59 protein-coding genes, 1 pseudogene and 1 riboswitch (2 of these 61 running past the window's edge) are annotated in these 54868 nt (G+C 63.1%); of the genes and pseudogenes, 26 read left to right on the top strand and 34 right to left on the bottom strand.

Features of this window, described 5'->3' with window-relative positions:
• Positions 1 to 351: the beginning of an acid phosphatase gene (locus ACVILI_RS16210; protein ID WP_240564727.1), read on the bottom strand. The gene continues 1206 nt to the left of window position 1, outside the view; 351 of the gene's 1557 nt are visible here — the first part of the coding sequence; its start codon is at positions 349 to 351; the stop codon falls past the left edge of the window.
• Positions 352 to 487: 136 nt separating this feature from the next.
• Between ACVILI_RS16210 and ACVILI_RS16205 the strand changes: the two genes are divergently transcribed.
• Positions 488 to 1042, top strand: coding sequence for an HdeD family acid-resistance protein (locus ACVILI_RS16205; protein ID WP_019857473.1), 555 nt, complete (start codon positions 488 to 490; stop codon positions 1040 to 1042).
• Between the two features lies 1 nt (position 1043).
• Here the strand turns inward: ACVILI_RS16205 and ACVILI_RS16200 are convergent, their stop codons facing one another.
• Both ACVILI_RS16200 and ACVILI_RS16195 read right to left on the bottom strand, forming a co-directional pair.
• The gene (locus tag ACVILI_RS16200) at positions 1044 to 2024 is read right to left on the bottom strand and encodes a bifunctional riboflavin kinase/FAD synthetase (RefSeq protein WP_457102543.1); all 981 of its coding nucleotides are present in this window, start codon (positions 2022 to 2024) and stop codon (positions 1044 to 1046) included.
• 6 nt (positions 2025 to 2030) lie between these two features.
• Complete coding sequence (locus ACVILI_RS16195; RefSeq protein ID WP_038646111.1) at positions 2031 to 2891, bottom strand: TIGR01459 family HAD-type hydrolase; 861 nt, start codon at positions 2889 to 2891, stop codon at positions 2031 to 2033.
• Between the two features lie 294 nt (positions 2892 to 3185).
• Between ACVILI_RS16195 and ACVILI_RS16190 the strand changes: the two genes are divergently transcribed.
• Positions 3186 to 5138: a TadE/TadG family type IV pilus assembly protein gene (locus ACVILI_RS16190; RefSeq protein WP_038646110.1), complete on the top strand. Its 1953-nt coding sequence runs from the start codon at positions 3186 to 3188 to the stop codon at positions 5136 to 5138.
• A 64-nt stretch (positions 5139 to 5202) separates the two neighbouring features.
• Here the strand turns inward: ACVILI_RS16190 and ACVILI_RS16185 are convergent, their stop codons facing one another.
• Entirely contained in the window at positions 5203 to 6036 is an 834-nt protein-coding gene (locus ACVILI_RS16185) for an IS5 family transposase (protein ID WP_457102429.1), read from the bottom strand.
• A gap of 228 nt (positions 6037 to 6264) precedes the next feature.
• Here ACVILI_RS16185 and ACVILI_RS16180 point away from each other — a divergent pair, with 228 nt between their 5' ends.
• Together ACVILI_RS16180 and ACVILI_RS16175 are read left to right on the top strand one after the other, a co-directional pair.
• The gene (locus tag ACVILI_RS16180) at positions 6265 to 8250 is read left to right on the top strand and encodes a TadE/TadG family type IV pilus assembly protein (protein WP_240564728.1); all 1986 of its coding nucleotides are present in this window, start codon (positions 6265 to 6267) and stop codon (positions 8248 to 8250) included.
• Between the two features lie 200 nt (positions 8251 to 8450).
• Positions 8451 to 9083, top strand: coding sequence for a LysE family translocator (locus ACVILI_RS16175; protein WP_032929773.1), 633 nt, complete (start codon positions 8451 to 8453; stop codon positions 9081 to 9083).
• A 68-nt stretch (positions 9084 to 9151) separates the two neighbouring features.
• Here the strand turns inward: ACVILI_RS16175 and ACVILI_RS16170 are convergent, their stop codons facing one another.
• Together ACVILI_RS16170 and ACVILI_RS16165 are read right to left on the bottom strand one after the other, a co-directional pair.
• Positions 9152 to 9976: a DUF2189 domain-containing protein gene (locus ACVILI_RS16170; protein ID WP_027046709.1), complete on the bottom strand. Its 825-nt coding sequence runs from the start codon at positions 9974 to 9976 to the stop codon at positions 9152 to 9154.
• Positions 9977 to 10386: 410 nt separating this feature from the next.
• Positions 10387 to 10587 (bottom strand): hypothetical protein, encoded by a 201-nt coding sequence (locus ACVILI_RS16165; protein ID WP_019857465.1) that lies wholly within the window; start codon positions 10585 to 10587, stop codon positions 10387 to 10389.
• Between the two features lie 309 nt (positions 10588 to 10896).
• Here ACVILI_RS16165 and ACVILI_RS16160 point away from each other — a divergent pair, with 309 nt between their 5' ends.
• Positions 10897 to 12120 carry a TadE/TadG family type IV pilus assembly protein gene (locus ACVILI_RS16160; protein WP_457102542.1) on the top strand — a complete coding sequence of 408 codons (1224 nt, stop codon included), beginning with the start codon at positions 10897 to 10899 and terminating at the stop codon, positions 12118 to 12120.
• A gap of 78 nt (positions 12121 to 12198) precedes the next feature.
• Positions 12199 to 12714 (top strand): CAP domain-containing protein, encoded by a 516-nt coding sequence (locus ACVILI_RS16155; protein ID WP_038646101.1) that lies wholly within the window; start codon positions 12199 to 12201, stop codon positions 12712 to 12714.
• Between the two features lie 93 nt (positions 12715 to 12807).
• On the opposite strand, the gene ACVILI_RS16150 is transcribed toward ACVILI_RS16155, so the two are convergent.
• The 3 genes from ACVILI_RS16150 to ACVILI_RS16140 all read right to left on the bottom strand — a co-directional run bounded on the left by ACVILI_RS16150 (position 12808) and on the right by ACVILI_RS16140 (position 16302).
• Complete coding sequence (locus ACVILI_RS16150; protein WP_038646099.1) at positions 12808 to 14343, bottom strand: DHA2 family efflux MFS transporter permease subunit; 1536 nt, start codon at positions 14341 to 14343, stop codon at positions 12808 to 12810.
• A 310-nt stretch (positions 14344 to 14653) separates the two neighbouring features.
• Positions 14654 to 15832 carry an HlyD family secretion protein gene (locus ACVILI_RS16145; protein WP_240564729.1) on the bottom strand — a complete coding sequence of 393 codons (1179 nt, stop codon included), beginning with the start codon at positions 15830 to 15832 and terminating at the stop codon, positions 14654 to 14656.
• Complete coding sequence (locus tag ACVILI_RS16140; RefSeq protein WP_457102541.1) at positions 15829 to 16302, bottom strand: MarR family winged helix-turn-helix transcriptional regulator; 474 nt, start codon at positions 16300 to 16302, stop codon at positions 15829 to 15831. Before ACVILI_RS16140 ends, ACVILI_RS16145 begins: the two co-directional genes overlap by 4 nt.
• 218 nt (positions 16303 to 16520) lie before the next feature.
• On the opposite strand from ACVILI_RS16140, the gene ACVILI_RS16135 reads away from it, so the two are divergent.
• From ACVILI_RS16135 to ACVILI_RS16110, 6 genes are read left to right on the top strand one after another with little or no spacing between them, the layout of a single operon-like run.
• Entirely contained in the window at positions 16521 to 17129 is a 609-nt protein-coding gene (locus ACVILI_RS16135) for a CDP-alcohol phosphatidyltransferase family protein (RefSeq protein WP_027046707.1), read from the top strand.
• A 35-nt stretch (positions 17130 to 17164) separates the two neighbouring features.
• A complete protein-coding gene (locus ACVILI_RS16130; RefSeq protein WP_038646087.1) occupies positions 17165 to 18949 on the top strand; it encodes a bifunctional alpha/beta hydrolase/class I SAM-dependent methyltransferase in 1785 nt (594 codons plus the stop codon).
• A 13-nt stretch (positions 18950 to 18962) separates the two neighbouring features.
• Positions 18963 to 20303, top strand: a complete 1341-nt coding sequence (locus ACVILI_RS16125) for a phosphatase PAP2/dual specificity phosphatase family protein (protein ID WP_084791487.1) — start codon at positions 18963 to 18965, stop codon at positions 20301 to 20303.
• Entirely contained in the window at positions 20300 to 20743 is a 444-nt protein-coding gene (locus tag ACVILI_RS16120) for a hypothetical protein (RefSeq protein ID WP_038646073.1), read from the top strand. The genes ACVILI_RS16125 and ACVILI_RS16120 overlap by 4 nt, the downstream gene beginning before the upstream one ends.
• Complete coding sequence (locus ACVILI_RS16115; RefSeq protein ID WP_019857454.1) at positions 20740 to 21402, top strand: lysophospholipid acyltransferase family protein; 663 nt, start codon at positions 20740 to 20742, stop codon at positions 21400 to 21402. The genes ACVILI_RS16120 and ACVILI_RS16115 overlap by 4 nt, the downstream gene beginning before the upstream one ends.
• A complete protein-coding gene (locus ACVILI_RS16110; RefSeq protein ID WP_019857453.1) occupies positions 21402 to 22337 on the top strand; it encodes a phosphatidate cytidylyltransferase in 936 nt (311 codons plus the stop codon). Before ACVILI_RS16115 ends, ACVILI_RS16110 begins: the two co-directional genes overlap by 1 nt.
• Positions 22338 to 22356: 19 nt before the next feature.
• Here ACVILI_RS16110 and ACVILI_RS16105 read toward each other — a convergent pair whose 3' ends face one another.
• From ACVILI_RS16105 to ACVILI_RS16085, 5 genes are all read right to left on the bottom strand, one after another.
• Positions 22357 to 23406 carry a FecCD family ABC transporter permease gene (locus tag ACVILI_RS16105; protein ID WP_038646069.1) on the bottom strand — a complete coding sequence of 350 codons (1050 nt, stop codon included), beginning with the start codon at positions 23404 to 23406 and terminating at the stop codon, positions 22357 to 22359.
• Complete coding sequence (locus tag ACVILI_RS16100) at positions 23406 to 24353, bottom strand: ABC transporter substrate-binding protein (RefSeq protein ID WP_038646066.1); 948 nt, start codon at positions 24351 to 24353, stop codon at positions 23406 to 23408. Before ACVILI_RS16100 ends, ACVILI_RS16105 begins: the two co-directional genes overlap by 1 nt.
• A 47-nt stretch (positions 24354 to 24400) precedes the next feature.
• Positions 24401 to 25189 (bottom strand): ABC transporter ATP-binding protein, encoded by a 789-nt coding sequence (locus ACVILI_RS16095; RefSeq protein WP_038646062.1) that lies wholly within the window; start codon positions 25187 to 25189, stop codon positions 24401 to 24403.
• Entirely contained in the window at positions 25186 to 25653 is a 468-nt protein-coding gene (locus ACVILI_RS16090; protein ID WP_457102540.1) for a DUF1636 family protein, read from the bottom strand. The genes ACVILI_RS16095 and ACVILI_RS16090 overlap by 4 nt, the downstream gene beginning before the upstream one ends.
• Before the next feature lie 22 nt (positions 25654 to 25675).
• Positions 25676 to 25881, bottom strand: a riboswitch (cobalamin riboswitch).
• 209 nt (positions 25882 to 26090) lie between these two features.
• Entirely contained in the window at positions 26091 to 26705 is a 615-nt protein-coding gene (locus ACVILI_RS16085) for a class I SAM-dependent methyltransferase (RefSeq protein ID WP_240564730.1), read from the bottom strand.
• 320 nt (positions 26706 to 27025) lie between these two features.
• On the opposite strand from ACVILI_RS16085, the pseudogene ACVILI_RS16080 reads away from it, so the two are divergent.
• Positions 27026 to 27984, top strand: a pseudogene (locus tag ACVILI_RS16080) (DMT family transporter).
• A 127-nt stretch (positions 27985 to 28111) separates the two neighbouring features.
• On the opposite strand, the gene ACVILI_RS16075 reads toward ACVILI_RS16080, so the two are convergent.
• From ACVILI_RS16075 to ACVILI_RS16060, 4 genes are all read right to left on the bottom strand, one after another.
• The gene (locus ACVILI_RS16075) at positions 28112 to 29101 is read right to left on the bottom strand and encodes a substrate-binding domain-containing protein (RefSeq protein ID WP_038646057.1); all 990 of its coding nucleotides are present in this window, start codon (positions 29099 to 29101) and stop codon (positions 28112 to 28114) included.
• Between the two features lie 69 nt (positions 29102 to 29170).
• Positions 29171 to 30226: an ABC transporter permease gene (locus ACVILI_RS16070; protein WP_019857445.1), complete on the bottom strand. Its 1056-nt coding sequence runs from the start codon at positions 30224 to 30226 to the stop codon at positions 29171 to 29173.
• Entirely contained in the window at positions 30226 to 31743 is a 1518-nt protein-coding gene (locus ACVILI_RS16065; protein ID WP_038646049.1) for a sugar ABC transporter ATP-binding protein, read from the bottom strand. The genes ACVILI_RS16070 and ACVILI_RS16065 overlap by 1 nt, the downstream gene beginning before the upstream one ends.
• Positions 31740 to 32768 (bottom strand): LacI family DNA-binding transcriptional regulator, encoded by a 1029-nt coding sequence (locus ACVILI_RS16060; RefSeq protein WP_038646046.1) that lies wholly within the window; start codon positions 32766 to 32768, stop codon positions 31740 to 31742. The genes ACVILI_RS16065 and ACVILI_RS16060 overlap by 4 nt, the downstream gene beginning before the upstream one ends.
• A gap of 216 nt (positions 32769 to 32984) precedes the next feature.
• Here ACVILI_RS16060 and ACVILI_RS16055 point away from each other — a divergent pair, with 216 nt between their 5' ends.
• Positions 32985 to 33818: an AraC family transcriptional regulator gene (locus tag ACVILI_RS16055; RefSeq protein WP_038646043.1), complete on the top strand. Its 834-nt coding sequence runs from the start codon at positions 32985 to 32987 to the stop codon at positions 33816 to 33818.
• A 153-nt stretch (positions 33819 to 33971) separates the two neighbouring features.
• Here the strand turns inward: ACVILI_RS16055 and ACVILI_RS16050 are convergent, their stop codons facing one another.
• The 5 genes from ACVILI_RS16050 to ACVILI_RS16030 form a co-directional block, all read right to left on the bottom strand.
• Positions 33972 to 34286: an antibiotic biosynthesis monooxygenase family protein gene (locus ACVILI_RS16050; protein ID WP_038646040.1), complete on the bottom strand. Its 315-nt coding sequence runs from the start codon at positions 34284 to 34286 to the stop codon at positions 33972 to 33974.
• A gap of 250 nt (positions 34287 to 34536) precedes the next feature.
• Entirely contained in the window at positions 34537 to 35487 is a 951-nt protein-coding gene (locus ACVILI_RS16045; protein WP_038652491.1) for a bifunctional helix-turn-helix transcriptional regulator/GNAT family N-acetyltransferase, read from the bottom strand.
• 61 nt (positions 35488 to 35548) lie between these two features.
• Positions 35549 to 36694 carry a DSD1 family PLP-dependent enzyme gene (locus ACVILI_RS16040; RefSeq protein ID WP_038646037.1) on the bottom strand — a complete coding sequence of 382 codons (1146 nt, stop codon included), beginning with the start codon at positions 36692 to 36694 and terminating at the stop codon, positions 35549 to 35551.
• A complete protein-coding gene (locus ACVILI_RS16035; protein ID WP_202379281.1) occupies positions 36691 to 37971 on the bottom strand; it encodes a D-arabinono-1,4-lactone oxidase in 1281 nt (426 codons plus the stop codon). The genes ACVILI_RS16040 and ACVILI_RS16035 overlap by 4 nt, the downstream gene beginning before the upstream one ends.
• A gap of 12 nt (positions 37972 to 37983) precedes the next feature.
• A complete protein-coding gene (locus tag ACVILI_RS16030; RefSeq protein ID WP_038646035.1) occupies positions 37984 to 39171 on the bottom strand; it encodes an MFS transporter in 1188 nt (395 codons plus the stop codon).
• A 124-nt stretch (positions 39172 to 39295) separates the two neighbouring features.
• Here ACVILI_RS16030 and ACVILI_RS16025 point away from each other — a divergent pair, with 124 nt between their 5' ends.
• From ACVILI_RS16025 to ACVILI_RS16000, 6 genes are all read left to right on the top strand, one after another.
• Complete coding sequence (locus ACVILI_RS16025; protein WP_038646032.1) at positions 39296 to 39922, top strand: TetR/AcrR family transcriptional regulator; 627 nt, start codon at positions 39296 to 39298, stop codon at positions 39920 to 39922.
• Between the two features lie 177 nt (positions 39923 to 40099).
• On the top strand, positions 40100 to 40396 hold the full coding sequence (groES, locus tag ACVILI_RS16020) for a co-chaperone GroES (protein WP_010915433.1): 297 nt from the start codon (positions 40100 to 40102) through the stop codon (positions 40394 to 40396).
• A 62-nt stretch (positions 40397 to 40458) separates the two neighbouring features.
• Entirely contained in the window at positions 40459 to 42114 is a 1656-nt protein-coding gene (groL, locus tag ACVILI_RS16015; RefSeq protein ID WP_019857432.1) for a chaperonin GroEL, read from the top strand.
• A gap of 354 nt (positions 42115 to 42468) precedes the next feature.
• The gene (locus ACVILI_RS16010; protein WP_240564731.1) at positions 42469 to 44541 is read left to right on the top strand and encodes a TadE/TadG family type IV pilus assembly protein; all 2073 of its coding nucleotides are present in this window, start codon (positions 42469 to 42471) and stop codon (positions 44539 to 44541) included.
• Positions 44538 to 45143 carry a TadE/TadG family type IV pilus assembly protein gene (locus tag ACVILI_RS16005; protein ID WP_063827325.1) on the top strand — a complete coding sequence of 202 codons (606 nt, stop codon included), beginning with the start codon at positions 44538 to 44540 and terminating at the stop codon, positions 45141 to 45143. The genes ACVILI_RS16010 and ACVILI_RS16005 overlap by 4 nt, the downstream gene beginning before the upstream one ends.
• Positions 45140 to 45580 carry a TadE/TadG family type IV pilus assembly protein gene (locus ACVILI_RS16000; protein ID WP_038646026.1) on the top strand — a complete coding sequence of 147 codons (441 nt, stop codon included), beginning with the start codon at positions 45140 to 45142 and terminating at the stop codon, positions 45578 to 45580. Before ACVILI_RS16005 ends, ACVILI_RS16000 begins: the two co-directional genes overlap by 4 nt.
• 2 nt (positions 45581 to 45582) lie before the next feature.
• Here ACVILI_RS16000 and ACVILI_RS15995 read toward each other — a convergent pair whose 3' ends face one another.
• Positions 45583 to 46191 (bottom strand): TetR/AcrR family transcriptional regulator, encoded by a 609-nt coding sequence (locus ACVILI_RS15995; RefSeq protein ID WP_038646023.1) that lies wholly within the window; start codon positions 46189 to 46191, stop codon positions 45583 to 45585.
• Between the two features lie 98 nt (positions 46192 to 46289).
• Here ACVILI_RS15995 and ACVILI_RS15990 point away from each other — a divergent pair, with 98 nt between their 5' ends.
• The 3 genes from ACVILI_RS15990 to ACVILI_RS15980 are packed head-to-tail and all read left to right on the top strand — an operon-like array spanning position 46290 to position 48176.
• Positions 46290 to 47300 (top strand): zinc-dependent alcohol dehydrogenase family protein, encoded by a 1011-nt coding sequence (locus tag ACVILI_RS15990; protein WP_038646020.1) that lies wholly within the window; start codon positions 46290 to 46292, stop codon positions 47298 to 47300.
• A gap of 33 nt (positions 47301 to 47333) precedes the next feature.
• Complete coding sequence (locus ACVILI_RS15985; protein ID WP_019857426.1) at positions 47334 to 47777, top strand: OsmC family protein; 444 nt, start codon at positions 47334 to 47336, stop codon at positions 47775 to 47777.
• 15 nt (positions 47778 to 47792) lie between these two features.
• The gene (locus ACVILI_RS15980; RefSeq protein WP_019857425.1) at positions 47793 to 48176 is read left to right on the top strand and encodes a nuclear transport factor 2 family protein; all 384 of its coding nucleotides are present in this window, start codon (positions 47793 to 47795) and stop codon (positions 48174 to 48176) included.
• A 14-nt stretch (positions 48177 to 48190) separates the two neighbouring features.
• On the opposite strand, the gene ACVILI_RS15975 is transcribed toward ACVILI_RS15980, so the two are convergent.
• The 8 genes from ACVILI_RS15975 to ACVILI_RS15940 all read right to left on the bottom strand — a co-directional run bounded on the left by ACVILI_RS15975 (position 48191) and on the right by ACVILI_RS15940 (position 52148).
• Complete coding sequence (locus tag ACVILI_RS15975) at positions 48191 to 48802, bottom strand: LysE family translocator (RefSeq protein WP_019857424.1); 612 nt, start codon at positions 48800 to 48802, stop codon at positions 48191 to 48193.
• Between the two features lie 105 nt (positions 48803 to 48907).
• On the bottom strand, positions 48908 to 49288 hold the full coding sequence (locus ACVILI_RS15970; protein ID WP_019857423.1) for a YkgJ family cysteine cluster protein: 381 nt from the start codon (positions 49286 to 49288) through the stop codon (positions 48908 to 48910).
• Positions 49289 to 49292: 4 nt separating this feature from the next.
• Positions 49293 to 49457, bottom strand: coding sequence for a hypothetical protein (locus ACVILI_RS15965; RefSeq protein WP_084791485.1), 165 nt, complete (start codon positions 49455 to 49457; stop codon positions 49293 to 49295).
• Position 49458: 1 nt separating this feature from the next.
• Complete coding sequence (locus ACVILI_RS15960; protein ID WP_010915422.1) at positions 49459 to 49866, bottom strand: hypothetical protein; 408 nt, start codon at positions 49864 to 49866, stop codon at positions 49459 to 49461.
• Positions 49866 to 50093: a hypothetical protein gene (locus ACVILI_RS15955; protein ID WP_027046702.1), complete on the bottom strand. Its 228-nt coding sequence runs from the start codon at positions 50091 to 50093 to the stop codon at positions 49866 to 49868. Before ACVILI_RS15955 ends, ACVILI_RS15960 begins: the two co-directional genes overlap by 1 nt.
• Positions 50094 to 50436: 343 nt before the next feature.
• Positions 50437 to 50646, bottom strand: coding sequence for a cold-shock protein (locus ACVILI_RS15950; protein ID WP_010915421.1), 210 nt, complete (start codon positions 50644 to 50646; stop codon positions 50437 to 50439).
• 458 nt (positions 50647 to 51104) lie between these two features.
• Positions 51105 to 51434, bottom strand: coding sequence for a YciI family protein (locus tag ACVILI_RS15945; protein ID WP_019857420.1), 330 nt, complete (start codon positions 51432 to 51434; stop codon positions 51105 to 51107).
• Positions 51435 to 51479: 45 nt separating this feature from the next.
• The gene (locus ACVILI_RS15940; RefSeq protein ID WP_038646012.1) at positions 51480 to 52148 is read right to left on the bottom strand and encodes a glutathione S-transferase family protein; all 669 of its coding nucleotides are present in this window, start codon (positions 52146 to 52148) and stop codon (positions 51480 to 51482) included.
• A gap of 166 nt (positions 52149 to 52314) precedes the next feature.
• Between ACVILI_RS15940 and ACVILI_RS15935 the strand changes: the two genes are divergently transcribed.
• Positions 52315 to 52503: a CsbD family protein gene (locus tag ACVILI_RS15935; RefSeq protein WP_019857418.1), complete on the top strand. Its 189-nt coding sequence runs from the start codon at positions 52315 to 52317 to the stop codon at positions 52501 to 52503.
• 58 nt (positions 52504 to 52561) lie between these two features.
• On the opposite strand, the gene ACVILI_RS15930 is transcribed toward ACVILI_RS15935, so the two are convergent.
• Entirely contained in the window at positions 52562 to 53695 is a 1134-nt protein-coding gene (locus tag ACVILI_RS15930) for a metallophosphoesterase (protein WP_038646010.1), read from the bottom strand.
• Positions 53696 to 53755: 60 nt separating this feature from the next.
• On the opposite strand from ACVILI_RS15930, the gene ACVILI_RS15925 reads away from it, so the two are divergent.
• Together ACVILI_RS15925 and ACVILI_RS15920 are read left to right on the top strand one after the other, a co-directional pair.
• Entirely contained in the window at positions 53756 to 54127 is a 372-nt protein-coding gene (locus ACVILI_RS15925; protein ID WP_240564732.1) for a hypothetical protein, read from the top strand.
• A gap of 71 nt (positions 54128 to 54198) precedes the next feature.
• On the top strand, positions 54199 to 54423 hold the full coding sequence (locus ACVILI_RS15920; RefSeq protein WP_240564733.1) for a hypothetical protein: 225 nt from the start codon (positions 54199 to 54201) through the stop codon (positions 54421 to 54423).
• Positions 54424 to 54462: 39 nt separating this feature from the next.
• Here ACVILI_RS15920 and ACVILI_RS15915 read toward each other — a convergent pair whose 3' ends face one another.
• On the bottom strand, positions 54463 to 54868 hold the final stretch of the coding sequence (locus tag ACVILI_RS15915; RefSeq protein ID WP_038646008.1) for an NAD(P)/FAD-dependent oxidoreductase. Its footprint extends 716 nt past the window's final position; 406 of the gene's 1122 nt are visible here — the last part of the coding sequence; the start codon falls outside the window, past its right edge; its stop codon occupies positions 54463 to 54465.

The following is a 54868-nucleotide window of genomic DNA, read 5'->3' as shown; positions in this document are numbered from 1 at the left end:
GAACGGCGCGTTTGGAAGGTGCTCGGTCATCGCCTGCGTCACCGGCGGCGTGACGCCCTTGGCGGTCAGCCCGTCCCACACCGGCGGCAGTTCGGACAGCACCGAGCCGTCACGGTCGCGCTGCTGCAGGCTTTCCTGGCTGGCTTTGTCGATGCCTTCGGCACCGGGAAAATGGCCATAGAGATTGTCGAAGGCGCGGTTCTCGGCGAAGATGACGACCACCGTTTCTATCTTGGTGATGCCATCCGGCGGATCGCCGGGCTGCGCTGCGAATGCGGAAGCCGCATTGGCAGCGAACAGGGCGAAAGTTGAGGAAAACAGGGCGAGCCCATGGGATCGCTTCATTGTCATACCTCCCTGATGCAAAGCGGGATGACACCAGCTTCGCCGCGCCTTTGCAATAGCCACCGCGCTGGACGGGTAGTGCCATTGGGATTACCTTCCTTCAACCGCAGGATGCGCGGCCAGATGTGGAGGGAGATGGATCATGACCTTGCACGGCGATACACTGAAGAACGCGATCGGCCAGACGCGGGAAAAGTGGGGGTGGTTTGTTGGTCTGGGCGTGGTGCTGCTGATCCTCGGCGGCATTGCTTTCGGCAATCTGTTCATCGCCACAGTTGCTTCCGTCTATGTCGTCGGCTGGCTGATGCTGGTGGCCGGCATCATCGAGATCATGCATGCTTTCGGGGTCAAGACCTGGGGCCGCTTCTTCTACTGGCTGCTCAGCGGGCTGCTTTATGCGGTCGCCGGATTTTTCGCTTTCGACAATCCGCTGCTGGCCTCGGCGGTGCTGACCTTCCTGCTGGCCGTTGCGCTCGTCGCTTCCGGCGCGCTGCGGGCCTGGGTCGGCTACAGCCACCGTCCGGAACAGGGCTGGGGCTGGATCGTCGCGGCAGGCCTCATCAGCGTGCTTGCCGGCCTGATCATCGCCATGGGGTGGCCGGTCAACAGCCTGTGGGTGCTCGGACTGTTCCTGGCGATCGACCTGATCTTCCAGGGCTGGACCTTTATCGCGGTCGGCCTGGCGTTGAAAAAGTAAGTCAGAAGGCAATCGCCGCGTCGAGCTGCGAAAGCGGCTTGACGCCGGCAAGCAGCGCCCGGGCCTCGGCTTCATCGCGCTTCATCTGCACCACCAATGCATCGAGGCCGTCGAATTTGATCTCGCTGCGCAGGAAGCCGAAGAACGAGACCTCGCAGGTCTCGCCGTAGAGATCGCCGGAAAAATCGAAGACAAAGGTTTCCAGAAGCGGTGCGCCATTGTCGTCAACGGTCGGGCGGCGGCCGAAGCTGGCGACGCCGTCATGCAGCGTGCCGTCGGCGCGGCGGAAGCGGAGGGCATAAATCCCTTCCTTCAGAGTCGCTTCCGGTGAAAGCCTCATGTTGGCGGTGGGAAAGCCCAGCGTGCGGCCGAGCTGCTGCCCGCCGATCACTTCGGCCTCGACCGTGAACCGATAACCCAGCAGACCGGCGGCCTCGACTACCTCGCCATCGCAGAGCAGGGCCCGGATCCGGCTCGACGAAACTACCTCGGCGCCCTCGTCGCGAAAAGCGTCGACGAGCGTGACGCCAAAGCCATGGCGCTCGCCGGCTGCCATCAGATAGGCCGGTCCGCCCTGGCGGTCCTTGCCGAAATGGAAATCGAAGCCGGTCACGGCGTGGGTGATGCCGAGCGTCCTCTCCAGTACGTCGGTGACGAAGGCTTCCGCCGAAAGCGCCGCGAAGTCGCGCGTGAACGGCTGCTCGACGAGCGCGGCAAAACCCAGCAAGGACAAGAGGCGCGCCTTCATCGGCGGCGGCGTCAGCACGAACAGCGGCATGTCGGGTCTGAAGACCTTTCGCGGGTGCGGTTCGAAGCTCAGCACCAGGGCCGGCACTTCGCGCCGCACAGCCTCGGCCAGCGCCCGTTCGAGCACCGCCTGATGACCACGGTGGACGCCATCGAAATTGCCGATCGCGACAACGCCGTCACGCAGATCGGCGGGCAGCGGCGCGGTCGCGGTGAGATGCTGGAAGCCTACCATTGCCACCTACTGCAGTCTGACCATGACGGCCACGGGACGATAGCCGTGCCGCTCCAGGAAGAGCCCGAGCTTGGCCGGATCCGGCCGGGATGCATCGCCATAGTCGCGGGCATGGATGCCGCCGGAAACATAGAGAACGTCGAAACCATTGTCGGCCGCCCCCTTCACATCGGTCATCACCCCATCGCCGATGGCCAATACCCGAGAACGCTCGACCTGCCGGCCAAGCACCTCCGCCACCTCCTTCATCGCAAGGTCGTAGATCGGCGCGTAGGGCTTTCCGGCGATCAGCGTGCGGCCGCCAAGCTGGGCATAGTCGCGCGCCAGCGCGCCGGCGCACCAGATGATGCGTTCGCCACGCTCCACCATGATATCGGGATTGGCGCAGATGAATGGCAGGTTCCTGGCACGCAACCGGCGCAGAAGATCGGTATAATCCTCAGGCTTCTCGACCTCGTCATCGAACAGGCCGGTGCATACGACGCCGGCGGCCTCGAATTCCTCGACCAGGTCGACATCGAGGCCGTCGTAGAGGGTCAGATCGCGGTCGGCGCCGATGTGGAAGATCTTGCGTGGGCCTTCCGCGATCAGGTCGCGGGTCACGTCGCCCGAGGTCACCACACGGTCGTACGCTGACGGCGGAACGCCGATCGCACTCATCTGAGCCACGACATCGGCGCTGCGGCGGGGCGAATTGGTGATGAGAACAACGGGAATGCCGGCTGCCCTTGCCCTGGCCAGCGCCACCGCAGCCGCCGGGAAATGCCATTCGCCATTGTGCACCACGCCCCAGACATCGCAAAGAATTGCCGAATAGGCTTTTGAGACGTCTTCAAGCGAGCCGACGATGTCAGGCGAATCCGCCATGCCGTTTCCTTCAATATGAGCGTTGCGAGTGCGTCGGCCGACGGTTCGCCGCAGCGGGTTCGAATTATCCGAACCGATCCGTGCTGTCATCAGCTTTCACCCGGAGATCGACGCGAAGGGCGAACTGTGCGCCCGATCGGCCTACGTTGGCACCCAAAGCCACCACTGGACAGCATATGGTTAACGCGCGTTGAAAGGGCGGCTCGACCTTGGACATATTACGGCAACGTGAAATTTAACGATTTATGACACGATCCCCACCGATTATCGATTTGGCGGGGGTATTTTGGAACAATGATCCGGAGATTCGGAAGCGATCGGCGTGGCAATTACGCGCTCATGACTGTCGTCGCCATGGTACCGCTCATGGGTGGCCTGGCAATCGGCGTCGACTATACGGAAATGACGCGGCAGCGACAAAACGCCTTGAACGCCCTGGACGCGGCCGGCGTCGCCACTGCCCAGCAGATCGTTGCCGGCGCCAGCGACACCGATGCCAAGGCCTACGCCAAGAATTTCTTCGAAGCCAATCTCGCGCATATCGATCCAGCCAACACCACGCTCGCCGTGACGCTGCCCAATAACAACGCAGGCGGCGGCACCTTGAAGCTCTGCAGCACCTTGACCTACAAGCCCTACTTCCTGCCGACTGCAAAAGTGCTGGTGGGTGGCAGCGCCGCCAACAGAGACATCAGCTTCGGCGCATGCTCCGAAGTCCGACTGAAGAATACGCTGGAAGTGTCGCTGGTGCTCGACAATTCCGGCTCGATGACGGAACTCGGCAAAGGATCAAACAAGGTACGCTTCGACCTTCTCAAGGATGCCGCGAAGCAGCTGGTCGACCAGTTGGCTGGCCAGGCGCAGATGATGAAGCAGGTCACCAACCCAGTCCAGTTCAGCCTCGTTCCCTTCGCCGCATCGGTCAATGTCGGCCCGGGCAACGCTTCGGCATCCTGGATGGACACCACCGGGATTTCGCCGATCCATCACGAGAATTTCGACTGGGCGAGCATGAGTTCGACCTATTCGTCCACCAAGTATGCCCAGAACATCGCCGGCGTCTGGTACGCCAAAGGCAGCGGTTGGGACGCAACCCAGAAGGACCTGCCCCTGACCCGCTTCTCCATCTACAACCAGATGAAGCGCACCGCCACTGCCACCTATGTCGCGCAGTTCAAATGCACCGCCACCTACTCCAATGGCTCATGCAAGACTTGGCAAAGCGGCTACAACTATACCTATGGAAGCGTCGCTTCCTGGGGCGGCTGCGTCGAATCTCGACCGTATCCTTACAATGTCAACGACACCGAGGGGGCGACCGGGACGCCAGCGACGCTGTTCGTGCCCATGTTCGCGCCCGATGAAACCGATCTCACCGACAGCAACAACCCACCTCGCCCCGCCAACAACAATTGGCTTGCCGACGGGTCGACGGGCACGAGCGCGGTACGTCAGCGCTACATGCCGAAATATTTTACCGACCCGGGCACCACGGTTACTCCAGCCTACGGCATGGATGCCGGCCCCAACACGAGTTGCAGCACGACCGCGATCACGCCTCTGACCGACGTTTCCACGACAACCGGAGCGAACACAGTCAAGGCGGCCATCGACGCCATGGCCGCCGACGGCGCCACCAATGTTCCGGAAGGCATGGCCTGGGGCTGGCGGACCCTTTCCAGCACTGCCCCGTTCACCGAAGGCAGACCCGAGACAGAAAGAGGCAACGACAAGGTTCTGATCGTCCTGACCGATGGTGCGAACACCTATTACACACCAACGTCGGTGACGGCTCAGAGCTACTCTGGAACCAACTGGAACTATGGCGGCAACGATCTGGCGGGCAGCAAGGCCATCTATTCGGCGCTCGGCTACATCGTACCCTTCAGCAACGCCTACACCTATGGTCGGATGTTCCTTGGCACCAGCAACAGCGTCAGCAAGACCGACTATTCCAACGCCAACTACACCAAGGCGATGAACGAGTACTTCACCACGCTGTGCAGCAACGCCAAGGCCGCCAACATCATGGTCATGACCATTGCGCTCGACCTCGATGCCACCAAGACGGCGGAAAAAACACAGATGGATGCGCTGAAAGCCTGTTCGTCGGATTCCCGCTTCAGCAAGGATCCGACCGATCCGAGCAAGCCGATGAAACTGTTCTGGAATTCGACCGGAGCGACACTCTCCGACGATTTCAAGGCGATCGGCAATGAACTGTCCAACCTGCGCATCGTCAGCTGATCGCCAAACTGCGAACGCCCTGCCCCGACAGGGCGTTTGCCTTAGAGTCGGACTCGAAAAGAGGTCAATGATAGCAATATCTTGAGAGACGGCGCGTGATGAGGCGTATGTGGGCGATCATGATCCACGCCTCGGCGGAAGCGACGGATTTCTCGAAGTCCTTCGCCAGCCTTCTGCATCTGCCGAGCCATGCGAAGGTCCGTTCAACGACCCATCTGCGCGGTAGAACCTCGAAGCCCTTTGCCTTGTCGGATCGCTTGATGATTTCCAGTGTCCAGTGCCCGATTTTCCGCAGTCGCCTTTTCAGCTTGTCACCCGCGTAGCCGCCATCGGCAAAGACATGCAGCAGCCAAGGCCATCTTTGGCGGATGGATTTCAAGAGGTCCGGAGCACCGTCCCTGTCCTGAATGTCAGCGGTATGGACCATGAGACCGACCATCAGGCCGAGCGTGTCGACAAGGATGTGACGTTTGCGTCCCTTGATCTTTTTTCCGGCATCATAACCCCGAATGCCGCCGCTTTCGGTGGTTTTCACGCTCTGGCTGTCTATGACGCCTGCCGTCGGGCTGGCCTCTTTGCCTTCCAACTCGCGTGCTTCCATCACGAGATGATGGTTGATCCGGCTCCACAGACCCGTTGCTCTCCATTCGTAGAAATAACGCTGAACGGTTGAACAGGGCGGGAAATCCTTCGGCAGCATACGCCACTGGCAACCCGTCGAGGCGATGTAGAGCAGCGCGTTCAACACCTCTCGCAAATCTGTGGTGCGGGGACGCCCGACACGTCGCGCCGCTGGCAGAAAGGGCTGCACCAGGCTCCATTCACGATCCGTCAGATCGCTTGCATAACGGGTCGCGCGCCGGGCATAGTGCCGACGGGTGATTTCAGTCCAGGCCATCGTGAGCTCCATCGAATCTTTGCAAATCCGACGGAATCACAACCTATTGAAATCACCCACTTCTTTTTGAGGCAGTCTCTTAGACCGGATCGGGGCCGCAGGCTTGCATTGGTTAGCGGTTGGTGAAGCGTCGACCAAGCAATAGAGCGGTTTCCCAAACCCGGCCTTCAGCGTTTTGTGGAAGGCTGGCGTCAATCGAGAATCCGCCGGCGGGGGCCGCTGCAAGTCATGCATGAACTTTGGCGTCAGTTCGGCCGCGACCGGCGCGGCAACTATGCTCTTATGACTGTCGTGGCGATGGTACCGCTGATGGGCGGCCTGGCGATCGCGGTCGACTTCACGGAAATGAACCGCGAAAAGCAGATGGTGACGAATGCGCTCGACGCCGCCAACTTCGCCACGGCGCGCCGGCTGACGGAAGGCGCGACCGACGACCAGTTGAAAGCCTATGCGCTCGACTTCTTCAACGCCAACCTGAACGATGTCGATCCGGCCAGCGCGACGCTCAACGTCACCTTGCCCAGCAACACCAGCGGCGGCGGCCTGCTCACGATGACGGCGCAGCTTGCCTACAAGCCTTATTTCTATCCTGCCTTCGCCCAGCTCGTCGGCAAATCGGCAACCGATGCGAATCAAAGGATCAACTTCAACGTCACTTCCCAGGTGCGGCTGAAGAACACGCTGGAAGTTGCTCTGGTGCTCGACAATTCCGGATCGATGACCACGCTCGGCACGGGCTCAGGCCAGAAGCGCATCGATCTTCTCAAGACCGCGTCCAAGCAGCTGGTCGACACGCTGGCCCAGCAGGCGGTCATGATCAAGCAGGTCGACAAGCCGGTGCAGTTTGGCCTCGTGCCCTTTGCCGCTTCGGTCAATGTCGGCCCCGCCAATGGCAACGCTTCGTGGATGGACACGGAGGGCCTGTCGCCGGTGTCGAACGAGAATTTCGACTGGTCGACACTGAACGCGGCCAACAAATACGCCCAGCAGACCAACGGCATCTGGTACAAACGCGGCACTGGCTGGGGCAGCGAGGAAGGGCAGATGCTGACCCGATTTTCACTCTACCGGGACATGAAGGTCGTCACCAACCACGAGCGTGTCGTCAACAGCAAGCGGGTGGTTTGCGACGAATACAATTCGAACAACACCTGCAAACGCAGCCACGACGAATATGACTACATCGATTCCTACGGCCCGTTCGCCAGTTGGCAAGGCTGCGTGGAGGCCCGGCCCTATCCCTACAATGTCAACGACGCTTCGCCGTCCGGCGGCTCGGCCAACACAGGCATAGGCATCGGCGATCCGGCAACGATGTTCGTGCCGATGTTCGCTCCGGACGAACCCGGCAATCACTGGAAGCTCACGCAGGATCCCGACGAGGCCGCCCCGGTGACCTACGGCGCGGTTAACAGCTGGTGGAATGACGATCCTACGAGCAGCACCGGTCAAGCGCGGCTGCGAAACATGGCCAAATATTTCCAGCCGCGGCCGATCGATGCGCCGGCGCTGCCCGCCGGCAACGGCCCGAACTACAGTTGCACCACCAATCCGATCACACCACTGACCGATGTGAGCGTCGCCGATGGGGCCACCGCGATCAAGGCGGCGATCGACCTGATGCAGCCGAATGGCGGCACCAATGTTCCCGAGGGCATGGCGTGGGGCTGGCGGGTGGTCTCAAGCGGCGAACCGTTCACGCAAGGGCGCCGGGAAACGGAAAAAGGCAATGACAAGGTGGTGATCGTGCTGACCGACGGCGCCAACACCTACTACACGCCGTCCTCGCTTGGCTATTCGGACCCCGCCAACTCGAAATCGACTTACGCGTCCTACGGCTATCTCAACCCCGGCTACAACGGCACCTCGATCGGCCGCATGTTCATGGGCACATCGGGCGCCATCGGTCAGTTCGACTATTCGAACGGCAACTACACCAATGCGCTCAACGAACAGATGGCAACGCTTTGCAACAACGCCAAGGCGGCCAACATCATGGTGATGACGGTGGCGCTCGACCTATCGACAAGCCAGGCCAGCGACAAGCTGGCGATCAATGCGCTGAAATCCTGCTCATCGGACTCGCGCTTCCGCAAGGACCCGACGGATCCGAGCAAACCGGCGAAGCTGTTCTGGAATGCGACCGGCGCCAGCCTGTCGAACGACTTCAAGGAAATCGGCAACGAACTGTCGAACCTGCGGGTGGTCGGCTAAGGCACGCCGCGTCGAAACGGCGCTTTGGGTCCTCCTTATGCATGTCGTTGTCCCGAAACCGGAGGCGCTTTGGAGCGACATGCCGTAACCGCTCCTCTGGCGCAACGCCTGGTGCCGGGAAGCCCTTGCGGGCGCCTGCCGTGACAGGCAGATATTGGCGGCTCGCGGGATCGCATCGCGGGCGTGCTTGGGGACGAACAATGCCCGATACCGCCAACCATATCGCCTTCGCGCTGGTCTGCCTCGGCATGGTGCTGACGCCAGGCCCGAACATGATCTACCTGATCTCGCGCTCGCTGTCGCAAGGGCCGAAGGCGGGACTGATCTCGCTTGGTGGGGTCGCGGTCGGCTTCCTGTTCTATGTGCTGTCGGCGGCGTTCGGCATCACGGCGCTGCTGCTCGCCGTGCCCTATGCCTACGACGCGCTGCGCTTTGCCGGCGTGCTCTATCTGCTGTGGCTTGCCTGGCAAGCGGTGAAGCCGGGCGGACGTTCGCCGTTCCAGGTGCGAGACCTGCCGAAGGACAGGCCGCGCAAGCTGTTCGCCATGGGGCTGATGACCAATCTGCTCAACCCCAAGGTGGCCGTTCTCTATCTGTCGCTGCTGCCGCAATTCATCAGCATCGGCAAAGGCCATGTCCTGTCGCAGCTGTTGGTTCTGGGTGCGACGCAGATCTCGATCAGCCTGACCGTCAATGCCATCATCGCGGTGACGGCCGGTTCGATCGCCACCTTCCTTGCCGGACGGCCATTGTGGCTGGTTATCCAGCGCTGGATGATGGGGGGCGTGCTGACGGCGCTGGCGCTGAAGATGGCGACCGACGCGCAGCGCTGAGTCCCTCCAGCCGGGCATGATCTTTCCCAAAACCGGTTCCGACTTTTGGAGATCATGCTCTAGTCTAGCTACATCGGCCGGCGGATCGGCCGGATCTGTGCCGGCTCGATCACCTTGCGGTAGAGGTGCCAGGTGGCATGGCCCAGGATCGGCATGACCACGGCCAGCCCGGCAAACAGCGGGATCGAGCCGATCACCAGAAGCACGGCAACCAGCAGGCCCCACAGCGCCATCTGCAACGGGTTTGCCATCACCGCCCGGGCCGAGGTTTCGATTGCCGAGACGGCACCGACATCACGGTCGAGCAGCAACGGAAAGGCGATCACCGTTGTGGCCAGCACCACCACGGCAAAGACAAAACCGGCCGCGTTACCAAGCAGGATCAGGGTCCAGCCCTTGCCCGTCGTCAGCACGTCGCGGACAAAGGCGCCGATCGAGGCCGGCGGCTGGTCTCCGAACAGGCTGGTGTAGATCGATTGCGCGGTGAACAGCCACAACAGGAACAGTGCAAACAGCATTATGCCGATGACCGCGATCGACGGCAATGCCGGGGAACGGCGCACGTCCAGTGCATGGCGCCAATTCGTGTTCATGCCGAGCTCGCGCCGGCGGCTGATTTCGTAGAGCCCGATCGCGGCAAAAGGCCCGACCAGGGCAAAGCCCGACATCAAGGGATAGACGAGCTGAATGGCGTTGGAACCCGAGCTCCACTGGGTAAGGATCAGACCGACGATCGGGTAGATCAAACACAGGAACACGTAGTGGGACGGTTTTGCCCAGAAATCCTCGGCGCCGAGCCTGAGCGCATCCCAGAGATCCGCCGTGGTGATGCGGCGCACCGCGGGCTGCACATGCATCCCGTAGGCGTCCGCCATGACATGAAAGCCGGCCATAACCATCCTCCCGTGTGTCGGGGGCGGTCACCGCCGTGATGGCCGCCCGCAGCTGCCACTAGTAGATGTGGCAGCATAGCCGATTTGCCAGGGGTTGTCGCCGAATCGATGGCCTTGGTCAGGTCCTCACGGGATTGTCATCGCCTGCCGGCATAAGCCGGCCGCGCGGAATCTACTGCCGCGCGTTGAAGACCGCCTCGATATGGGCCGTCCGGATCGACGACGAAGGGGGCATAATAATTTGGACCTATGGCGATCAATTGCCGCTGCGCACCCTGAAGACATTGACCTCTACGAAGTTAGTATCTGCGGATAGCCAGCGTACAAGACGACATCAGCCTCACTGTCAGGCGCCGAACGCAACGGCGGCAGCCGACGCAGCCCAGCGTTCGCGCGGGATCCGCTGAAGTCTATTCGGTCTTCGGCGGTACTTCCTTTTTCACGACCGTCTGAGCGTCCGTAGCCTTGGACATGTCAGCCTTCTCGACGCTCGCTGTCGTCGTCTGTGTGTCGACTGACGCCGATACCTTCGAGTGATGATAGGCGCAGTCCGCCGAAGCGGCGGACACGGAGAGGCCCAGTGCGGCAGCGATAGCGAGGAACGTTTTCATCGTCTTTCTCCTCTTTCATTGCTGACGCAGCGTAACCCGCTTGGCCCTGTCCGCAAAATCACATTTGGCCATTCGTCCATTCCGCGGCCGTTGTTCTGTCGGCCATATTGTCAGCCATGCTTTGGCGTGTCTGCGGGTCACGGCGTTCCCGTGGGTGAGGGCGGCTGTAGTCGGGCCCCAGGCCCGGGGCGTCACTATCACGAGCCGCCTCGCCTCATTTTTAGAACCTATGCATTTTAGCGATTGCTTACATTTCTCTTAGATGTCCCGGGCGTATCACCTGGGCATTGCAAACCTTGGCGGCGGACGATGTTCACATTGAGAGGCTTCTGGTCTTCGAAGCGCGGCAACTTTGCCATGGCGACCGCCATAGCGATGCTGCCGATAATGGTTGTGGTGGCCGGCGCGATCGATCTGACGGGCACGAGTGACGACGCCGCGCAATTGCAGAACTCGCTGGACGCGGCTGGACTTGCCGTCGGCACGAAGTGCCTGCCCAGCATGGCCGCGAGTGATGTAGAGGCACTTGGGTTGACATTCTTTTCTGCCAATTTGAGCCTCGCCGACCAGCAGGAATATGCCGCCAGCGTCTCGGCTTTTTCGGCAACCGCTAGCGGCGACCCGAGCGCCTATTACATCTCGCTTTCGTCCAGCATCAACCGTCCGAGCTTCATCAATGGCGCGGCCCCATGGCCAGCTCACCGCTCGGCCACGGTCAAGATGAATCCCGGTGCGCAGGCCTGCGTTCTGGCGCTCGATCCACATGCGTCGGCCGCAATAAGCCTGCAGGGCTCGACCGATGTCTCCATGAGCAGTTGCGTCATCGCGGCAAACTCGGATGCGTCCGATGCTGTCAGCAGGGGCGGTTCCGCGCAGATTTCGGCGGGCTGCGTCTCAACTGTCGGCGGCACTTACGGGCTTTCGCCGCCCAGCGCCAATCTCACCTGCGGAGCCCCACTCGAACATCAATATGCATCTTTCGATCCTCTGGGGGACGTCGTTCCTCCCCCTTACACATTGTGCCTGCCGATCCCGAACGGCAGAACCTATACGCTGTCGCCTGGAACCTATTGCGACAAGACGTTGTCGGGAAACATCACGCTCAATCCGGGCGTCTACATCTTCCGTGGCGTCACCCTAAAACCCGGCGGCAACGGCAGCCTGACCGGTCAGGGCGTGACCTTATTCCTCGTGGAGGGCTCACAGATCACTATAAATGCCAATGAACAGGTGAATCTATCACCACCCACCAGCGGTCCCTACGCCGGCATCACCATTTTCGAGAACCGCGGCAACACCTCGGCCCTGACGCTGAATGGCGGTGCAAATTCCGCGATCAGCGGGTTCGTCTATGCGCCGGACGCGGCGATATCCTTTGCCGGCAACTCAGATATGAGCGGTCAGGGCGACTGCCTGAGACTTGTTGGCTCGACCGTGCAGATGACCGGAAACTCATCCATCAAAACCGACTGCACGGCCGTGTTTGGAAATCGCGAGATGTATGCCAGCCGCCTCATCACGCTTGTGAAATGAGCGGCTAACCCGCATTTCCATCTCAGATCTTACCGCCCTGCCCGGCAAAAGCCATGATCGCCACTATGTCAGTTGGGCATGACAATCGCGAAAACTGCAAACTCGCCAATCCCGCCTCCGAACAGGCGCACGTTGCTCAAGGTCGCCGGCCTTGCAGCCATTGCCGCGCTTTCCGCCTGCAGCACCGTCTCTGTACCGACGGGCGAAGGCGCAGGCGTCTCTTCCTCCGCCACGGCTACTCTGTCGCGCTTGCGCGCCTCAGCCGGGCTCGGCCCGCTGGCGCCGGACGCCCAGCTCGAACAGGCGGCGCTGCAACAGGCCGGCTATATGGCAGCGCGCGAGCGCATGAGCCACACCACGGGCTGGGGCAAGGATTTCGCATCGCGCATGAAGGACAATGGCGTGCGGGGCGCCGCGGCCGAGAACATCGCCGAAGGCCGCTTCGACCAGCAAAAACTGTTCGACATCTGGATGCATTCGCAGGGCCACCGGCGCAACATACTCGATCAGGATTTCAGCCGCTTCGGCCTCGCCTATGTCCGCGACGGGCGTGATCCCAACCTGCGCTATTGGTCGCTGGTACTCGGCAGGTAGCGTCTTGCTAAGGCCGTTTCGGCTATTCGCCAGCACCAACCGGCACGCCAATCCCAATCCATATTGACGGCAGGCGGACCGCCCGCCGCCGGCTCAGTCCATATGCGCCGCAGGTGCGCCGCCGCCGGCCGGACCAGCCTTTGGCTTGCGCAGCAGGAAGACGAACGGAATGGCGGCCAGCGTCATCACCATCAGTATTTTGAAGTCGTTGACGTAGGAGATCATCATCGCCTGGAGATTGACCATGCGATCGACCTCCGACAGCGCCATCGGATCGCCGCCCGCGGCCGCCGGCGAGACGGCCCAGAGATTGGGATTGAACGGGTTGATGAAGGCCGAAAGCTCGGCGTGATTGATTTGTGTGTTGCGCACCAAGAGCACCGTCACGACCGAGACGCCTATCGATGAGCCGAGATTGCGCACCAGGCTGAAGAGCGCGGTTGCGTCGGTGCGGTAGCGTGCGTCAAGCGTGGCGAAGGCGACCGTCGACAGCGGCACGAACACCATTCCCATGCCCAGGCCCTGGATCACGCCGGAGCTGATGATCAGCCAGTTATCCATCTGCGGGGTGAAGCTCGCCATGGTGTAGAGCGACTGCGCGGTCAGCAGAAAACCGATGACGACGAGAATCCTGGCGTCGATCTTTCCCATGATCCGCCCGACGACGAGCATCGAGATCATCGTGCCGATACCACGCGGACCGATGACGATGCCGATGGTGATGGTCGGATAGCCGAAGATGGTCGACAGCATCGGTGGCAGCAGCGACATCGAGGCCAGGATGAGCACACCCATGACGAAGATGAACGCCAGCCCGGTCACGAAATTCTGGTCGAGAAAAATCTTCGGATCGATGAAAGGATGCTCCGCGCTCATCGTGTGAATGATGAACACCCAGAAGCCGGTGATGGCCAAGCCGAGTTCGATCCATATCTCGACCGAGGAAAACCAGTCGACTTCGCCGCCGCGATCCAGCATCAGCTGCAGCGCGCCGACGCCGAGCGATATCATGGCAAAGCCGAAGAAGTCGAAGCTGCGCACCCGCCGGGCAACGGCCGGCAGATAGGCCGCCATGCCGAGGAAGGCGACGATGCCGACCGGCAGATTTATGAAGAACACCCAGCGCCAGTTGAAATTCTCGGTCAGCCAGCCGCCCAGCGTCGGCCCCAGGATCGGTCCCAGCATGATGCCGGCGCCCCAGATGGCCATGGCCTGGCCGTGGCGCTCCTTGGGATTGATGTCGAGCAGGAATGTCTGCGACAGCGGCACGATGGCGGCGCCGAACACGCCTTGCAGCAGCCGGAACAGCACAATGGTTTCAAGGCTCCATGCCAGGCCGCACAGCATGGAGAAGATGGTGAAGCCGACCACCGCCGTCAGGAACAATTCCTTGCGGCCGAAGCGGTCGGCGAGCCAGCCGGTGACCGGCGTCATGATGGCGGCGGCGACGATATAGGAGGTCAGCACCCAGTTGATGTTGTCCGGGGAAGCGCCGAGGTCGCCCGTCATGGTCGGCAGGGCGACATTGGCGATGGTGGTGTCGAGCGCCTGCATGATCGTCGCCAGCATGAGCGCAACCGTGATCAGGCCGCGATGCGGCACTTCTCGAAATGGTTCTGGCGTGCTCATGATGCGGAACTTCCAGCCGGTAACAAAAACGTGTACACAGGGGTTTCCGGGCGGCAAAGCCTTCCGTTGAGAGACCTTCATCGCGGTGGGACGCGGTTATCGATGTGGGGGTTACATCGACCGAAAGTCTCTGATGAGCGGATGCCTGCCGCCCGGAAACATGAGGACCGAAGGGTCCGTGTCGAAGATTTCAGATTTCAGCCAGGCCGCGACGCGGCTTGAACCAAACGCTGATCCTTCTCACTCCTCCCCTCAGACCAATCCTTGGCTGTCCGCTGCCACCTGCCAGGCGCCGCGGACTTCCGCCGACTTACTGCACGACCTCGCCAGCCGTGGCGTGGCCGAATATGGCGGGAAAGCCGCGGGCAACGCCGGTATCGACGGTGACCGAGGCGCTCATGCCGGTCCGCAGCGCCATCTTGGCGTCGGGATCGGTCAGTTCCAGTCGCACCGGGATGCGTTGCGTGACCTTGACCCAGTTGCCGGTGGCGTTCTGGGCGGGCAGCAGCGAGAATTCTGCGCCCGTTCCCGCACCGATCGCCTTGACCGTCGCGTCGAAGGTCTTGCCCGGATAGGTATCGACGACGATCTCAGCCTTCTGGCCCGGCTTCATGTTGGTGAGCTGGGTTTCCTTGAAATTGGCATCGATCCAGGTGTCGTCGGTCTCGACCAGCGAAAACAGCGGCGTGCCGGAGCCGACGAACTGGCCGACCTTGAAGGACGAGGCCTGGGAGATGACGCCATCGGCGGGCGCCTTCACCGTGGTCCGCGCCAGGTCGTAGGCGGCCTTGTCGCGCGCGGCGAGCGCGGCCATCACGGTCGGATGCTTGTCGGTTTCGATATCGGGATTGCCGCCGAGCGCAGCCTTGGCGCTGATGATGCCCTGCTGGGCGACGGCGACCTGCTGCTTTGCCTTGTCGAGATCGTTGCGGGCCTCGTCCAGAGACGATTTGGCGTTGATGCCCTTCTGCGCGAGATCGGCGGCGCGGTCGTACTGCGACTGGGCATAGTCGACCTCGCTGCTGGCGGACTTCTCCTGCGCCATCGACTGGCTGTAGGCGGCGCGCAGCTGCTCGACATTGAGGCGTGCGGCGGCAACCGCGGCGTCGGCCTGGGCAAGCGCGATCCGGTAAGGCTCGGGATCGATGGTGAACAGAAGGTCGCCCTGCTTGACCATCTGATGGTCTGTTATGGCAACCTGGACGATGCGGCCGGCCGTGTCGGAGGCGATCGACACCTTGGCCTGCTGCAGATTGGCGTTCTCCGTCTCCTGATAGCGGCCGCCGGTCACCCAGACATAGCCGCCACCGATAACCAGCGCCGCCGGCAAGACAAGCATCAGGAAGAAGCGGCCCATGCGGCGCTTCTTCTTCGGCGCCGGGACCGGCTGCACGGGAGGAGCGACCGCGACAGGAGCGGCAGCCGGCTGGGCCGGCGCTTCCATCTCCACCTTGGCGGCGTTTTCCTCGACTTTGGCTACCGCGTTCATGCTGCTGCGCCTTTCGTAGGCTCGACTTTTTCCGAGGTATCGCCGTCGGCGAGATTCTGCGCCATCGCATCGAGCGCCCTGATCAGCACGCGACGGTCCTCCGGCAAAACGCCGACGAGCGATTCCTCATAGACTTCGCCGGCCAGGCTCTTGACCTCCGCATAGGCGGCGCTCGCCTTGGCCGTCGTGAAGATCATGCGCACGCGGCGGTCGGCAGCGTCGGCGCGGCGCTCGATCCAGCCGCCCTCCTCCATCCGGTCGACGAGGCGCGAGACACTGATCGGCTCGATTTCGAGCAATTCCGCGAGCCGGGCCTGGGTGACGCCCTCCTCCTTTGCGACACGCACCATCAGGCGCCATTGCGCCGACGACAGGCCGAGCCCGCTGGCGCGCGTCTCGAAACGCTTGCGCATCAGGCGCTGCACGTCGTGGATCAAAAATCCCAATCTGTCGATGCCATCAGAAACCATGAGCGATATATATAATAAGCGTGCTTACTATTCAAGCACCGTGTCGTTCAGAAGCCGGCAAATGTGCATGCCCACCCCGACCGTCGACGATTGGTCGACGCCTCAGCAACCGATGCGCGGCAGCCGGGCAGTGAGAGTCGCCGTTTTGGGCGCTGCAGCCGCTGGTCGCGTATGACATATTCATGTACAGCGCAGGTCAGGATCGGGGGATCGACGCCATGCCGACGCTTTACGCGCTCAAGCCGGCTTTCCAAGGAAGACTGCGGCCGCTGGTCAACCAGCTGGCGGCGAACGGCGTCACCGCAAACAGCATCACCATCCTGGCGGCCCTGATGTCGATCGTGGCTGGAGCGGCCATCGCGATCCTGCACGAATGGCGCTGGCTGCTGCTACTCATTCCCGTGGTGCTGTTCGTGCGCATGGCGCTCAATGCGGTGGATGGCATGCTGGCACGCGAACATGGCCAGGCTTCGACGCTCGGCATGTATCTGAACGAGATTTGCGATGTCGTTTCGGACCTGGCACTCACCCTGCCTTTCGCGGTCTTTCCGCTGTTCAGCGCATGGGGCGTCATCGCCTTCGCCATCGCCGCGGTGCTGGCCGAGTTCGCCGGCGTGCTCGGCATCGCCGCCGGGATCGGGCGCAACTATGCCGGTCCGTTCGGCAAGAGCGACAGGGCGCTGGCACTGAGCGTGGTGGCGGTCCTGTGCGCTGCCGGGCTGTGGCCGGTATCCATCGCGCCTTTTGTGTTTCCGGCCATGGCAACGCTTTCGCTGCTGACCGCCATAAACCGGATACGCGCCGGTCTTATTGGCAGCGCCAGCTGAGCACCGGGCTCGCGATGCCGCCAGAGGGGAAGACGATGATGCACGGACCAATTGCAGCGGTTGCGGAAAGCCCTGCGCGGCAGGCACAAGAGCGTGTCTTCCACAGCCATGACGGAACGGAAATCTTTTACCGGTTCTGGCCGGCGGCCTCCGCCGATGCCAAGGGCGCTGTGGTGCTCTTCCATCGCGGCCATGAGCATGGCGGCCGCATGGCCCATCTCGTCGACGAACTGCAGATGCCGGATCATGCCTTCTATGCCTGGGATGCCCGCGGCAATGGCCGTTCGTCCGGTGAACGCGGCTATGCTCCGTCCTTCTCGGCGCTGGTGCGCGACATCGACTGCTTCATGCGCGAGATGGCCGCCAGGGACGGCTTCGCAACGCAGGACATCGCGCTGATCGCGCAGTCCTTCGGCGCCGTGCTTGCCGCCGCCTGGGTGCACGACTATGCGCCGAAACTGCGCGCCATGGTGCTGGCCTCGCCGGCCTTTTCGGTCAAGCTCTACGTGCCCTTCGCCAAGGAGGGCATCGCGCTCTGGCAGAAGCTCAAGGGCCGTTTTTTCGTCAACTCCTACGTCAAGGCGAAATTCCTGACCCACGATCCCGTGCGCATCGCCACTTTCGAGAGCGACCCGCTGATCACGCGGCCGATCGCCTCCAACATCCTGGTCGAACTCTACCAGCACGCCGCTCGCATCGTTTCGGACGCCCGCGCCATGACCGTGCCGACGCAACTTCTGCTTTCGGGAAGCGACTGGGTGGTGCGCCACGCCCCGCAGCACGAATTCTTCGTCAATCTCGGCAGCCGGACCAAGGAACGCCACGTGTTGCCGGGCTTCTTCCACGACACGCTGGGCGAGCGCGACCGGGCACAGGCCCTCGACCTGATCCGGCCGTTCCTGACCAGGCAGTTCACGACGCCGGACGCGCCCGTTGACCTCAAGCAGGCGGATATTGCCGGATACACGCGCGACGAGGCCGACCGGCTTGCCTCGCCACTGGATCTGTTGTCGCCCAGGGGCCTTTACTGGGCATTCAGCCGCGCCTCCATCCGCATGGGCGCCTGGGTTTCGTCGGGCATGAAGGCCGGTGTCACCACCGGCTTCGATTCCGGCTCGACGCTGGACTATGTCTATGAAAACGAGGCACGAGGGCTGACGCCGCTTGGCCGCTTCGTGGACCGCATCTTCCTGGAGGCCATAGGCTGGCGCGGCATCCGCCAGCGCAAGCTGCATCTGGAAGAACTGATCGGCACCGCGCTATCGACACTCAAGGCCGCCGGCCGCGCCGCCCACATTCTCGACATCGCCGCCGGCCACGGCCGCTATGTTCTCGATGCGATCGTCAAGAGCCCCGATCAGCCGGCAAGCGTGCGCCTGCAGGATTATTCCGACCTCAATGTCGGGCTTGGCCGCAAGCTGATCGCCGAGCGGCAATTGCCGGCCAGCGTCTCGTTCCGGCGCGCCGACGCTTTCGATGCCGACATGCTCGCCGCTATCGATCCGGCGCCGGACCTCGCCATCGTTTCCGGCCTCTACGAACTGTTCTCGGACAATGCGATGATCGCCCGCTCGCTTGGCGGACTGGCCCGCGCCATGCAGCCGGGCAGTCTGCTCATCTACACCAATCAGCCCTGGCATCCGCAGCTCGAGATGATCGCGCGCAGCCTGACGTCCCATCGCGGCGGCCAGGCATGGGTCATGCGCCGGCGCACGCAAGGTGAGATGGACCAGCTCGTCGAAGCCGCCGGTTTCGAGAAGCTCGATCAACGCATCGACCAATGGGGCATCTTCACCGTCTCGGTCGCACGGCGCCTGTAGGACCCGCCGAGGCATGCCGACTGACCCTGAAGCTTCGCAATCCGCAGCCATCGTCGCCGCCGAACCCTATGGCCGTGTGATCGTCAGGGCTGCATTGTGGCTGGCGTTCCTGGCGCCGTTCTTCTACCTGACCTATGGCTTGGCCAACTGGCTGGCGTCGCGGCGCGACGACGTCGGCAGCATCGTGTTCTCCTGGGAACACAGCATCCCGTTCGTCGCCTGGACCATCGTGCCCTACTGGTCGATCAACCTGTTCTACGGCCTGTCGCTGCTGCTTAACGACAACCGGCAAGGGGTCGACCGCCTGGCCGGCCGCTATCTCACAGCGCAACTCGTCGCCGTCACCTGCTTCATCCTGTTCCCGCTGACCGCGACGTTCGTGCGGCCGGAAACGACCGGCCTGCCGGGCTTCATGTTTGCCGTGCTTGGCGGCTTCGACAAACCGTTCAACCAGGCGCCCTCGCTGCACATCGCCCTGCTGGTGATCATCTGGGACCATTGGCGCCACCGAATCGGTCGCCTTCTCCTGCCGCTCTGGCACGGCTGGTGCTTCCTGATCGGCGCCTCGGTGCTGACGACCTGGCAGCATCATTTCATCGACATCCCGACCGGCGCGCTGCTCGGTTTTTTCGCGCTCTGGCTGTTTCCGCGCAACGGCGAATTGCCGTTTTCAGGTGCCCTGCCGACCAGCGATGCGAAAGCCCGCCGGCTGGCACTGTTCTATGCACTGGGCGCCGTCCTTGCGCTGGCCGCCGCCGCGTTCGGCGCGTTCTTTTCAGGCGTCGCGCTCTTCTTGCTTTGGCCAGCCTTGGCGCTGGCCATCGTCGCGCTTGCCTATGCCGGGGCCGGTTCGAAAGTGTTCCAGAAATCCGCGGATGGCAGCATCACGCTTGCATGCCGCCTCCTGCTCCTGCCGTACCGTCTTGGCGCCAGGACAAACATATGGGCCTGGACGCGAAATCTTGCTCCGCAGGTGGCGGTTGCCGACAGCGTCTTTCTCGGGCGTTTTCCCACCGCAAGCGAGGCCAACGGCTTCGGCACGGTCATCGACCTCGCCGCCGAACTTGAAAGGCCGGCGGGAGCGACTTGCCGCTGGATCGCCTTTCCGATGGTCGACCTGTTGCCGCCGCCGTTGATGGTGCAGCAACAGGCAGCCGGCGCGCTGGAGAAAGCGCGCCGCGACGGCACGGTGCTTGTCTGCTGCGCGCTCGGTTTCCAGCGCAGCGCCGGCGTCGTCGCCGAATGGCTGGTGGTGACCGGCAGAGCCAGGACGCCGGCCCGGGCTCGCGAGATGCTGAGCGCCGCCGGCCGGCCTGTTCATCTTGTCGAGGCAACGGAGCGGGCGGCATCATGACCGGCAATGCCTATCAGCAAAGCACCGATCGCTTCGCCGGCATGCTGATGCGGCAGGCCGCGTGGCCGGCCGCAATCGTTCTGGCCGCAAACATGCTGGCGCCCTTGGCCGCCCGGGCGCGCGGCGCCTTCGAGACCTTGCCCGCCGCCGTGGCGCTGTCGCTCGCTGCCGTCAGCGCGGTTGCCGTGCTGGCGCTGTCGGCGCTGCTGGCATTCGACGCGCTGCTGTTTCGGCTGATGGCCAGCCATGACGACATGTCTTCCGCCGGCGCCGCGGTGGACGACTTGCTGGCGCGCACGCGCCTGAAGCTGCTGCCACCTTCCCCACGTTCGCTCGACGAACGCATGGCCGGCACGCGCCGGCTGCTGACCAGCCAACGCATAGCCCTTGGCCTGTTCGTCGCGATGCTTCTGGCGGCCGGATTTTGGGCGCCGCGATGAACAAGCTCTCGCTCACGACCTTCACCCTGCTGCAGACTGTGACCTCCGTCGGCCTCTCGGCGCTGGCCTGGGCGGTAACCGGCGTGCGTCCGATCTGGAATGGCAGTCTGCCGTCGGACAAGCAGCGCATCTATTTCGCCAATCACACGAGCCATGGCGACTTCATCCTTTTGTCGGCGTGCCTCAACGAAAAGGAGCGCGCGATCACCCATGCCGTGGCTGCCGGCGAATATTGGGGAAAATCGCGGCTGCGCCGCTTCATCGCAGAAGACATGCTGTCATCCGTGCTCATCAACCGGCAATGGACGAAGCCCGAAGAAAACCCGATCGAGATCATGCTGTCGGTTCTCGACCAGGGACACTCGCTGATCCTGTTTCCCGAAGGCACCCGCAACATGACGGATGAGCCGCTGCTGCCTTTCCGCTCCGGGCTCTACAATTTGTCGATGGCACGGCCTCAGGTCGAGCTGATCCCGTGCTGGATCGAGAACATGTCGCGCGTATTGCCCAAGGGCCAGTTCCTGCCGGTCCCGCTTTTGTGCCGCGTCGTCTTCGGCGCGCCGGTGGCGGTGGCCCCCGGCGAAGAGCGGCGCGCCTTTCTCGACCGAGCCCACGCCACGCTTCTGGCGCTCAACCCGCGTCCCGAACGAGACGATTGATGCGCCACGACATCTCGATCCTGATCATCGGCCTGCTGGCGGTGCTGACGACCGCCAGCATCGTGGCCGCTATACTTTCGGCACGGGCGCCGAAACCACTCAGTTCGACTCTGGTCAATCTCACCCAACGCATCAATGCCTGGTGGGTGATGGTCGCGCTGATGACGGTCGCCTTCTTCTTCGGCCGGTACGGCCTGACCATCCTGTTCGCGCTGATTTCCTTCGCCTCGCTGCGCGAATTCGTGACGCTGACGCACACGAGCCGGAGCGACCATTGGGTGCTGCTCGGCATGTTCGGCATCATCATCCCGTTTCAGTACTGGCTGGTCTGGACCGCCTGGTACGGGCTGTTCGTCATCTTCATTCCGGTCTACTGCTTCCTGCTGATGCCAGCCATCACCGCGTTGCATGGAGACACCGAACGCTTTCTCGAGCGGATCGCCGCGCAGCAATGGGCGGTGATGATCTCCGTCTATTGCGTCAGCCATGTTCCAGCACTGCTGACGCTCGACGTGCCGGGCTTCGAAGGCCGCAATTTGCTGCTGATCGCCTTCCTGATCATAGTCGTGCAAGGCAGCGACGTGCTGCAATACATCTTCGGCAAGCTGTTCGGAAAACACCGGTTTTCGCCGACCGTATCGCCGTCGAAAACCTGGGAGGGCCTGATCGGCGGAGTGGTATCGGCGAGCCTGCTCGGCGCTCTGCTGTCGTTCGTGACGCCATTCACGCCCCTGCAGGCGGCGTGTGTCGCCTTCGTCGTCTGTTCGATGGGGTTTCTGGGTGGGCTGGTCGCCTCGGCCATCAAGCGCGACCAGGGTGTCAAGGATTGGGGCCATCTCATCGAAGGCCATGGCGGCATGATGGACCGTACCGACAGCCTGGTCTTCGCTGCCCCGATCTTCTTTCACATCGTGCGCTACTTCTGGACAGTCTGAGACGGCAAGCTCTGAGCCGTCAGAGCCGGTTTCGCACGACCAGCGTGACGACGAAGAAGGCGCCGAGCGAACTGGTGATGATGCCGATCGGCAGTTCCTGCGGCGGCAGCAGGGTTCGCGCCAGAAGATCGCTTGCCAGCAACAGCACCGCCCCGAACAGCGCACAGCTGGCGATCAGCCGCAGATGCAAGGGACCGGCCAGCGGCCGCGACAAATGCGGGATCATAAGCCCGACAAAGCCGATGACGCCGGCGACCGAGACAAGAATTGCCGTCGAAAAGGCGGCGACGAGAAACGTCGTCCTGCGCATCCGCGCCACCGGCACGCCAAGGCTTTCGGCGGCACTTTCACCCGCCAGGAAGGCGTCCAGCCTGCGATGGTTCCAGAGCCCGTAGGCCGCGATCGTGCCGGCGCCCAATGCGCCCAGCCAGACATTGTCCCAGCGCGCCAGCCCGAGCCCACCCATCGTCCAGAACAGCACCGAATGGGCGGCGCGCTGGTCGCCGGCAAAGACCAGATAGTTGGTCAAGGCGGTGAACAGGAAGGAGACGGCAAGGCCGGCGAGGATCAGCCGTTCCGGCCCCTGCCCCCGCACCCGCGCGACCAGCAGCAGGACGATGCAGGCGGCCAGTATGCCGCCGGTGAAGGCCGCGACCGGCAAGGTCCAGATGCCAAAACTGTCACCAAAGACGGTGATGACGGAAACAGCACCGGCCGCCGCCCCCGACGACAGGCCGAACAGGAAGGGATCTGCAAGATCGTTGCGGGTCACCGTCTGCAGCAAGGCGCCTGTTATGCCGAGGCCGCCGCCGACACAGACCGCCAGGATCGTGCGCGGCAGCCTGAGATCGAAGACGATCTTGCCGACCGGGCCCGACACCTGGTGCTCGTTCAATCCGACGGCATGGCCAAGCGAGGCGATGACGTCGGTCAGCGGGATCAGTGTCGAACCATAGGCGATCGACAGCAGCACGAGGGCGACGACCGCTACCGTGCCCGCCACTGTCGCCAGCGCGAACGCCTTGTGCCCTGAAAGCGCACCGGATTTATGCCCAGGGGCAAGAAGCATCAGAACGCTTCCGGATGCATCGCCTTGGCGATCTTGCCGATCGCCTCGATGTTTGCCGGGCCGGGCGTCAGTTCGGCATAGCGGAGCGCCACGAAGCGCTCGTTCTTGACCGCGTCCGTCTCCTTCATCGCCGGGTGCGCCTTGAGGAAGTCGAGCAGTTTCTTGTAGCCGCCGCCATCCTGGTAATCGAGCAGGATGAGGAATTGCGGATTGCGCGACGCCACGGTTTCCCAATCCGTGTTGCCCCAGCTGGTGTCCATGTCGGCCATGATGTTGTCGCCGCCCGCCGCCGTGATCATGGCGCTCGGAATGGCGAATTTTCCGGCGGTGAACGGCTTGTCCTCACCTGAATCATAAAGGAACACCCGCGTCCCCTTTGCGCCGCCGACCTTGGCAGTGATATCAGCGAGCTGCGCCTTCCAGCCGGCAACAAGTTTTTTGGCTTCGGTCTCCTTGCCGAAGATCTTGCCCAGCTTTTCGACATCGCCATAGAGCAGATCCATCGAGGCAGCCGGACGGTTCTTGTCGAGATGGACGCAGCTTTCGGTCAGCACCAGCGTCTTGATGCCGTGCGGGGCGAGCGTGTCTGGCGTCACGTCGCCGCCCGGCTTCATGCCATAGTACCAGCCGGCGAAGAAGAAATCGGGCTCGACGGCGACAAGGTTTTCCAGCGTCGGGTATTTGGGCGCCAGTTCGGGAATAGAACCCTGCTCGGCCTTGAATTCGGGGCCGACCTTGTACCATCCGGTGATGCCGGTCAGGCCGACGATCGACGGCTGCAGCTTCAGCGCGAAGGCCATCTCGGCCATGTTGAGATCATGGATGACGGCGCGTTTGGGCGGCGCGTCGAAGGTCAGCGGCTTGCCGCAGCTGTCGACGGTGACCGGGAAGGCGAAGGCTGACGAAGCCAGCAGCGAGAAGACGAGCGACAGCATGAGACGTTTCACGGATTTTGCTCCTTGGTTGAACAATGTCGGATGAGGGATGGGTTCGATCAGGATGGCGGCGCGGCGCGGTTTGGAACATCGAAGACCGTCAGTTCGCGGTCTTCGGTCGGATGGCGCAGGCGAAACACGTCGACGCCGAAAATCTCGCGGATCAGCTTTTGGGTCAGCGCCTCGCGCGGCGCGGCCAGCGCATGCAGCCGCGCTTCGTTCATCACCGCGACCCTGGTGGCGAAGGGCGCCACCAAAGTCAGATCGTGCAGCACCGCGATCACTGTCATGCCGAAGCCAGCAACGAGTTCGAGCAATTCGCCACGGGCGCGCGGATCGAGATGGTTGGTCGGCTCGTCGAGGAACAGCACCTTCGGTTGCTGCGCGATGGCGCGCGCCAGCTGGGCGCGCTGGCGTTCGCCGCCCGACAGCGAGCCGATGCTGCGGCCAAGCAGCGGCAACAGGCCGGTCCGGCGCAACGCGTCGACGACGATGTCGCGCTCCTCGCTCCTGCGTCTCAGGCCGGCATGCGGGACGCGGCCGAGCTCGACATAGTCGATCACCGCCAGCCGCGGGTCCGGCTGGTCGGTCTGGCCAACGACGGCGATATGCAGAGCCCGCTCGGCGGTCGAGATACGGTCCAGACGGCGCCCGCCAAACTTCACCTCGCCGGAACTTGGCCTGAGCATGCCCGACAGCATGCGCAGCAGCGTGGTCTTGCCGGCGCCATTGGGGCCGATGATGGCAAGGCGATCGCCTGTGGCCACCGACAGGCTGACGGCGTGGACCAGGTCGCGGCCATTCGCCGTCGCGCAGAGTTCGCGGGCTTCGAGAAGCGGCGTTGTCATCGGCTGTTGCCCTCAAACTTGGCCGGTCCGGGAATACGAGCCAGCGTCTTGCCCGCCAGCCGCGGCGGACGCTGTCCGGAATTGCACCAGCCGTCGGCGAGCGAGGCGTAAAGCCTGGCAAATCGCACGAGATCGCCGGCGTCGGCCTCGGCGTCGATGGAGCCGAAGAGATAGGAAGCCTTGCCTGGCGCCTGGAAGGCCACGGTCAGCGGCCGCGCACAGCCCGCCATGCATTCGACGCCTTCGATCGTGAAGCCATGCGCCACAGTGGGTTCCTGGCAGGCCGCGAGCCGGGAGCGCAGATCGGCACACAGGCTTTCGCCCGACCTGATGCCGGTCGGGATGTCACGGCAAAGCGTGCACACGATGATGCGATGATCGATGGCGCCGTCCAACTTTCCGTCACTTTCCAAAACTAGCGACGGAAGGATGCTGGCGAGCCGGACGACAAGACCGACGTCCACGTCTCCTCCCGGCACACCCCGTCCGGTCAACTCGGTGATGGCAGGTCTCCTGGCTCGCGGGTCTCAGCGCAATCCTGCCTTCCCAGCCTTGCCGGCCAGTGGCACGTCGGATCTTGCTCACCGCTTACAGTTGCGGGGGCAGCCACGGTCTCGACCTCTGCGGGTCTCACCGTGTTCCCTTTTCACCCCTTGCCTTTCGGCGCGGGGACCATCACGCACCCACCGTAGATTTCCATCGATCGCATCGCAATGGGTTTTTTGCGATGTCGCTGCGCTTCGTAGAATATGTAATAACATTACGTTGAAGCGATATTTCTCGACGATGTGAACCCCTGTCCTCGCGCAATAAATCTTCGGCGGTACCTCGGTTTTCAGCCGCGAGCGGTCACCAGGCAGGAGGCATGACACCTGGCCGCGGTCGCCGAGGGAAACCGGCGCTACAGCTTTCTAAAAAAGCCTGACAGAATATTTGGACCCGCTTCGCCTGGCCGCAGTCTGATCCCGTCTTCAAAGCAATTCAGCGTCACGCATTCGAAGCCGTAGTGCGCGAGAAGCGCCACCAGCGAGTCACGGTCGAAATGGTGCAGGTGCTCGTTGGGCAGACGCATGCGCCACGTCCGGAACCATGCATCGCCATCGGCGCCGAGTTCACGCCAGCGGCAGTAAGGGACGGCGATGGCCAGGTGGCGGGTCTGAAGGCGGGCGAGGAAACCCAGATCCGGAATGTGCTCGAGCACGTCGAACATGGCGACGAGATCCCACGAGCCGGCGAGCGCCTCGTCCCAATCGACAAAGCGGACGCCCTCGGGCAGCGGAAATTTGGTGATGTCGCAGCCGGCACAGTCGGCAACCCCGGTAATCTTGGCGGCCTCAATGAAGGTGCCGGTGCCATAGCCAATCTCCAACACGGACCGCGGTATCTCACCGGTGATCCCCAGCACCCAGCCAAGCCGCTGATAGCCGAGCTTGATGGTCCGGTCGCTCAGATCCTCGTAATAGGAAATGTATTGCTTGTCGTATGTGATCGGCGTGGCGTCGATCTGGTGGATCACGCCGAAGCGGTCGAGGTTGTAGTTGTCTAGCATTCGCGGCGCCCCCGGGATTTCGAATGCTTATATGGCGGAGTTGAACGCAAGGTAAGCGGTTGGGGCGGGATGCCAAATCCTGGCAGGAGCGCGACCAGAACTAAATGTCACATTTGGGTCGACTGCCAACCGCCACTGCCAGGCTATGCAACGCGAAAAGCTGACACGCGACCTCCCGATACCAAAGTAAAAGCGTACGCGACCTCACCCTTCAAAACGGATGCACGACCCAACGACGCAGGCTATGTTACCCCGTCGGCAGACGTCATCGAAGGGGAGGACATGACATGCAGGCAATGCCGATAGCGCATCAAGCCGCGCAACCCGCGGTCGGGCCCATATCCTCCTTGACCGGCTATCCGGCCGCCATCCTGTGCTGGCTGCTTTCGGCTGGTGTCTATATCGCGGCCAAATGGGTGGCGCCTGAAATGCCGCCCTGGGGCTCTGCTTTTGGCGGCTGACGCTTGCCTGCGCCATCCTACTGCCGATTGTGCACCGTCATCACGACGCCATGATTGGGCTTTTGCGAACTCGCGCCTTGGAGGTCGTCGCCGTGGGGGCGATCGGCCTCACCCTATGCCAGGGTATGATCTACCATGGCCTCAACGACACCAACGCCACCACGGCCGGCATCATCATGGCGCTTTCGCCTGTCATGACGATGGTGCTCGCGCGTTTCGTGCTTGGCGAACCGCTCGGACTGTGGAAGTCGCTTGGCGCGCTGGTTGCGCTCGCCGGAATGATTTTCATCGTTGCCCACGGGAACCTGACGGCGCTGCTGCAACTCGAGTTCAACGCCGGCGAGTTGTGGATCGTCGGCAGCGCGTTCTGCTGGGGCCTCTACACCGTGCTTTTGCGCCGTGCCAAATTCGGCATCGAACTCCTGCCGATGGTCGTGCTGCTGCTCGGCGCCGGTGCGCTGGTCGCGTTGCCTTTCCATTTGTGGGAATTGTTCAACGACGCACGCTCCGCCATGGACGTCCACAGCATTCTCGCGCTCGCCTATCTGGCAGGACCCGGCGGCGCCTTGATGTACTATCTCTACAACAAGAGCGTGGAAACACTCGGCGCGAGTCGGGCGAGCATGCTGCTCTACCTGCAGACGGTGTTCGTCGCCATGCTTGCCTATCTGCTGCTCGGCGAGGAATTGCACGATTACGATCTGGTCGGTGCGGCCTTCATTGTCGCCGGCATCATACTCGCCACCGTGGTCAAACCCAGGCCAGCTCAACCACGCGTGGCGTAGAAATCTATAGCCGCGCGAATGACCGAAGTGCGCCATGAAGTTGCCATTCTTCGGCAGGCCCCCCCAAAACGAACAAGGCCCCTTCCGGGGCCTTGCGCATCAAGTTCAGTGCCGGGCTCTCCGGCCCTCACTTCCCCATCAGTTGCTTGGCGTTCTCCGCCGTGATCGCGGTCGTTTCCACCGTCACCGTTGGTTCCACCGAAGTCGCGCAGTCGAGCAGGATCTTCTTCGACATCTCGATCGCTTCCTTGGCGCCCGTCGGATAGGTGAAGGTCGCCGCCCAGTCGCCTTTTGCGACGGCCTCGATGCCGCCGGCCGGTCCGGGCAGGCCGTCGGTGCCGATGATCTTGACGTCCTTGCCAGCTCCCTTGGCGGCAAGCAGCGCGCCGGCCGCCATCATGTCGTTGGAGGCATAGAGCACCTTGATGTCGGGATGCGCCTGCAGCATGGCGGCAAAGGCGGTCTGGGCTTTGTCCGGCACCCAGTCGGCGGCCTGCTCGGCGACGACCTGGATCTTGGCATTCTCCTTGACGCCGTCCTTGAAGCCGTTCAGCCGCTCAACCGCCGGCGTCGAGCTCGGCAAGCCTTCCAGCACCGCCGCCTCGCCGCCATCCGGCAGCAAGGTCTTGGCGGTGTATTTGCCGGCCTCGAGCGCGATCTTGTAATTGTCGCCGCCGATGAAGGCGGTGTAGTCCTTGCCGGGATCGCCGACCGTCTTGCGGTCGAGCTCGATGACCGGGATGCCGGCATCCATGGCGCGTTTCACCGCCGGCGTCAGCGGTGCCGCCTCGAAGGGCGAGATCAGCAGCAGATCGACCTTCTGGGTGATGAAATTGTCGACCTGCGAGGTCTGCGTGTTGACGTTGCCGGCGCCGTCGGCGATCTGCAGCGTGAAGCCCGGCACGGTCTTGGCCGCCGCGGTCAGCTCGTCATTGACGTGCTGACGATAGGGCTCGGCATTGTTGGCCTGCGAAAAGCCGATGATGAACTGGCCGTCCTTGGCGCAGGCCTTGACCATCGGGTCTGCAGCCTGGGCGGATCCCGCAATGCACAGGCCCGCGCCTGCCAGAAGCACGGCGTGAAGCGTGCGCCTCGTTCCTTGTCTTGTGGTCTTCATACTCACTCTCCTCCTCGTCGGGCCGGGGGCCAGACCTTGGTTGACTTCGACTTTGTTGCCGCCTTCCTCCTAACGACCCAAACCCTCGCGGCGGCGAACGAGGGATTGAAGCACTGCCGCCAGCACGATGATCGCGGCGGTCGCGAGTAACTGCATTGCCGGCGTGATGTTGTTGAGCTGCAGGATGTTGGCGAGCGCGCCCAGCATGATGGTGCCGGCCACGGTGCCGACCATCGAGCCGGCGCCGCCAAACAGGCTTGTGCCGCCGATGACCACGGCGGCGATGGCTGTCAGTTCGTAGCCCATGCCGTCATTGGCGCTGCCGAAATTGAACTGGCCGGCGTGCACGATGCCGGCCAGAGCCGAAGCAAAACCGGTGATGGCATAGACCGAGATCTTCACCATCGAAACGGGCACGCCGGAAATGCGCGCCGCGCGCTCGTTGCCGCCAACGGCAAAGACATAGCGGCCGAAGCGCGTCGTGTTGAGCACGATCGTTGCGATCGCGGCAAAGACGATGAAGACGATGGTGGCGACCGGCACGGTGTTGTTGAACAGCCGCTCTCCGAGGATCGCAAACACAGGCGGTGCCAGCCCCGGCCCGTCGCCATAGGAAATGTTGATGTACTGGTTGCCCGAGACGACCAGCGCCAGGCCGCGCGCCGCCTGCAAGCCAGCAAGCGTGACGATGAACGGCTCCAGCCGAAAGCGGGTGGAGATAGTGCCCTGGATGGCGCCGAAGACGATGCCCATGACGAGCACGGCGAGGATGGTGGGAATGAGCCCGAATCCACCCGAGATCATCATCGACGCGGTGACGACGCTGGACAGGCCGAGCACCGCGCCAACCGACAGGTCGATGCCGGCGGTGATGATGACGAAGGTCATGCCAATGGCGATGATGCCGGTTTCCGACACGGCGCGCACGATGTTGGCGATGTTGTCGGGATCGAGGAACAGGATCTGGCCGTGCCGGCGCGGCGAGAAGATGATGCCGCCGATCGCCACCACCACCAGGCCGATCAGGCTCTGGAAGCGCACCACAAGGGCGAGCGGATCGCGATGCTTGGGCGCTGCCGCCGGCACAGCGGGGCTCGCTGTCACCGAAATCTTCTGTTCAGACATCAGGCCTCCCTGCCATTTGCCGCGTCAAGCACCGTGTGCTCGTCGACGCCGCCGATGAATTCCGCCACGTTGCGCCCTTGGCGCAGCACCACGATCCGGTCGCACAGGCCGATGAGCTCCGGCATCTCGCTGGACGCAACCAATATGCCGAGCCCCTGCGCCGCCAACTGCCTCAGCCGCGCGTAGATCTCGCCCTTGGCACCGACATCGACGCCGCGGGTCGGTTCGTCGAGCAGCAGCAGCCGGGGATTGCCGAGAATCTCCTTGGCCAGCACCACCTTCTGCTGGTTGCCGCCGGACAGCGCGCCGACGGCGATGTCGGGATTCTTCGGCCTGATATCGAACTGGCCGAAGGACTGCTTCACCGCATCCGCCTGGCGGCGCTGCGACATCAGGCCGAAGGGCGAGATGCGGCGGATCACCGACATGACCAGGTTGAGGCCCACCGCCATTCTGAGCATCAGCCCGCTGCCGCGCCGATCGTCGGTGACGAAGGCGATGCCGGCCGCGCGGGCCGCCCTGATCGAATCCAGCCTTACAGGCCGGCCATTTATAGCAACCTCGCCTTCCCAACGGCCGGACAGGCCGGTGCCATAGAGCGCGCTGAGCAGTTCGGTGCGCCCTGCCCCCATGATGCCGGCCAACCCGACGATCTCGCCCGCCTTGACGTCGAGCGAGACGCCGCTCGGCGGCTGCCAGCCGGCGCTTTCATGGGCGAGCCTGAAGCTGGCATCACGCAAGCTGAGCAGTGTCTTGCCGGCCTTCGTCGACCGTTCGGGATAAAGCTCATCCAGCGGCCGGCCGACCAGAAGCCGGACCAGTTCGGCCTGCGGCGCGTGCGGCTCGGTGACGCCCGCGACGCGACCGTCGCGCATGACCGTCACCCGGTCGGCGATCTGCGGTACCTCCTCGAGGCGATGCGAGATGTAGACGATGCCGACGCCGCTGGCGGCGAGCTTGCGCATGATGTCGAACAGCCTGTCGACCTCACCTACCGTGAGTGCGGCCGTCGGCTCGTCCATGATCAGCACGCGCGAGGCGTAGGACAGCGCCTTGACGATGGCCACGACCTGGCGCTGGCCGATCGACAGGTTCGCCACCATGCTGGCCGGATCGATGGCCAATTCGATGGCTTCGAGACGCTTGCGCGCCTCGCTGCGCATTGCCGGCACGTCGAGGAAACCACCGGGCCGCATCAACTCGCGGCCAAGGAAAAGGTTGGCGGCGACGTCGAGTGTCGGCACCAGGTCGAGTTCCTGGAAGATGGTGGCGATGCCGGCCGCCTGCGCCTCGCGCGGGTTGTTGAAGGTGATCGGCTTGCCGTCGATGTGGATGGTGCCCTCGTCCGGCGTGTAGACGCCCGACAACAGGTTCATCAGCGTCGATTTACCGGCGCCGTTTTCGCCAAGCAAGGCATGGATCTCGCCCGCCTTGAGGTGGAAGTCGACGCCGCGCAGCGCCTGGACGCCGCCGAAGCGCTTGACCGCACCGGTGACGGAAAGCAGCGGCGCGCTCATGCCGACCTCATGGGGCTGACCTCATGGGGGGCCGGCCTCGCGCAGGACTCCCGCACCTGCAGCGCCGCCCGCAGCCGCACCGCCTGCGGCTCCAGGTCGGTCGATGCAATGCGAGCGCACAGCAGGGCGGCCGCCTGCCGTCCGATCTCGGTGCATGGTTGCGCGACCAGTGTCAGCCGCGGCTCGAAGCAATCGGCCCATTCGAAGTCGTCGAAGCCGGCGAGCGACAGGTCGCCGGGGATAGAGAGCCCCCTCTCGCGGATGGCGCGAACTGCCCCGATGGTCGTCATGTTGTTGCCCGTGACCAATGCGGTGGGCGGCGACGGCAGAGACAGGATCGCATGGGTCGCTGCGGTCGCGCTCGCCGTGTCGACATTCTCCGGCGAGACATAGTGCGGCAGGCATTCAAGTCCATTGGCGACCAGCGAGGCGCGAAAGGCCTCGACGCGTTCGCGGGTCGTCGCCAGACCCGGCTGGCCGGCGATGTAGCCGATGCGCTTGTGGCCGAAGGCGGCGACATGATCGATCAGCGCGCGCATCGATGACTGGTTCTCGACACCGATCTGGTCGAAACGCTCGTCGGCGAAACGATCGATGAGCACGCAGGGCAGCTTCTTCTCGGCCAGGTAATCGATGGCGCGCTGCGGCGCGCCCGACGGCGCCAGGATTACGCCGTCGACGCGACGCTGGTGGAAGGCGCGCACCACCGAAAGCTCGCGGTCGGGGTCCTCCTGCGTGTCGGAGAGGAAGACCATGAGGCCGAGGCGCGCGCATTCGGCCTCCACCGCACAGATGATATCGGTGAAATAAGGGTTGGAAATCGCCGAGATCGCCAGGCCGACGCTGTTGGTCGAGGCGACTTTCAGCGACCGTGCCAGTTCGTTGGGCTGGTAGCCCATCGCGGCGATTGCGTCGTTGATGAGCCGGGCCTTCTCCGGCGAGACGAAGCGGGTGCGGTTGATGACATGCGAGACGGTCGAAACCGATACGCCGGCGCGGCGCGCGACCTCAGCCATTGTCGGCATGGCGACTCAAATGGAGTGCTGGCAAGCGCTCCTCCCTGATGATGCGTTCCAGTCCGCTCTCATTGGCTTTGGCGGATTTCGATGGACCATAATGTCATCGAAACGTTTGCGCAATCGATTCGATGACTTTGTTCGACCAAATTCGCGCGCTGCGCAATTTCGATCAAATTGCCACGCAAGAAAGCGGCAAGATGGTCCGGCCAAATGCGAGAAGCCATGAACCCGACCGAGAAAGCGCTGTGGTTTGTCGAGAGCCATCTGCCGGAGGCGATCTCGCTCGACGATGTCGCGGCAAGCAGCGGCGTCTCGCGCTTTCATGTGACGCGCGCCTTCGGCGCCGCCACCGGCCGCTCCGTCATGGGTTATGCGCGCGCACGGCGCTTGACCGAGGCGGCGCGCAGGCTGGCCGACGGGGCGCCCGACATCCTCTCGGTGGCGCTCGATGCCGGCTACAACTCGCATGAGGCCTTCACCCGGGCCTTCCGCGACCAGTTCGGCACGACGCCGGAGCTGGTGCGCGCGCAAGGCTCGACCAAGACCCTCGACCTCGTGGAGCCGATCCTGATGGACCAGTCCTTTCTTGCAAAGCTCGAGCCACCGCGCTTCGAGACCAGCCGGCCGTTCCTGATCGCGGGGCTGGGCGAACGCTACAGCTGCGAGACCAGCGCCGCCATTCCCATGCAATGGCAGCGCTTCGGCCCCTATATCGGCAACATTCCGGGCGAGACCGGTGACGTCGCCTATGGCGTCTGCGTCAACGGCGACGATGCCGGCAATTTCGACTACATCGCCGGTGTCGAGGTCACAGACTTTTCCGACCTTCCCAGGGAATTCAGCCGCGTGCGCATACCGGCGCAGAAATATGCGGTGTTTTCGCATCGCGAGCACATTTCGACCATCCGCCGCACCGTCAACACGATCTGGAACAAATGGCTGCCGGCCTCCGGGCACGAGATAGCGGACGCGCCGGAATTCGAACGCTATGGCTCGGAGTTCGATCCGCGCAGCGGCAATGGCGGGTTGGAGATCTGGATACCGGTCAAGTCCTAGAGCGTTTCACCGTTTCACGGAAACGGCGAACCGCTCTAACTCTTGTTTTGGAGCAATTCCGGACGGAAAACCGCTTCACACTTTTCCTGGAATTGCTCTGGTATCGAGCAGATCTTACCTTGGCATGGGCCAAGGTACGATCCGCCGCTTCGCCTACTCCACGGTGAGAGCGACCTCGTAGAGGCCGGGATGAGCCTGACCCAAGGCCCGGTTGCGGTCGAGAAAACCGTTGCTACGCAGATGCTCGAAGACCCGCTGCATGGCCGCCTGATCCCGCGCCTGGGCGTAGTTGACGACCCGCGTGCCGTCGAGACTTCGGTGCAGGCTGGCGGACATCCAGCCGGGAATGCCTCGGCAACTCATTGCCGTCTCCCGCAGCAAGTCGATCAGCGCCTGCTGTCCGCCTTCAGGCACGGTGAAGACATTGATCTGGCTGATGACGCCGGTGTCGGCGCGAATGATGGGCATTTTGCTTCTCCTTCGTTGGCGCCAGGCAAACGAAGGAACGCCGATCAGCGAAGACCCCGAACGCCAAGCCCGGCGTAAAGCACGCGGTGGGCTTGCCGCGGGTTCCCATATTGGATGGGAACGGAGCTTCCAGCTTGTGGAAGGGAGCGGGCTTACCATATGCCGCTCAAGGGTCCTTTTCGACCCGCGCCTCATCTCATCGACGCAAGGCGCCAACAACCGCGCATCGTGGGATGCCGGACAGCGTTCGCTAGAGGTCGAGATCCCACGTCTGCCCGACCAGATCCTTGCCGAAGGAATGGTGGCGCTCTTCGTCGATCAGCTTGAAGCCCGCCGCCTGATAGATGCGGCGCGCCGAGCCCAGTATATCGTTGGTCCAAAGCGTCAGCGTCTTGTAACCCTTGGCCCGCGCGAAGGCGATGCACTCATCGACCAGACGCGCGCCGATGCCAAGGCCGCGTGTCGAAGGCTCGACATAAAGCAATCTGAGCTTCGCCACCTCGGGCGACTTGCGCACGACGAAGACCGAACCGACGACCTCGCCATCGCGCTCGGCGATCCAGCTGCGCTCCCATTTCGGGTCGAAGGATTTGACGAACGCCGCGAGGATTTCGGCGACCAGCGCCTCGTAGGTTTCATCCCAGCCATAATCCTGAGCGTAGAGCAGGCCTTGCCGGCGGGTGATCCAGCCGATGTCACCGATCTGCAGCGGCCGCAGCAGATAGGGGATTTTCGGCTCGGCGCTTTCGTCCAGCAGCGCCTGGACCGTCCGCATCGACTTCACCAGCCGGTCCTGCTCCGAAGCGGGCAGCCGATCGAGCAAGGCGGCCACCTGGTCATGCGAACCCTTGTTCAGCGGCGCGAAGGCATTCCTGCCCGCCGGCGTCAGCGCAATCGAGGATTGCCTGGCATCCGAAACCAGCGTCGACCTGGAGATGAGGTCATCGCGTTCGAACTTCTTCAGCAAACGGCTGACATAGCCGGCGTCGAGACCGAGATCGCGCCCCAGGTCGGTCGCGGTCAAACCGTCGCGATGCGCCAGCTCGTAAAGCACACGCGCCTCGGTCAGCGAGAAGGCGCTTTGCAGCAGCCCTTCGTCGAGCAGGCCGATCTGGCGGGTGTAGAAGCGGTTGAAAGCCCGCACCGCATCGATCAGGTGCTTGTTGGGCGCTTCGTTGTTGGCCTGATGGTGAATCGTCATGGTCATCTCCTGCCTTCACAGGATCAATCGTTTACTTGACGGAGTCAACTATATGATGTGATCACATCATCGGCAAGACCGGCCAGCGATCGACGATCCTGCCCTGGGAAAGCACCGCGATCGGCCCGAATTGCTGCAGCACGGCCTCGCTCTGCGTCGGCCGCAGGAACGCATAATCGCCGGGCATCACAGTGGTGTCAGCCGGCAGACCCATGAATTGCTGGTTGGACGACAGGCCGAGCAGGCCATTCGTCCTCATGCCGTCGGGAAAGACCGGCTCAGCCATCCACTTGCCGCCATAGAGGTAGCAGCCCTTGCGCGGGAACCGGCCGAGTGCCTGCAGCAGGCGGGTAACGGCCGGCGGGCCCGGCAGCATCGGCTCGACAATTTTCAGGATCGGCGTCGCGATGAAGGCGGCCGGCTGGAAGCCGTCGAGGCCGGCTGTGTCGAAATCGCCGGGCAGCACGAAGGCCGACCCCATCGACACTTCATTGGCCATGACGCCATGATGAAGCAGCGCGGTCTTGCTGCCGCCAATGTTCAGGATGCGGCGCTGGTCCGGACCGAGGCGCGCCACGAAAGCCGAGGCCCGCTCCGAAGCCTGCGCCAACGCCTTGGCCGGCCCGCCGAACAGGCCGGGAATGCGCGGCGCATGCGCCTCATAGGCCATGACGCCTTCGCAGCGCAGCTTTTTGTGGACCGACACCTGCTTCAGCGCCCGCGACAAGGCCTCCGGTTCGGCGAAGCCGCCGCGATGCAGTCCGACATCGATCTCGAAGGCAATGCGGAGCTCGATATCGAGTTCGATCGCGAGAGCGCCATATTCCGCCAGTCTTTCATCACTGTCGATCAGCCAGCAGACACGTGACCAGTCGGCGCTACCCTTCACCAGTGCCGCCCTTGCCGTCCCGACTGGCATCGGTTTGCCGTACAGGAGACCTGCGTCCGGAAACGCCTTCAGCACCGCCTCACTGATCGGCGGATGGAAAGTCATGAAGCGGTCGGTTCCAAGCGCCTTGCGGATATGCGCAAGCAGCGGCAGGCAAGCGAGCGACTTGTCGACCAGCCGCACGGCAAGGCCGGGCGCCAGTCTCTCTCCCACCAGCGCAATGTTGCCGTCCAGCCGGTCGCGGTCGAGCAACAGGCAGGGTTGGAAGATGCCGGCTTGCTTCAGCGCCTGCGAAAGCGTCGCGAAATAGGCGCTCATGGCTCGATGCCGAACAGGCCGGCCATGTAAGGCGAGACGAAGCGGTTTTGCGGATCGATGTCGCGGCGCACCGCCATGGCGTCGTCCCAGCGCGGATAGAGCTTCTTGAAGTCCGCCGCCTTCAGGCTGTGCATCTTGCCCCAATGCGGCCTGCCGCCATATCTGCGGAAGATCGGCTCGGCCGCCTGCATGAAGGGCAGCGGATCGCTCGCGGCGTCATGGTGGATGGCGATCGAGCAGGTCGGCCTGTTGTAGAAGGGCGAAAGCCAGAACGGATCAGCCGCGACGCTGCGCACCTCCATCGGGAAATAGACTTCGGGGAAGCGTTTTTCGGTCAGCTCGATGATTTCGGCCAGCGCCTTCGGCCCCTCCTCGAACGGAAGGTGATATTCCATCTCGTTGAACTTGGTCTGGCGGTCACTGGCATAGACGTTGAGCCAGTCCTGCACATAATCCTCGGACGGCACTTTCGCGACCGCGCCAAGGATCAGCCGGCGGCGCAGTGACGGCAGCCAGGCAAGCCCGGTGCGCAGCCGGCGCAGCGTGCGCAAGGAGCCTTCGTCATCGTCGGTCGGGCGCGCGGTGGTCGCCTCGGTGCTGAAGTCGCTGGCGATAAACTGCGCGTAGCCAGAGAACGGAATGTAGTAGAATTCGGCCGAGCGATGCGCGGTCATCATCTTTTCGAAGTCGCGCAGCATGTCGCCGATCGGCAGCACCCATTTGCGGCGCCGCAGCCGGTAGGTCGCGATGTTGTTCAGCGTCACTTCGCTCAAGACACCGAACGCACCGAGCGCGACGCCTATGGCGTGGATCATATCCTGATCCCCTGCCCTGGTGACGTCGCGAACCTTGCCAAGCCCGTCGACGATCTGCACCGTCTCCAATTGCGTATGATAGGCGCCTAGCGTCGGCCCCGAGCCATGGGTAGCGGTCCCCAGCGCGCCGCCGATCGCCTGGCGGTCGATGTCGCCCATATTGGGCAGGCCCTGGCCGATGCCCTGCAGTATGTGCATGAGCGGACCAAGCCGCGTCCCTGCCTTCACGCGTGCCCGATGCCTTTGCGCGTCATGCGAGACCAGCCCCTCCAGCCTCTCCAGGGACAGGATGGTGCCTTGCGACTTGACCAGCGGCGTGAAGGAATGTCCCGCGCCAACGACGCGGATTGGGCCGGGCGCGGTGCGAACGAGATCGCCGAGTTCGCCCGCATCGGCGGGGCTTGCGATCAGCCGGGGTTCAGCGGTGACAAAGCCCGACCAGTTGCTCCAGATGTTCGACATGCTGCCCTCCGCTCAGGCAACGGCGCGGCGACGCCGCGACACGAGGATGAACAGGCCGAGCAAGGCGACACTGGCAACGGCGCTGGCGGCGGCGAATTCCGGAACCGGGCGGAAATCCTTGCCGTCGATGAGCAAGGATGCCGCGATCGGCCCGATCGCCAGGCCAAAAAGCTGTGCCGCCGGCACCAAGAGCACGGCGGTGCGCGTCTCGTCGGCGGTGATCGCCAGCCGGATCTGGTAGGGCACGATGAACAGGAGGATGAAGCCCATGGCCAAGGCGGCCATCCAGAATGTGATAAGGTCGGGTCCGCTGGCGAGAACCAGCGAGCAGACCAGCGCGACCACACCGATCGCAGCAACGGCAAGGCGGTAGTCGATGCGCGCTTCGAACGCGGTCGCCATCATCGCCCCCGAGACCTGCGCCGCGAGGCTCGCCGAGACGATCAGGCCGACGGTGCGGCCATCGATGCCGAATTGGGTGCCAAGCGGTTCCAGAAACGCCCAGACCGCGCCGAAGAACATGAAATAGCAGAAGACGCACAACAGCGCGGTGATCGAGGGAGCCGTCAGCACATTGGTCAGGTTCTCGTCCTTGGGCAGGTCGGCGTAGTCAGCGGGGACGACGAAGGCGACGATGAGCGACAGGACGCAGACGACCGCGAGAATGAGGAAGCCGCCAGCCGATCCGGCGGCCGGGATGACATAGAGCGCCAGCAGCAGGGCAAGCGCGCATTGCGCCAGCGTCTGCATGGTGACGAAAAAGCCGCCGATGCGTTCGGCGCGCCGCGAACGGGCGATCAATTCGGTGGCGACCGCGACCAGCCCGCCTTCCGCAAGCCCGGCCAAGGCGCGTGCCGCCATCAACGCATTGGCGCCGGCGGCATAGGCCGTCCAGACATGCGCCAGCGCCAGCAGGAGCAGCAGCACCGCGCTTTTCCAGTGCATGTTGCGGGCCGACAGCAGCATCGCGACGATCGCCGAACCGATCGCGATGGCGATCATCTCGGCGGTGGCGACCAGCGCCAGTTCGTCGCCGCTGACATGTCCCTCGGTGTAAAGGGCGCCGAGCAGCACTGGCTGCAGGCCTAGGATGAGCAGACCGACCGAGCCGATCCACAGGGCCGAAGCAAGCTGCCTGCCGGTCGGATTGCCGACCAGCCAGTCGCCAGTGCCAGTGTGCCCGGCATTTGTCGAAGTCAAAGGCGCCTCCCAACGTCCTTGCCGCGCGGCAAAAAAGCTGACAATCTGTCAGCATTTCAGAAACTGATACTTGATCATATTTTTTGTCAACCAGAATTTGGCAATTCGTGCGAAAGACCGGTGCATGGTGGAAGTAAGGCGAACAGCGACCGAACCGAGGCGCAAGCCCAAGCAGGAGCGCAGCCGCGAGCGCATCGACGCCATCCTGTCGACGACGATGCGGCTAATCGGCGAGAAGGGCATCGACGCCGTCACCATGAAGGAAGTCGGCGCGTTGGCAGGCGGGCCGATCGCCACCGTCTATCACTACTTTCCCAACAAGTCGGCGATCCTGGCGATGCTCTATGAGCGATTTTCAGAGGTGAGCCGTGCGCGATTGACTGATATCCTCGCCGATGTCCGCGAAGCCAAGGACGTCATCGCCGCCGCCGACCGGTTGCTCGACGACTACCTCGGCCGCGTCGCCGGAGATCCGGCCATCCAGGACCTGCAGAACGCCATCCAGGCCGACAAGGCGCTCAAGAATCTAGACATCGCCGAAACCCGGCATCAGGCCAAGATGTTCTGCGACCATGTCACCGCCTTGATCGAGCCGGGCAAGCATGAACAGTTCGAACGCATGGTTCTCTTGATCTTCCAGCTCGCCGGCGGTGTGGTGCGCCTGGCGCTCGCTGAGGGCGAAGCGGAAAGCCGCCAAACCGTCGAGGATTACCGGTCGATCATCCACACGCAGTTGCGGTTGTTTCTCTAAGCCCCAATCCATGGAAAAAATTACCGCCTTTCGAGGCTGCCGCGCGCCTTGACTCTCGCAGGTCGGCGGCCTATTTCAGCCCCACGTTAGCACTCGCCCTTGGTGAGTGCTAACTATATGTCCGGCTTCGCCGGACGGAGGAACTGTTTCTCACCGTTCTCACTCGAGGAAGAAAAAATGGCAAAGTCGAAGTTCCGCCCGCTTCATGACCGCGTGGTCGTTCGCCGGGTCGAATCCGAATCCAAGACCGCCGGCGGGATCATCATCCCGGATACGGCGAAGGAAAAGCCGCAGGAAGGCGAAATCATCGCCGTCGGCTCCGGCGCGCGCGACGAAAGCGGCAAGCTGGTCCCCCTGGACGTCAAGGCTGGCGACCGCATCCTGTTCGGCAAGTGGTCGGGCACCGAAGTCAAGCTCAATGGCGAAGACCTTCTGATCATGAAGGAATCCGACATTATGGGCATCATCGGCTGATCATCGGCCTCACCGTCAACTGAATTCCGGGCTTTATCCCAAGCCCCTGCCAGGAGCTAAAAATGGCTGCTAAAGACGTAAAATTCTCCCGTGATGCCCGTGAGCGCATGCTGCGCGGCGTCAACATCCTCGCCGACGCGGTGAAGGTCACGCTCGGCCCCAAGGGCCGCAACGTCGTCATCGACAAGTCGTTCGGCGCCCCGCGCATCACCAAGGACGGCGTCACCGTCGCCAAGGAAATCGAGCTTGAGGACAAGTTCGAGAACATGGGCGCGCAGATGGTCCGCGAAGTTGCTTCGAAGACCAACGACATCGCCGGCGACGGCACCACGACCGCGACCGTTCTGGCGCAGTCGATCGTCCAGGAAGGCCACAAGGCGGTTGCCGCCGGCATGAACCCGATGGACCTGAAGCGCGGCATCGACCTCGCCGTCAGCGAAGTCGTCACGGCGCTCGGCAAGGCTGCCAAGAAGATCAAGACCTCCGAGGAAGTTGCCCAGGTCGGCACGATCTCCGCCAATGGCGACGAGTCGGTCGGCAAGATGATCGCAGAAGCGATGCAGAAGGTCGGCAACGAAGGCGTCATCACGGTTGAGGAAGCCAAGACCGCCGAGACCGAACTCGAAGTCGTCGAAGGCATGCAGTTCGACCGCGGCTACCTCTCGCCCTACTTCGTCACCAACGCCGACAAGATGGTTGCCGATCTCGAGGACGCCTACATCCTGCTCCACGAGAAGAAGCTCTCCAACCTGCAGGCGATGCTGCCGGTTCTCGAAGCCGTCGTGCAGACCTCCAAGCCGCTGCTCATCATCTCGGAAGACGTCGAAGGCGAGGCCCTGGCCACGCTGGTCGTCAACAAGCTGCGTGGCGGCCTGAAGATCGCCGCCGTCAAGGCTCCGGGCTTCGGTGATCGCCGCAAGGCCATGCTGGAAGACATCGCCATCCTCACCGGTGGCCAGGTCATCTCGGAAGACCTCGGCATCAAGCTCGAGAATGTCGGCCTCAACATGCTCGGCCGCGCCAAGAAGGTGTCGATCTCCAAGGAGAACACCACCATCGTCGACGGCGCCGGCAAGAAGGCCGAGATCCAGGGCCGCGTTGCTCAGATCAAGCAGCAGATCGAAGAGACCACTTCGGACTACGACAAGGAGAAGCTGCAGGAACGTCTCGCGAAGCTCGCGGGCGGCGTTGCGGTGATCCGCGTCGGCGGCGCGACGGAAGTCGAAGTCAAGGAAAAGAAGGACCGCGTTGACGATGCGCTGAACGCGACCCGCGCGGCCGTGGAAGAAGGCATTGTTGCCGGCGGTGGCGTGGCCCTGCTGCGCGCTTCGGCCAACATCAAGGCTGCCGGCGCCAATGCCGACCAGGCTGCTGGCATCAACATCGTGCGTCGCGCTCTGCAGGCTCCGGCTCGCCAGATCGCCTCGAACGCCGGTGCGGAAGCATCGATCGTTGCCGGCAAGATCCTTGAGAACAAGGGCGCGACCTTCGGCTACAACGCCCAGACCGGCGAATATGGCGACATGATCGCCATGGGTATCGTCGATCCGGTCAAGGTCGTGCGCACGGCTCTCCAGGACGCGGCCTCGGTCGCCGGCCTGCTCGTCACCACCGAAGCCATGATCGCGGAGGCTCCGAAGAAGGAGTCGGCTGGCGGCGGCATGCCTGGCGGCATGGGCGGCGGCGGCATGGGCGGCATGGGCGGCATGGATTTCTAAGAAGCCCATAAAGCACGCCCATGAACTAACATTGCTCAAGCCCGCAAGCGGGCTTGAGTGGCGGCATGGATTTCTAATCCAGGCCACCTGGCTTATTATGCATACGGAAAGGGCGGCAGCGATGCCGCCCTTTTTTCATTGCTTCCTGCAACGATAGCGACCATCGAGGTCCGCACCGCTAGACGGCGCAACCCTCTCATTCTCGAGCAATTTTCCAGCAAAATCAAAGGCTTAACTACTCTTTGACGGCGCTAGGTAAATTTGTCAGACAATATTCTTTAACACATTCGCGATTACTAAAGGGCGGGAGCACGGCGAGGTTGCTCCTGCGTGTGGCGTGTCGGGTACCCATCGATGCAAATTTTCCGGCGATTTTTGCGGAACCGCGACGGCAACGTGCTGATCATCTCGGCACTGGTGATGCCGGTCCTGATCGGCATGGCCGCCCTGGTGACCGAATATGGCGCAGCACTCGTCGAGCGGGCCGATAATCAGCGAGTCGCCGACCTGTCGGCCTATGCGGGCGCCCTCGCCTATAACGTGAACAAGTCCACCTCGCAGATGACGGCCACCGCCGTCGGCGTCGCGGTGCTCAACGGCGTTCCTGCCGCCAATGTACAGGTCAACCTGGTCGCCTCCCCGAAGACGACCGGTGTCAACGCCGTTTCGGTGTCGATCAACACCTACAGGACGCTGTTCCTGGCACGCGTTCTCAACGATCGCCAGCAGTTGCAGATCTATGCCAATTCGGTGGCCGAGCTTGGCGCGCAGCCGCAAACGCCCGGATGCATGCTCGCGCTCGACGGCACACAGACCGGTCTGACGCTGAGCGGCGGCACTTCGATCTCGGCGCAGAAGTGTACCGTCTCTTCCAACAACACGGTGACCGTCCCCTGCGGCACCAGCATTTCGGCGCTCGGTGTCAACTACAATTCCGCCGCCGCACCGAGCCAGCCGTGCAGCGGCATCACCGGCCCAGGCGGGGCGACCGCGGTGATCACCAAGAAATCCACCCCCGACCCGCTCGCCGGCAATGCCGCGGTCACGGCCGCCGTGGCCCGTATTGCAACGGTTGCCGCGCTTTCGACGACGGCCGCGCCAACAGCGCCCACCACTCCCAACGGCAACAACATCGACTTCGGCTGGAACACAGGCCCGACCCAAGGCCAGGCGAACGCGCTCGGCTGCACCGCCAGTTGGGCATCGTCGTCGTCGACATGGACGCTGAACTGCGGCAGCAAGACCACGGTCAACCTGGGCACCATCACCATCGGCGGCGGCATCAACCTCAACTTCGCCACGAGCGGCGCGGCAACGACGGTTTACAATATCGCCGGCGATCTCACGACCAGCGCCACCACCAATTTCGGGCCAGGCACCTACAACTTCGCCAAGACCCTCACCACGGCCGGAACCACCACGTTCGGGACCGGCACCTACAATTTCGGCAAGCAGGTGACAACAGGCGGAACAACCACCTTCGGCGCCGGCAGTTTCAACTTCGCGAGGGGGCTGACAACCGGCGGCGGTGCCACCACGACATTCGGCGCCGGCACCTTCAAGATCGGCCGCAGCGACAACACCTGCAATGGCTCGGGGCAAGTCAGCATCTGCAACACCTCCACCTTGACCTTCGGCGGACCGAGCACCTTCGAGCTCCCCGGCGGCTATACCAACACCGGAACGCTCACCTTCGGCTCGGGTACGACCAATTCCTACAAGATCGGGCCAGGCAGCAATGGCGACGCGATCACGCTCGGCGGCGGTTCGACAACGATCATGGCCGATGCGACTGGCGCCAGCAGCGTTTTCCAGGTCGTCGGCAATGTGAATGGCGGCGGCGGCGGCAGTTGCTTTGTGGTGCCGGCCGCGGCGCAGCATGACATCGCCGGCAACTTCATCGGCTCGGGCGCCATCCTGCTCGGCGCCGGTGTCTACACCGTGGATGGCTATTTCGCACTGGGCGGCAATGGCGGCGGCAGCGCCAACTGCAACGGCAGCACGATCAGCGTCAGCGGCGCCAATGTGACGCTTGTCCTGTCGGGCAAGGCCAAATCCAGTTCGGGAAGTTGCAACGGCTATGTCTTCTGCGTGGCCGCCGGCTACAGCAACATCGTGCTCACCGCACCCCAGTCGGGAGCGACGGCGAAGCTGGCGGTGATCGGCCCCACCGGCAGTTCCAACACCGGCGGCGCGACCTTCGCCGAAGGCGGCTCCAACGCCCAGATATCGGGCGCATTCTATTTTCCCTACGGCCCGATCATCATGAATGGCGGATCGAGCGTGCTGGGGTCGAACACCGACCCGAGCAAGTGTCTGCAGATGATCGGCTCACGCATCACGCTGTCGGGCGGCACTACGGCTGCATCGGAATGCATTGCCGCCTCGAGTGCCGGTGGCAGCAGCAAGGTGAGCCTCGTGCAATGAGACAGCAGTCACGCCCCGACCCCGGCTTGTTGGCCAGCTGGCGCTTCGCGTTCACTGACTTCCTGCGGCGCCAGAAAGCCGGCGTGTCGGCGGTCGAGTTCGCTTTGGTCAGCCCCGTGCTGTTGGTCATCCTGGCCGGAACCGTCGACATAGGCGGCTCATTGAAGGCCAAATTCGAACTGAGCTCGGCGCTTTCGGCTGGTTCGAACTATGCGCTGCTCAATGGCGACAAGGTCAATTCCACCGGCGGCGGCGCGCTGGCCGGCAACATTGCGACGGTGGTCACCAGCGGCCTGAGCGGCAATGGCGGCAGCATTCAGGTCGTCATCAACAACGGTGCGGCACTTGCCTATAACGCCACCACGTCCACGGCCACCCAGAGCGGCACGGCCGCCAATGCCGATCTCTGCTATTGCCCAGGCAGCTCAGGGGCCGTGGCCTGGAGCACCCCGATGGCATGCGGCAGCATCTGCAGTGGCGGCGGCATTGCCGGGAAATTCGTAACGATCACGGCCAGCAAGCCCTATACGCCGCTTTTCGGCGGCTTCGGCATCGTCAGCAACGGCAACATCACCGTCAAGGCCGTGGTGCAACCGCAATGAGCCGTCGCCGATCCTTCCTGCGCGACAAATCCGGTGCCAACGCCGTTGAGTTCGCCTTGCTGTCTGTACCGTTGCTGATGGTGCTGATGGGCACGTTCGAGTTCGGCCGCATGTACTGGGCCCAGCATGTGCTGAATGAGATCGCCGCGGCAGGGGCGCGTTGCGTCGGCGTGCTGCAGAGCGGATGCACGCAGAACGGCGTCTACAACGCCGCCAGCGCCATCAGCTATATCAGCAGCAGGGCGGCAACCGACGGCATCGTGCTCAGCAATGCCAACATCGCCGTCAGCAACAACACCACCTGCTCGGGCCTGTCCGGCTTTTCGAGCGTCCAGGTTTCCTACAACTTCACGACCGTGCTACCGGGCTTCCTGACGTCGCTGGCGAACGGCCCGAACCTCAGCGCCAGCGCCTGCTTCCCGAACCAGGGGGCTTGACTTCAGACAGCGGCCTCCGCGCGCTGCCGTGCCTCGCCGGCAAGCACCGCGGCTTCGATCAGCGCCGCGACCTCGTCCGCCACCGCCTGTAGCGGGGCGCGGTCTCGGGTGGCGCGGGCGATCACCATCAGCCCTTCCAGCGACGATTCAACCAGCAGCGCCAGGGCGTGGGCGCGGCGTTGGGGCACTCCGGCCCTGACGAAGGCCTCACGCAACAGGCCTATCCACTGCTCGAAGGCCGCGCGGCACAAATCCGCCAGCTCCGGCACGTCGGTCGGTGAGTCCAGCACGACAGGCGCGATCGGACAGCCGAGCGAAAACTGGTTGTCTTCCAGCATGCGCCCCACCGCCTGGTAGATATGATGGACCGCCACCGCCGGATCCCTTTCGGCCGCCAGCGCTTCCCCCAGCCTCGCCGTCACCCCGGCAACACTGTCGCGCGTCACCTCGATCACCAGTTGGTCCTTGCCGCCCGGAAAATGGAAGTAGAGCGAACCACGCGGCGCGCCGCTGGCGCTCAATATGTCGTTGAGCGAGGTGCCGTGATAGCCGCGCTGCCGGAGCAGCAGCGCGGTCGTGTCGAGTATGCGGGTGCGGGTGTCGTTCGCCATGTCAACCTCTGTCAGCAGCGATCATTATAGGCCTTGCATCGAATATGACAATCGGTCTACATAATATGTAGATCAGTCTACATATCGGAGGCAAAATTATGCGCAGCTATCGTCTTGACGGGTCGGGCGGAACCGAATGCCTGATGATGCGCGACGAGCCAGAGCCTCGGCCGAAACCGCATGAAATCGTGGTCCGCGTCCGTGCCGCCTCGCTGAACCGCCGCGACACGATGATCCTCAACGGCACCTATCCGCTTACGCCGCGCCAGGGCATCGTCCCCCTGAGCGACGGGGCTGGTGACGTTGTCGCCATCGGCGATACCGTCACCCGCTTCGCCGTCGGTGACCGTGTCACCGGCAGCTATTTCGCCCGCTGGATCGACGGCCGTATCAACGCCGAGCTCATCGACCAGCTCGGCTGCACGCTGGACGGCATGTTGGCGGAATACGCGGTTCTCGACGAACAATGGGCGGCGCGCCTGCCCGATCATCTCGAATGGCATGAGGCGGCGACGCTGAGCTGCGCCGGCGTGACCGCCTGGAACGCGGTGACGAGTGCCGGAATTCCCAAGCCCGGCCAATGGGTTCTGGTCATCGGTTCGGGCGGCGTCTCGCTGTTTGCACTGCAGTTCGCCAAGCTGCTCGGCTGCCGCGTCGCCGCCGTCACCTCGCGCGCAGAGAAAGCCGACAGGTTACGGGCGCTGGGCGCCGACCTTGTGATCTCGACGTCGGATATGGCCGAATGGGGCGCGGCCGTCCGTGACCAGACCGGCGGCGTCGATCTCGTCGTCGAGACCGGTGGCCCGGCGACCTTCGCGCAGTCGCTGATCGCCAGCACGCTTTACGGACACATCGTGCTGCTCACGCTGCAGGATGCGAAAGGCGGATCGATCCAAATCCCGGCGGCACTCTACCAGCGCAGCCTCGCCACCATCAGCCGCCTCTTCGTCGGCAACCGGAGCAATCTCGAAGCCATGCTGCGCGCTGTTTCGCAGTACCGACTGCGGCCCGTCATCGACAAGGTCTTTGCCTTCACAGAGGCCCGCGATGCCTATCGCTATTTCCAGCAGGGCGACGTCTTCGGGAAGGTGGTCGTCGACGGCGCCTGACCCGTCAATGTCTCAAACCTAAGGAGAACGGCAATGACAATTCGCGAAGCCTCGGCGAAGTGGCAAGGGACGCTGAAAGAGGGTTCAGGCAGGGTGAGGCTCGGCAGCGGCGTCTTCGAAGGCGCCTATTCTTTCCCGTCGCGTTTCGAGAACGGTCCAGGCACCAACCCGGAAGAGCTGATCGCCGCGGCGCATGCCGGCTGCTTCTCGATGGCCCTGAGCGCCATACTGGGCACAGCCCACCATATACCGACGAGCATCAGCACCGTCGCCAAGGTGCATCTCGGCGCAACCGCCGCGGGACCGACGATCACCCGCATCGAGCTTGAGGCGCAAGCCGAGATTCCGGGTCTTGCTCCGGATGAATTCCAGAACCTCGCGGAGAGGGCGAAAACGACATGCCTTGTTTCGCGCGCCCTGGCTGGCGTGGCCTCCATCACGCTCAAGGCCGAGCTCATCGCGACCACGGCACAGTAACATCAGGAGGACGAGATGAAGGACAGCATTATCACCCCCCATCCAGACGACCGCTCCGGACAGACGGCCGAGATCATACGGCGCTTCAACGATGTGTTTCAGCTGCACGACCCGTCCGCACTTCCCGAACTGATTGCCGAAGAGTGCGTCATCGAAAACACCGCGCCGGCGCCGGATGGCGCCCGTCATGCGGGACGGCAAGCCTGCGTCCAGCTGTGGTCGGCGATCGCCACCCAGCCGGACACGCGCTTCGACCTCGAGGAGACCTTTGTCGCCGGCGACCGGGCGACCATCCGCTGGCGCTACTGGATGGCCGACGGCAACTCCGTCCGCGGCGTCAATCTGATGCGTGTAGAGGACGGACGCATCGTCGAGGCGATGGGCTATGTGAAGGGATAGTTGGCCGGTCGCAGCTACCGATCAGCCAATGCCAGCTTGGCGCCGAGCATGACAAACGCACCGGCGAAGGTTCGCCGCATCCAGGTCAGCACCATTGGCCGCGAGGCGACATGGCTCCGGATCGAAGCGGCGAAGATGCCGTAGCCGACGAAAACCACGAAGGTCAAAAGCATGAAGACGGAGCTGAGCTCCAGCATCTTCGACAGCGCATTGGGCTCGGTGGTGCTGACGAATTGCGGCAGGAAGGCGAAGAAGAAGATCGACAGTTTCGGGTTGAGCACGTTGACGAGGATGCCGGTGGCAATCACCTTGCCGGCCGAGCGCGGCGCGACATTGTCCTCGACGCTGAGGCCGCCCTTCTCCTTCAGCGTGTTCCAGGCCATATAGAGCAAATAGGCGACGCCGAGATATTTCAGCGTCTCGAAGGCGACCGCGCTGGTGTGCAGCAGCGCCGCAAGGCCGGTGATGGCGGCGGCCATGTGCGGGATGATGCCAAGCGTGCAGCCGAAGGCGGCAATGATCGAAGCCCGCGCACCGCGCGAAAGTCCGGCGCTCAGCGTGTAGAGAACGCCGGTCCCGGGCGAGGCCACGACGATCAGCGACGTCAACAGAAACTCGATGCTCACGATGGTTTCTCCATGGCCTGCCCGACATGGAAGCTATCGGGTGGCGCAAGGTGAGGCAAGCGGCGGTGATTGGCGTTTCCTTGAGCCGCAAAGCGGGGGATGGAACTACCCCACCGCCAGCCCGTGCGCGGCCCTTGCCATCAGGCACTCCTCGTCGCCAGGCATGCAGGCACGGCACACATCCGGTCGCGTTTCATAGATGCCGCAAGCGGTCGACTTGCCGACTTCGCCGGTCAGGGCCGAACAGCGCACGCCCTCACAGCGCATGCCGGACAGGTCGAGGGCTACATATTTTTCAGGGATGCGGTCGAGCTGCGCATCGTCCTCGGTGGAGAAGCGCGGCCACTCGGCCGAATAGGAACAGCACGCGCCGCAGCTCTGGCAGTCGAAGAGCGGTGCGGCGTCGCGTTGTGAGGAAAGGCTTGCGGCAGCGACGAGGGCGAGCAGGCCCGGCGCGGCAGGATTGCGATCGGCGTCCCGCGGCAAGGCGCTATTTCTTCTTGCCTATCTTGCGCGCCGGCGATTCGACCGGTGACTTGAACAGATCGGTCGCGGGGTCGGCGGCTTCGCTGGCTTTCGCGGCCGCCGGCTTGGCCGGCTTTGCTGCGGGAGCCGGTGCTACCGGCTGGTCCTTGGCGGAGAATTTGATGGCCATGTCAGTCCTCGTCGGCGAAACGCGATGATGGGGCGCGCGGATTGCGCAAGCGGCCGATCAGCGCCGAAACCGCCGTGATGTTCATTTCCTCGGGCGACCAGTTCCTGGCTTCCGCAATGTGATGCGGCGCCAGTTCGCGATGCGTGCTGCCGCTATAGGCGGCATCCTGATAGGTGACCCGCTCCAGGGTCTTCTTGTCCTCGCGAACGTATTCGATCAGGTAGTTCGGGGCCTCGGCGCGGCCGCGCACGCCGACGCGCACCTGGGCATCGCCATGGGCACGCTTGCAGCGTTCGAGCTTCTCCAGAACACGGCGAACATATTCGACCGGCTTGTCCAGGGTTTCGACCATGTCGGCGATGGTCGCATCGGCTGCGATCGGCGTTGGCGGTACGCGCTTGGTGGCCATCAGCGTTTTCCGGCTCGTTTCGGCTGCGCCGCGAGTGCAGCGGCTGCCGCCATCTCTTCCGCTTCCTTTTCCAGGCGCAGTTCGCGCAAGCGGGCGGTCTTGGCTTCCCGCGCCTCGCTGACGGCATCGCGCTCGGATAGGATGCGATTGAGCGACATCGACTGGGTTTGCGTCTTGCTGAACAGCGACACCGCCGGATCGGCGGCGGTCTTCGAATGGGCGGTCAAAATCTTTCTCCTGTCAGGAGCCTGGTGCTGATAGGGCGAGACCGGGTCTTCGGTCGGGACCACGCACAAAGCAACACGGCATCGGGTTCAAAATTGCTAAGGCGTCCTTAGCACGTTCGGCCCGATGCGCAGCGCATTTTCGGTGGCAGCAAGCGTAAAATGAAAAAGGCCAGGCACCGCCTGACCTTCCCTGGAGCGCCGCGCACCCTTTTTGGATGCACAAGGCAAACCCCTCATGCGCATGAGGTGTCTTGGAAACTCAGGTTTCCAAGACCACGCGCCAGAATTCGCCCTTCACCAGTGCCAGTACATCCGTGGTCACCGGGAGGGCTGAATTCGTTCTTCAGGCCGCCTTCAACTGGTCGGCGGACATCTTGCCCGACTTGTTGTCGCGGACCATCTCGTAACCGAGCTTCTGGCCCTCGACGATGTCGCGCATGCCGGCGCGCTCTACGGCCGAGATGTGGACGAAAACGTCGGCCGAGCCGTCGTCAGGCTGAATAAAACCAAAACCTTTGGTGGCGTTGAACCATTTAACTGTGCCGGTGCTCATAAACGAACCCTTTCCATGGCAAATATTCGGTAATCGCGGTGCGACTGCACAGCGATTTTTGTCTCGATTTTTGATGGGGAAGTTCGTCAAAGGCGCGCATGCGTGCGCGGATAACAAAAGTCAGTCAAACAAATATCGACATAGTTCTTCTAGACTGCTTTTGCCGCCGAGTCAATTTCTGGTTTTCCAAAAGCCCAGATTCAATTTCAGGTTGTCACGCGAATAGAGCCTCAACTGATGAACGGCAGAAAGATCAGCCTCCCGCAAAAAACCACACAACCCTGGAACCAATCCCACGCCAGCGCATTTCTTTGGGTCAGCAATTTCAGAGAGCAATCTCAGGGATGCTGACAAAAGGACGCCTCCCGCACAATAACCGGTGCGAGGGGCGTTCTTATTTGTGCCTGAGATGCTCGAGGCGCTATGGCCGGGGCCGGGCCGTTAGCTCGCGGTGTTGCCTACATAATCGTGCTGATCATCGGCAGAATCTCGTAGCGGAAGCCGCGGCCTGACCTTGCCACTGGATCGCCATCGGTCACCGCCTTTGCCTCGGCCTCGCTGCCGGCACGCAGGATCAGCAGGCCCCAAGGGCCGGCCGGATCGGCGACCGGGCCAGCCAAGATCATGGTGCCCTCGCACAGCTTGGCGCGCAAATAGTCGGCATGCCGGCTCATCAGTTCCCTCTCCTCGTCCGTCATGGTGAAGGCGAAGTCTGGCCGCGGTGGGATCAGCCGGCAATGGAAAATCCTTGTCGTCGCGGCTTCACGTGGTGCTTCGTTGCTGGCCATCGATCCTCCTCCAGAGTGAAATCTTATTGCCGACCTTTGTTCGGTCTATTCGTCCGGCCCCGGCTCCGGCCATGGCTCCTCCGCCGCCTCTGCATACCAGTGCCGCATCGCCGGCATTGCCAGCACGGCGTCGACATAGGCCCTGGTGTCGGGCGCGAGTTCGCCGCCATACGTGTCGAAGCGGGTGACGACCGGCGCGTACATGGCATCGGCCGCGGTAAAGTGGCCAAACAGGAATGGACCGCCCTTGCCGTATTTCTCGCGGCACTCACGCCACAGCGCCTCGATGCGTGCCCGCTGCACCTCCCCTTCGGCGTCGAGCGGCTTGTGCCCCTTCGGCCGCCGCAAATTCATCGGCCAGCCATAGCGCACCTCGCGAAAACCGGAATGCATCTCGGTTGCCGCCGCGCGCGCCAGGGCACGGGCGCCGATATCGGTCGGCCAGAGCTTTTTCTCGGGAAACAGGTCAGCGAGATATTCAAGGATGGCAAGGGTTTCCCAGACGATCCTGCGTCCTCCCTGCAACGGTTTGTGATTCAGGACTGGCACCTGACCGGTCGGCGACACTTTCGCCAGATTGGCAAAGGTCTCAGGCGTACGCAGCCGCACAAAACCTTCCTCGAACGGGATCTCCAGATGCCTCATCGCCACCCATGGCCGCAGCGACCACGAGGAGAAGCATTTGTTGCCTATGTAGAGCGTGAATTCCGCCATTTTTCTCCCCATGCGTGCGGTGCGTCCGCGCAACCTATCCTGCCAGCCTTGCCACCGGAAGCGGGTCCGCGCAGCCATCTTGTTCCACGACCACACCTGGAACTTAACCGACACCGGTCCGTTTGTTCCCGGCGGACGAATTGCCCCGAATTCAAACTCCCGGGAGATGCGGAACATGGTGAACAAGGATCAGGTCGCCGGTCTGGCCAAGCAGGTCAAGGGCTCGGTCAAACAGGCTGCCGGCAAGGCGACCGGCAACAGGCGGACCCAAGCCGAGGGCATGGCCGACAAGGTCGCCGGCAAGGTGCAGAAGGCCTATGGCGACGTGAAGGACAAGGTCAAGAAGGCGTTCTGATCCCGCATCGAGACATGTCGTGGCCTTTCGAAAAGGCGGCCGCCAAGGGCCGCCTTTTTCACGTGCTCCAGCCCTTGCTGAAGGCGTTGGTGAAGTTGACCCCGCCTTGGTCGTCGGTCGCCTCGCCCAGCGCCACGTCCATGCCATCGCTGGTCACCCGGGCCACGGCGAACCCTCCCATATAAGCGGCCTTCGGCTTGAACAGGTCGAGCCCGTCACGGCGGTAGATCAGCGGTGTGTCATGCTGGTGGCCGTGGAAAATGCCGACGACATTGTAGCCCTTCAGCACCGCCAACAGCGCCTGTCTGTCGGCCTCGCCCCACCAGTGCGGCGTACCGGCGCCCTTATCGTCGTAGGTGCGCTTGGCGGGATCCCATCGCTCCGTCGAAAACGTGTCCCAGCCGTAGTGCTGGAACAGGATGATGGGGCGGCCATCCGCCGCATAGGTCGCCAGATCCTGCTTGAGCCAAGGCAGGCTCGAGTCGGCGCCGTGACCGGTGTCGCCGGTGAAACGATGCGTCTGGACGAGGTGCAGGCCGCCCCAGTCCCATGAATAGCAGTCAGTGTCGACATCGTAGCTGGTGGCCGGCACCGGTGGCTTGAAGAACACGCCGGGGCGGTGGTTGACCTCGACATAGTCGCGCAATTCACGCCGGTACCAGTCGACATGGTGCGGCGGACCGTTCTGGTCGAGATCATGGTTGCCGAGCCCGACATAGACCGGCATGTGGACGCGATCCGGGCCAACGCCTTGGCTATAGCGCTGGCTGAACTGAAGCAGTTGCGTGCCCTCGCTCGGCTGGGTGATCTGGCCACCGCCATCGTCGGTGATGTCGCCGCCGACGACAAGACCGAGCGGCATGCCGATCCGGTTGCCGGCCGAACGCAAGCCGGTGGCGACGCCGTTGATCTCGGCCGGCCAGTGCTTGTCGTTGATGGCGTTCAGCGCCGCGACATTGCGCAGCAGCGCGACGTCGGTCTTGCCCTCCTGCTGGCAGTTGGGGCTGAGGCCGCTTGCCATGCGGCAGGCATGGACATCGGCGATGAACAGGAAGGTGGCGTCGATGGGCTGGATGCGCTGCCCGGTCTGGCCGAACGCCGGGCGTGAAAGCGCGCCGGCCGCGGCAAGACCCGCGGCCTGCATCAGAAAGCTGCGACGTGACAGCAATTGTGGCCCCTGGTGATTCATCATCGGCGGAATTTCAGCACAAGCGACGTCCGTCCGTCCAGTTTCGGCAATACCGGCACTGCCTTGACCATCGACATCGCCATGAACGTCTGCCAACTTCTACCTGCGCTTGTATTCGCAAGAAACGGGGAAAGCCATGAAGAGCGCGCTTATCGGCATGGCATTGGCGGTTTTGCTGCCGGCAGGTGTTGCGTTTGCCGGTCCATGTGTCGATGCGAAGTCCGCGAAAAACGGGGCATCCTGGCACGGCCAGGCATTCAAAGCGAGTTTCGGCCCGTCGCCGGCGGGATGATCTCCGTCGCCAACACCTATGAGTCGCAGTCACCGCAAAAGCAGTTCCTGTTCGCCGGCCTGATCGAGGTTTTTCGCGACAGCGACATCGGCCGGCTGGCAATGATCCCGTTTTTTCCGACCTGCGAAAACTGTTTCCGCTGAAGGCGGGAACCAAGAGCACGATCGAGTTCGTCGAGCTGTCGCCGGCCAAGCAGCCGAAGGCCACCAAGACGTTGACGCTGGTCGTCGAGGGCAAGGAAACCTTCAGCCTAGGCGGCTGCAAATACAACGTTCTGGCTGTCAAGGAGACCTTCAAGAACGGCGCCGGCGAGACGCTCGATACGTTCACCGCGCTTTATGCGCCCGATCTGCAGGCGTCCCTTGCCCGGCGCTATGATGAAGGCACCAGCGCGGAATCGGTCAACGGCTACGAGACGATCAAGCCGCTGGCCGAGTAGAGGGTCCATGGCGCGAAAGAAGCCTTTGGACTGGTCTGATCAAAAGCGGCTTGGACGGAAGTTCGCAAGCAGCGGATGCTCAATGCCGCTGGCGATCTCGCCGGCAAGCAGCTCGCCCGCGATCAGGCCAAGCGTTGCGCCGCTGTGGCTGAAGGCAACATAATATCCCTGGATATCCTTCAACTGGCCAAAGACCGGCTCGCCGTCTCCGGGGATCGGCTTGGGTCCGACACCGTAGCTTTGCAATTCCAACTTCGGATGTCCCTCGATAACCTTCGAGGCTTCGTTGAGAAGCCCCTGAATGGTCGAAGCCTTTACGCTATAGGTGCCGTCCGAATTGACCACCACCTCTTCTTCAGACCAGGCGGAATCGAGCGCGAGGGCTCCGTCCGGCGTCGGCCGGATGGCGACGCGCGGCGTGTTGAGCACGGCCCGAAGGGGCAAG

The organism is Mesorhizobium sp. USDA 4775, from assembly GCF_054062655.1.
Note: the sequence above shows the minus strand (reverse complement) of the source record. Positions and strands in the feature narration are given on the sequence as shown.

Coding starts and splice junctions, on each gene's coding strand:
- ACVILI_RS16205 (WP_019857473.1), top strand. CDS start 488: ATGACCTTGCACGGCGATACACTGAAGAACGCGATCGGCCAGACGCGG.
- ACVILI_RS16200 (WP_457102543.1), bottom strand. CDS start 2,024: ATGGTAGGCTTCCAGCATCTCACCGCGACCGCGCCGCTGCCCGCCGAT.
- ACVILI_RS16195 (WP_038646111.1), bottom strand. CDS start 2,891: ATGGCGGATTCGCCTGACATCGTCGGCTCGCTTGAAGACGTCTCAAAA.
- ACVILI_RS16190 (WP_038646110.1), top strand. CDS start 3,186: ATGATCCGGAGATTCGGAAGCGATCGGCGTGGCAATTACGCGCTCATG.
- ACVILI_RS16185 (WP_457102429.1), bottom strand. CDS start 6,036: ATGGCCTGGACTGAAATCACCCGTCGGCACTATGCCCGGCGCGCGACC.
- ACVILI_RS16180 (WP_240564728.1), top strand. CDS start 6,265: ATGCATGAACTTTGGCGTCAGTTCGGCCGCGACCGGCGCGGCAACTAT.
- ACVILI_RS16175 (WP_032929773.1), top strand. CDS start 8,451: ATGCCCGATACCGCCAACCATATCGCCTTCGCGCTGGTCTGCCTCGGC.
- ACVILI_RS16170 (WP_027046709.1), bottom strand. CDS start 9,976: ATGGCCGGCTTTCATGTCATGGCGGACGCCTACGGGATGCATGTGCAG.
- ACVILI_RS16165 (WP_019857465.1), bottom strand. CDS start 10,587: ATGAAAACGTTCCTCGCTATCGCTGCCGCACTGGGCCTCTCCGTGTCC.
- ACVILI_RS16160 (WP_457102542.1), top strand. CDS start 10,897: ATGTTCACATTGAGAGGCTTCTGGTCTTCGAAGCGCGGCAACTTTGCC.
- ACVILI_RS16155 (WP_038646101.1), top strand. CDS start 12,199: ATGACAATCGCGAAAACTGCAAACTCGCCAATCCCGCCTCCGAACAGG.
- ACVILI_RS16150 (WP_038646099.1), bottom strand. CDS start 14,343: ATGAGCACGCCAGAACCATTTCGAGAAGTGCCGCATCGCGGCCTGATC.
- ACVILI_RS16145 (WP_240564729.1), bottom strand. CDS start 15,832: ATGAACGCGGTAGCCAAAGTCGAGGAAAACGCCGCCAAGGTGGAGATG.
- ACVILI_RS16140 (WP_457102541.1), bottom strand. CDS start 16,302: ATGGTTTCTGATGGCATCGACAGATTGGGATTTTTGATCCACGACGTG.
- ACVILI_RS16135 (WP_027046707.1), top strand. CDS start 16,521: ATGCCGACGCTTTACGCGCTCAAGCCGGCTTTCCAAGGAAGACTGCGG.
- ACVILI_RS16130 (WP_038646087.1), top strand. CDS start 17,165: ATGATGCACGGACCAATTGCAGCGGTTGCGGAAAGCCCTGCGCGGCAG.
- ACVILI_RS16125 (WP_084791487.1), top strand. CDS start 18,963: ATGCCGACTGACCCTGAAGCTTCGCAATCCGCAGCCATCGTCGCCGCC.
- ACVILI_RS16120 (WP_038646073.1), top strand. CDS start 20,300: ATGACCGGCAATGCCTATCAGCAAAGCACCGATCGCTTCGCCGGCATG.
- ACVILI_RS16115 (WP_019857454.1), top strand. CDS start 20,740: ATGAACAAGCTCTCGCTCACGACCTTCACCCTGCTGCAGACTGTGACC.
- ACVILI_RS16110 (WP_019857453.1), top strand. CDS start 21,402: ATGCGCCACGACATCTCGATCCTGATCATCGGCCTGCTGGCGGTGCTG.
- ACVILI_RS16105 (WP_038646069.1), bottom strand. CDS start 23,406: ATGCTTCTTGCCCCTGGGCATAAATCCGGTGCGCTTTCAGGGCACAAG.
- ACVILI_RS16095 (WP_038646062.1), bottom strand. CDS start 25,189: ATGACAACGCCGCTTCTCGAAGCCCGCGAACTCTGCGCGACGGCGAAT.
- ACVILI_RS16075 (WP_038646057.1), bottom strand. CDS start 29,101: ATGAAGACCACAAGACAAGGAACGAGGCGCACGCTTCACGCCGTGCTT.
- ACVILI_RS16070 (WP_019857445.1), bottom strand. CDS start 30,226: ATGTCTGAACAGAAGATTTCGGTGACAGCGAGCCCCGCTGTGCCGGCG.
- ACVILI_RS16065 (WP_038646049.1), bottom strand. CDS start 31,743: ATGAGCGCGCCGCTGCTTTCCGTCACCGGTGCGGTCAAGCGCTTCGGC.
- ACVILI_RS16060 (WP_038646046.1), bottom strand. CDS start 32,768: ATGCCGACAATGGCTGAGGTCGCGCGCCGCGCCGGCGTATCGGTTTCG.
- ACVILI_RS16055 (WP_038646043.1), top strand. CDS start 32,985: ATGAACCCGACCGAGAAAGCGCTGTGGTTTGTCGAGAGCCATCTGCCG.
- ACVILI_RS16050 (WP_038646040.1), bottom strand. CDS start 34,286: ATGCCCATCATTCGCGCCGACACCGGCGTCATCAGCCAGATCAATGTC.
- ACVILI_RS16045 (WP_038652491.1), bottom strand. CDS start 35,487: ATGACGATTCACCATCAGGCCAACAACGAAGCGCCCAACAAGCACCTG.
- ACVILI_RS16040 (WP_038646037.1), bottom strand. CDS start 36,694: ATGAGCGCCTATTTCGCGACGCTTTCGCAGGCGCTGAAGCAAGCCGGC.
- ACVILI_RS16035 (WP_202379281.1), bottom strand. CDS start 37,971: ATGTCGAACATCTGGAGCAACTGGTCGGGCTTTGTCACCGCTGAACCC.
- ACVILI_RS16025 (WP_038646032.1), top strand. CDS start 39,296: ATGGTGGAAGTAAGGCGAACAGCGACCGAACCGAGGCGCAAGCCCAAG.
- groES (WP_010915433.1), top strand. CDS start 40,100: ATGGCAAAGTCGAAGTTCCGCCCGCTTCATGACCGCGTGGTCGTTCGC.
- groL (WP_019857432.1), top strand. CDS start 40,459: ATGGCTGCTAAAGACGTAAAATTCTCCCGTGATGCCCGTGAGCGCATG.
- ACVILI_RS16010 (WP_240564731.1), top strand. CDS start 42,469: ATGCAAATTTTCCGGCGATTTTTGCGGAACCGCGACGGCAACGTGCTG.
- ACVILI_RS16005 (WP_063827325.1), top strand. CDS start 44,538: ATGAGACAGCAGTCACGCCCCGACCCCGGCTTGTTGGCCAGCTGGCGC.
- ACVILI_RS16000 (WP_038646026.1), top strand. CDS start 45,140: ATGAGCCGTCGCCGATCCTTCCTGCGCGACAAATCCGGTGCCAACGCC.
- ACVILI_RS15995 (WP_038646023.1), bottom strand. CDS start 46,191: ATGGCGAACGACACCCGCACCCGCATACTCGACACGACCGCGCTGCTG.
- ACVILI_RS15990 (WP_038646020.1), top strand. CDS start 46,290: ATGCGCAGCTATCGTCTTGACGGGTCGGGCGGAACCGAATGCCTGATG.
- ACVILI_RS15985 (WP_019857426.1), top strand. CDS start 47,334: ATGACAATTCGCGAAGCCTCGGCGAAGTGGCAAGGGACGCTGAAAGAG.
- ACVILI_RS15980 (WP_019857425.1), top strand. CDS start 47,793: ATGAAGGACAGCATTATCACCCCCCATCCAGACGACCGCTCCGGACAG.
- ACVILI_RS15965 (WP_084791485.1), bottom strand. CDS start 49,457: ATGGCCATCAAATTCTCCGCCAAGGACCAGCCGGTAGCACCGGCTCCC.
- ACVILI_RS15960 (WP_010915422.1), bottom strand. CDS start 49,866: ATGGCCACCAAGCGCGTACCGCCAACGCCGATCGCAGCCGATGCGACC.
- ACVILI_RS15950 (WP_010915421.1), bottom strand. CDS start 50,646: ATGAGCACCGGCACAGTTAAATGGTTCAACGCCACCAAAGGTTTTGGT.
- ACVILI_RS15945 (WP_019857420.1), bottom strand. CDS start 51,434: ATGGCCAGCAACGAAGCACCACGTGAAGCCGCGACGACAAGGATTTTC.
- ACVILI_RS15940 (WP_038646012.1), bottom strand. CDS start 52,148: ATGGCGGAATTCACGCTCTACATAGGCAACAAATGCTTCTCCTCGTGG.
- ACVILI_RS15935 (WP_019857418.1), top strand. CDS start 52,315: ATGCGGAACATGGTGAACAAGGATCAGGTCGCCGGTCTGGCCAAGCAG.
- ACVILI_RS15930 (WP_038646010.1), bottom strand. CDS start 53,695: ATGATGAATCACCAGGGGCCACAATTGCTGTCACGTCGCAGCTTTCTG.